Below are 57241 nucleotides of genomic sequence, written 5' to 3' on the forward strand. Positions count from 1 at the left end.
CCTTCGCCGGGCGCAAAACGGCGCGGGCGGTCCTGGCCTTCGCCGGGCGCGAAACGGCGCGGGCGGTCCTGGCCTTCGCCGGGCGCGAAACGGCGCGGGCGGTCCTGGCCTTCGCCGGGCGCAAAACGGCGCGGGCGGTCCTGGCCTTCGCCGGGCGCGAAGCGACGCGGACGGTCCTGGCCTTCACCGGAGCCGAAGTTGCGCGGGCGGTCATTGCCTTCGCCAGCAAAGTGGCGGGGACGGTCCTGGCCTTCGCCCGGGGCAAAGCGACGCGGACGGTCCTGGCCTTCGCCGGGGCCGAAGTTGCGCGGGCGGTCATTGCTGTCGCCGCCAAAGCGGCGGGGCCGATCCTGGCCTTCACCCGGGGTGAAACGGCGCGGACGGTCCTGCCCTTCGCCGGAGTCGAAACGGCGCGGGCGATCGTTGCCTTCGCCGGCAAAGCGGCGCGGACGGTCCTGCGCCTCGCCTGGACCGAAGCGGCGCGGCCGGTCCTGGCCGTCGCCCGTACGCGGGCCGCGCGGCGGGCGCTGGCCAGCGTCTTCCGCCTTCTTGCGGCCGCCGGCGCGTTCCTGTGCCTGCTTGATGCCGTCGACCACGGCGCGCACGCGTCCACGGTTCAGGTCGGACACCCGCACCGGCCGGGTGGCGGCGGGTTTGCGGGCGTTGCCCTCGGGCGCGGCGGTCTTGATGCCCAGCGTCTTGCGCTTGGGCGAATTGCTATCGGTCATATCTTCTATGTGGGGCGTCCGGCCTAGATGGCCAGCGCCGCCAGCAGGTCCTGTTCAAGCTGTAACTGCAGTTTGTTATCCGAGGCGAGGCGGCTGCCATCGACCAGGAAAACGTCTTCCACCCGCTCGCCGAGCGTATTGATGCGGGCGGTATGCACCGAGGTGCGATGTTTGGCCAGTACGCGCGAGATCGCGTACAGCAGGCCGGTGCGGTCGTTGGCCGACAAAGAAAGCAGGTAGTACTGGCCGCGTTCGTCGGGGCGCAGGTCCACGCGCGGCTTGATCGGGAAGCTGCGCGACTGGCGCGACAGCCGCCCCTGGGCGGGTTCCGGCAGCGTGCCTTGCTGCTGCAGGCGCTCCGCCAGTTCGTGCTCCACCAGCGCGATGATGTCGCGGTAGTTGCCGCTGGCATCGCTGCTGATGCCCGGGTCGGTCACCTGGAAGGTATCCAGCGCATAGCCGTGGCGCGTGGTGTGGATCTTGGCCTCCTGAATGGAGAAGCTCTTGCGCTCGAAATAGCCGCAGATGCGCGCGAACACGTCGGGCTGGTCCTTGACGTAGACCGCCACCTGCAGGCCTTCGCCCGCGGGCGACAGGCGCGCCTTGACCACCGGCACCGGGCTGTCCACCTTGTTGTACAGATGCCGCGTGAGCCAGGCGATGTCGCGCGCATCGTGACGCAGGAAGAAGGCCACGTCGAGCTGGGCCCACAATGGCTTGCCCAGTTCCGGGTCGAACGCCTTGAGCCGCAGCTGCGCAATGGTGTCGTCCTTGCGCTGCGCCCACAGCGAATGCGGGTCCACGCGCGCGCCGCCCAGCACGCGCAGCGTGATGCGGTAGAGGTCTTCCAGCAGCTTGCCCTTCCACGCGTTCCACACCTTGGGGCTGGTGCCGCGGATATCGGCCACCGTCAGCAGGTAGAGCGCGGTCAGGTAGCGCTCGGTGCCGACCACGCGGGCGAAGGCATGGATCACATCCGCATCGGTCAGGTCCTGCTTCTGCGCCACGTGGCTCATGGTCAGGTGATGCTCGACCAGCCAGGCGATCAGGTCGGCATCTTCGCGCTCGATGCCGTGCTGCTTGCAGAACCGGCGCGCGTCGGCCGTGCCAAGCTTGGAGTGATCGCCGCCGCGGCCCTTGGCGATGTCGTGGAACAGCGCCGCCACCCACAGCACCCAGGGGCGGTCGAAGGTGGCCATCAGCTGGCTGCAGAAGGGGAATTCGTGCGTGTGCTCGACGATGGCGAAGCGGCGCATGTTGCGCACCACCATCAGGATGTGCTGGTCCACCGTGTAGACGTGGAACAGGTCGTGCTGCATCTGCCCGACGATGCGGCGGAAATTGATCAGGTAACGGCCCAGCACGCTGGTCTGGTTCATCAGGCGCAGCGCGTGGGTGATGCCCTGCGGCTCCTGCACGATGGCGAGGAACAGGCGGCGGTTTACCGGATCGTTGCGCCAGCTCGCGTCCATCACCGTGCGGGCGTTGTACAGGCCGCGCAGCGTACGTGGCGACAAGCCCTTGACGCCCGGCGTGCGCTCGTACACCAGGAACGTTTCCAGGATGGCGTGGGGCTCGCGCTCGTAGAGATCGTCGCTGGTGATCTCAAGCATGCCCTGGCGTTCCACGAAGCGCTCGTTGATGACGCGGGTCACCTTGGATTCGCTGGGGAACAGCATGGCCTCGATATTGAGCAGCAGCACGATATTGAGCTGCGTGACCGCCTTGGCCGCCCAGTAATAACGACGCATCAGCTGCTCGCTGGCGCGCTTGTTATTGTTCTGCCGATAGCCGAAGGACTCGGCCAGCGCGGTCTGCAGGTCGAACACCAGCACGTCCTGGCGGCGTCCGGCCACCAGGTGCAGGCGCGCGCGGATGGTCTTGAGCAGGCGCTCGTTGCGGGCGAGCTCCTGCGCTTCGCGCTCGCTCAGCAGCCCGCGCTCGAACAGTTCCTTCCAGCTGTCGCCCAGGCCGGCCGCCTTGGTCATCCACAGGATCACCTGCAGGTCGCGCAGGCCGCCGGGGCTTTCCTTGCTGTTGGGCTCGAGCGAGTAGGGCGTGTCCTGGTACTTGGCGTGGCGCTGGCGCATTTCCAGCAGCTTGGCCTGGAAGAAGGCGCGCGGGTCCAGGTCGGCCTGGTAGCGCGTCTGCAGCTCGGAAAACAGCTTGCGGTTGCCCGTCAGCAGGCGCGCTTCCAGCAAGGACGTCTGGATCGTCACGTCCTGGCGCGATTCGCGGATGCAGTCGTCCACGGTGCGCACGGCGGAGCCGATTTCAAGCCCCAGGTCCCAGCACAGGCCGATGAACTTCTCCAGCCTGGAGGTGGTGTCCTCGTCGGGCTCCGATGGCAGCAACAGCAGCACATCCACATCGGAAAACGGGAACAGCTCGCCGCGCCCGTAGCCGCCCACCGCCACCAGCGCGCTGTCGTCCGGCAGGCCCAGGCCGCGCCAGGCTTCGACCAGCGCGGTATCGACCGCGCGCCGCAGGCGCGTCAGCAGGTGGCCGACATGGCCGTGCGCGTTGAAGTCCGCGAACACGGCTTGCTTGTCGGCTTTCAGCTGATCGCGAACACGGGTGGCGAGGATGATTTCCGGCGTGGCGTCCATGGCTAGGGCTTGGGGCATCGAAGGGACGGCTGAAATAAGAAGGGCGCCAACTTTGGCGCCCGTAGCGTCAGGCTGCAACAGAATCAGTGACGAACGACGGCGGCGCCTGCGTGCCCGCGGAGACGGTGAGCACGTCGTAGCCGGTCTCGGTCACCAGGATGGTGTGCTCCCACTGCGCGGACAGGCTGCGGTCACGCGTCTTGACGGTCCAATGGTCGGGCATGGTGCGGATATCGCGCTTGCCTGCGTTGACCATCGGCTCGATCGTGAAGATCATGCCGGGCTGGATTTCCATGCCGGTGCCGGGGCGGCCGTAGTGCAGGATCTGCGGGTCTTCGTGGAAGTTCTTGCCGATGCCATGGCCGCAGTACTCGCGCACCACGGTATAGCCAGCGCTTTCCGCATGGACCTGGATCACATGGCCGATATCGCCGAGGCGGGCGCCGGGGCGCACCTGGGCGATGCCCTTCCACATGCACTCGAAGGTGATCTGAGCCAGGCGCTTGGCCAGGATCGAGCCCTCTCCGGCGATGAACATGCGGCTGGTGTCGCCGTAGTAGCCTTCCTTGGTGATCACGGTGATGTCGAGGTTCACCGCGTCGCCGGACTTCAGCACGCGCTCGCCCGGGATGCCGTGGCAGATGACGTCGTTGACCGACGTGCAGATGGCGCCGGGGAAGGGCGGGTAGCCCGGCGGCGCATAATTCAGGGGCGCGGGTACCGTGCCCTGCACTTCGCGCATATAGGCGTGGCACAGCCGGTCGAGTTCGCCGGTGGTGACTCCCGGCTTGACGAAGGGCGTGATGTAGTCGAGGACCTCGGAGGCCAGCCGGCAGGCTACCCGCATTTGGGCGATGTCGTCGGCGTTCTTGATATGGATGCTCATGCTGCTCGCAAAAGTGGCGGCGAAGCCACGGGCTGCGCCTCAAATCGAATCTTAAAGTGGGATTATCGCACCATCGGCCACCAACCGCAGCCGAAAACGGGCTTCGCCGGCTATGGGCGCCTCCATTCCATGGCGATTGGCCTCTTGAGCGAAGTCCTGTTTTGTTGCTACAATCTCTGGCTGGCTTTCTTGCAGCTGCCTGGCGTGTCGATGTGACCATGCTGGCAGCGGCTCGCAGGCCGGGGCAGCTACTAACTTGTGGCCGCTGTATTTGGCAGGCGCCTTGCGCTTACTAAATATACAAAGTTTTTGAAATTGCGAGTCCGTCCATCCGGGGTGTTCCTTTTCAGGAATGTCGGGGCGGACTTCAGACCTAACCCTTTTGGAGATTTTTCATGTCCGTTACCATGCGCGAAATGCTGGAAGCCGGTTGCCACTTTGGCCACCAAACCCGCTTCTGGAACCCCAAGATGGCTCCGTACATCTTCGGCCACCGCAACAAGATCCATATTATCAACCTCGAAAAGACGTTGCCGATGTTCCAGGACGCGCTGAAGTACGTGCGTCAACTGGCAGCAAATCGCGGCACCGTGCTGTTCGTGGGCACCAAGCGTCAATCGCGCGAAATCCTGGCTGAAGAAGCAGGCCGCGCTGGCATGCCCTACGTCGACGCCCGCTGGCTCGGCGGCATGATGACCAACTTCAAGACCGTCAAGATCTCGATCAAGCGCCTGAAGGACATGGAAGCCGCCAAGGAAGCCGGCGCGCTGGAAACCATGAGCAAGAAGGAAGCCCTGATGTTCGAGCGCGAAATGGACAAGCTGCAAAAGTCCATCGGCGGCATCAAGGACATGGGCGGCGTGCCTGACGCCATCTTCGTGGTCGACGTCGGCTACCACAAGATTGCCGTGACCGAAGCCAAGAAGCTGGGCGTGCCCGTCATCGGCGTGGTCGATACCAACCACTCGCCGGAAGGCATCGACTACGTGATCCCGGGTAACGACGACTCGAGCAAGGCAGTTGCCCTGTACGTGCGCGGCGTGGCCGACGCGATCCTGGAAGGCCGTGCAAACGCCGTGCAGGACGTGGTTGAAGCCGCTCGCGGCGGCGACGATTTCGTCGAAGTCGAAGAAGCCTAAAGGCTTGCTGCCGCAAGGACCCCGTACCGCGCGCATCGCAAGCTGACACATCACCGCTAGCCAACCGGCCCCAGGGCCGGGGCGCTGCGCGCAGCCGGGGCTTTCCGGCAATCGAGGGGGCGAATCTTACGCCCCCTTTTTTCGAATTGTTGTCATCCGCCCCTGGCATGATCTGGCGCGGGTGAAGTTGAACATACCTCCGGATCCCAGATCCTGCCAGACCGACGGCGGGATAGGGCGGGGCGAACCATTCAAGGAGTGACAAATGGCGGCAATTACCGCAAGCATGGTGGCAGAACTGCGCGCGAAGACCGACGCGCCGATGATGGAATGCAAGAAGGCCCTGACCGAGGCCGACGGCAACCTGGAAAAGGCTGAAGAGCTGCTGCGCGTCAAGCTGGGCAACAAGGCCAGCAAGGCCGCTTCGCGCGTGACCGCCGAAGGCGTGGTCGTGTCCTTCATCGAAGGTACCACCGGCGCGCTGGTGGAACTGAACTGCGAAACCGACTTCGTGTCGAAGAACGACGACTTCATGGCGTTCTCGAACAAGGTCGCCGAACTGGTCGCCAAGCAGAACCCGGCCGACGTGGCTGCGCTGTCGGCGCTGGAAATCGATGGCGTGACCGTTGAAGCCACCCGTACCGCCCTGATCGGCAAGATCGGCGAAAACCTGGCGATCCGCCGCTTTGCCCGCTACGCCAATGGCGGCAAGCTGGCTGCTTACCTGCACGGCACCCGCATCGGCGTGATGGTCGAGTTCGACGGCGACGAAACCGCCGCCAAGGACGTGGCCATGCACGTTGCCGCGATGAAGCCGGTGTCGCTGTCGTCCGCCGACGTGCCCGCCGAGCTGATCGCCAAGGAGCGCAGCATTGCGGAGCAAAAGGCTGCCGAATCGGGCAAGCCGGCCGAAATCGTCGCCAAGATGGTCGACGGCTCGGTGCAGAAGTACCTGAAGGAAGTGTCGCTGTTCAACCAGACCTTCGTGAAGAACGACAAGCAGACCGTCGAGCAGATGCTCAAGGCCGCCAACACCACGGTCAAGGGTTTCACCCTGTACGTGGTCGGTGAAGGCATCGAGAAGAAGCAGGACGACTTTGCCGCTGAAGTGGCCGCCCAGGTGGCAGCCGCCCAAAAGGCCTGAAGTCCTGGCGACCAGGGTGCCCGGTAGGGTGCCCCACCGGTCGCCGTATAATGCCGAGGGGCACCGCAAGGTGCCCCTCGGCACAAATGACCGCGCCGCGCTTACCCGTGCGGCGCGGGCGAAGTAGCCCGTTTCCGCAGTCGTCTGACCTGCCGTGCTTCAAGCGCATGTTTGTTCTGCGTTTGCAGTGCAGCAACCAGGCCACCCCGAAAACCGGCTTTTATAGCGGCGGCACGCCGATCCGTGCCGCTTGCCTTCAAATATCCGACTCAACAGAACGAGCCGAACCAGCCCCGGGGATCAATATGCCAGCTTATAAGCGCGTCCTACTGAAATTGTCCGGCGAAGCCCTGATGGGTGATGATGCCTTCGGCATCAATCGCTCGACCATCGAGAGCATGGTCAATGACATCGCCGAGATCGTGAGGCTGGGCGTCCAGGTCGCGGTGGTGATCGGCGGTGGCAACATCTTCCGCGGCGTGGCCGGCGGGGCAGCGGGCATGGACCGCGCCACGGCCGACTACATGGGCATGCTGGCCACCATGATGAATGCGCTGGCCCTGCAGGATGCCATGCGTCACGCCGACATCGTTGGCCGCGTGCAGTCGGCCCTGCGCATGGACCAGGTGGTCGAGCCTTACATCCGCCCGCGCGCCATCCGCCAGCTGGAGGAGGGTAAGGTGGTGATCTTCGCCGCCGGCACCGGCAACCCCTTCTTCACGACCGATACCGCTGCCGCCCTGCGTGGCGCGGAAATCGGCGCGGAGATCGTGCTCAAGGCGACCAAGGTGGACGGCGTCTACACCGCCGACCCGAAGAAGGACCCCAGCGCAACGCGCTACACCACCATCTCCTTCGATGAGGCGATCTCGCGCAACCTGCAGGTGATGGATGCCACGGCGTTCGCCTTGTGCCGCGACCAGAAGCTGCCGATCAAGGTGTTCTCCATCGTCAAGCCGGGCGCGCTCAGACGCGTGATCCTGGGCGAAGACGAAGGTACGCTGGTGCACGTATAAGTGCTGCAACAGGCGCTGGTGCGCTGCCGCCGAAGGTGGCGCGCGTGCCGGCAAAGAGTAGAATGATTCATTTTCGATCCCGCCGTCCGGGATCATGGTTACCCGTTTTCGGAGGTAAAAATGAGCGTCGCCGACACCAAGAAGAGCGTCGAGCAGAAAATGCAAAAGACCATTGAAGCGTTCAAGGCCGACCTGGCCAAGATTCGCACTGGTCGTGCACACACGGGTCTGCTCGACCACGTACAAGTGGATTACTACGGCTCCCCGGTGCCGATCAGCCAGGTGGCCAACGTCGGCCTGGCCGATTCGCGCACCATCAGTGTGCAGCCGTGGGAAAAGAAGATGGTCAGCGCCATCGAGAAGGCCATCCGCGACGCGGACCTGGGCCTGAACCCGTCGACCATGGGCGAGACCATCCGCGTGCCCATGCCCATGCTGACCGAAGAGCGCCGCAAGGAACTCGCCAAGGTCGTCAAGGGTGAGGCCGAGGGCGCCAAGATCGCCGTGCGCAACCTGCGCCGCGATGCCAACGAGCAGTTCAAGAAGCTGGTCAAGGACAAAGCCATTTCCGAGGACGACGAGCGCCGCGGACAGGACGATGTCCAGAAGCTGACCGACAAGTTCGTCGCCGAGATCGACAGGATGGTTGCCGAGAAGGACAAGGAGATCATGACGGTGTGACGCATAATGCGGCGGCTTGCCAGCCGCCGCTGTGTCCGGTACCGTTTCCCATCATGCATCACATCAGTTCCACGCTCAGCGTCCCCGACTCCACCTATGTGCCCCGCCACGTTGCCATCATCATGGATGGCAACGGCCGCTGGGCGACCAAGCGGCACCTGCCACGCGTTGCCGGCCACAGCCGTGGCCTGGATGCCGTGCGGGCCGTGGTGGAAGCCTGCGCCGCGCGTGGCGTGCAGTACCTGACCCTGTTCGCGTTCAGCTCCGAGAACTGGCGCCGCCCGGCGGACGAAGTCTCGTTCCTGATGCGGCTGTTCATGACCGCGTTGCGCCGCGAGGTGGTCAAGATGCACGCCAACAATATCCGGGTGAGGGTGGTTGGCGACCTGAGCCGCTTCAGCCCTCGCATCCAGCAGCTGATCGCCGACGCCGAGGCCCGCACCGACGGCAACACCGGCCTGACGGTGACCATCGCCGCCAATTACGGCGGCCGCTGGGACCTGCTCCAGGCCATGCGCAAGATGCTGGCGCGCTCGCCCATGCTCGATCCGGAATCCGTGGACGAATCCATGCTCGCGCCGCACCTGGCCATGGCCTACGCGCCCGAGCCCGACCTGTTCATCCGCACCGGGGGCGAGCAGCGCATCAGCAATTTCCTGCTGTGGCAGCTGGCGTACTCCGAGCTCTATTTCACCGACGTGTTCTGGCCGGATTTCAGCGCCGCAGAGCTCGACAAGGCGTTTGCCTCGTACCGGCAGCGCGAGCGCCGCTTCGGCCGTACCAGCGCGCAAGTGGTGGCACCACCCGGCCTTTCCGGCACCGCCTGAAGCCGTTTTCCATTTTTTCACCGGAATCCCGCAGCGCATGCTTCTTACCCGTGTCATCACCGCCGTATGCCTGTTGCTGCTGATCCTGCCGATCCTGTTCCTGGCACCCCCGTCGGCGCTGGCCGGCCTGGTGGCGGTGATCGTCGTCCTGGCGGGCTGGGAATTCGGTCGTTTGATCGGGCTGCGCGGCGTCTGGCCCTATGTCTATGCGGTGGCCTGCCTGGTCGCCCTGGTCGGCTGGCATGATGCTGCCGACCGCCAGGCGCTGACCCGCCTGCTGCAGGTCGGCGTGGCCTGCTGGGGCGTCGCCGTGGTGCTGCTGGCGCGCGGCGTGCGCCAGGCCAGCCCGTCCTTTACCTTGCTGAGCGCCATTCTCGGCTTGTTCATGCTGCCCGCGTTCGGCCACGCCACCTTGATCCTGCGCGAGCTGGGCATCGGGGTGCTGCTGTCGGTGGCGGTGCTGGTCTGGGCGGCCGATATCGGCGCCTATTTTGTCGGCAAGGCCATCGGGCGGCGTAAGCTTGCCCCCACCATCAGCCCGGGCAAGTCCTGGGAAGGCGCGATCGGCGGCTGGCTGGTGGTGCTGCTGATCGCTCTCGGGCTGGCCGCTACCCAAGCTTTTTCCCCAACCTGGTTCTCTGGCATGGCCGACCATAACGGCCTGGCAGTCGTGGCGCTGCTGTCTACCCTGCTGGTGGTCGCCAGCGTCGTGGGGGATCTCTTCGAGTCGCTGCTCAAGCGCCAGGTCGGCATGAAGGACAGCAGCAGGCTGTTGCCAGGCCATGGTGGCGTGCTCGACCGGATCGATGCCCTCTTGCCCGTGTTTCCGCTGGCCGCCTTGCTGGCCATCTATCTTTGAGTTGATCTGATATGCGTCGTATTACCGTCCTGGGTGCCACCGGCTCGATCGGGGAAAGTACGCTTGATGTGGTCAAGCGCCACCCCGAGCGCTATGCGGTCCATGCGCTGACGGCACATCGGCAGGTCGACAAGCTGGCTGCGCTATGCCGGGAATTCCGCCCGGCCCACGCCGTGGTCGGCACTGCCCAGGCAGCGAGCGAGCTGGAAGCGCTGCTGCGCACGGCCGGCGTGAAGACCGAGGTTGGCTATGGCGAGGCAGCGCTGGAAGCGGTGGCGGTCGACCCCGCCGCCGATTCGGTCATGGCAGCCATCGTCGGCGCCGCCGGGCTGCGTCCCACGCTGGCCGCGGCGCGGGCGGGCAAGCGCGTGCTGCTGGCCAACAAGGAAGCGCTGGTGATGTCCGGCCGGCTCTTCATGGATGCCGTGCGCGAGCACGGCGCCACGCTGCTGCCGATCGACAGCGAGCACAATGCCATTTTCCAGTGTCTGCCGGCCGACGATCCGCGCCTGGGCGCGGGCGTCTCCAAGATCCTGCTGACGGCTTCCGGCGGCCCGTTCCGGACCCGGGATCCGGCCACCTTGCACGATATCTCGCCGGACGAGGCCTGCGCCCATCCGAACTGGGTGATGGGCCGCAAGATCTCGGTCGACTCCGCCACCATGATGAACAAGGGGCTGGAGGTGATCGAGGCGCACTGGCTGTTCGCCGCGCCGGCGGACCGCATCGAGGTGCTGATCCACCCGCAGAGCATCGTGCATTCGATGGTGTCCTACGCCGACGGCTCGGTGCTGGCCCAACTCGGCAACCCTGACATGCGCACGCCGATCGCCTACGGGCTGGCCTATCCCGAGCGCATGCACGCGGGCGTTTCCCCGCTGGACCTTACCCGTGCCGGCGCGCTGACCTTCGAAACCCCGGATCTGGCGCGCTTTCCCTGCCTGGGCCTGGCGTTCGACGCCTTGCGGGCAGGCGGGGTGGCCCCGGTCATCCTGAACGCCGCCAACGAGGTTGCCGTCGAAGCGTTCCTGCAAGGCCAGATCCGTTTCACCGACATCGCGCGCATCGTGGCGCAGGTGTTGGCGCAGGCCTCGCCCGGCAGCGTCGACACGCTGGAAGGCGTGATGGACGCCGACCAGGAGGCGCGCCGCCGCGCCGGCGCCTTGCTGGAAGGCGCGCGTTCGTGATGACGCCGGTGGAGGCGCGGCCGGGATCGGCGACAATAGCGGCGCACCGGCCGATGCCGGCGCACCGGTTGCCGGGGCTCGTGCCCGGCGTCTCCTTTGTGCTATCGAGGCGTTAAGCCCCTGACGACAAGCTGCCTGCCATGCAAACCGTAATTGCTTTCGTCGCTGCCCTTTGCATCCTGATCTATTTCCATGAAATGGGTCACTACCTGGCCGCGCGCCTGTGCGGGGTCAAGGTGCTGCGCTTCTCGATCGGCTTCGGGCGGCCGCTGGTGCGCTGGGTGTCCAAGGGGCGGGACCGCACCGAATGGACCATCGCCGCGATTCCGCTGGGTGGCTACGTCAAGATGCTCGACGAGCGTGAGAGCGATCCGGGCCATGATGCACCGGTCGATGCCGCCGACCTGCCACGCGCCTTCAACCGGCAGCCGGTGGCCAAGCGCTTCGCCATCGTGGCAGCCGGGCCGCTGGCCAATTTTGCCCTGGCGATCGTGCTGTATTTCGTGTTGTTTGCCGGTGGCATGCGCGAGGCCGCGCCCATCGTCGCGGCGCCGCCTGCCGGCACGCCCGCGGCCGAGGCGGGCTTGCGCGAGGGCGATCGCGTGCTGGCGCTGCAGGCCAATGGCCAGACCGAGCAGGTGCGTTCCTGGAACGACCTGCGCATGGCCGTGTTCGCCCAGGGCTTTGGCGACGCCAGCGCGGTGCTGCACGTGCGCGCGGCCGATGGCGCCGAGCGCGATGTGAAGCTGCCGCGGCTGCCGAATACCGGCGGCAATCCCGAACAAGACCCGCTTGCCACGCTGGGACTGGCCCTCAAGGGCGGCCCGGTCACGATTACCGAAGTCCTGCCGGACTCCGCCGCGCAACGCGCCGGCCTGCGCCAGGGCGATCGCGTGGTGGCCTGGCAGGGACGCCCGCTGACCCAGGCCGGGGAGCTGATCCGCGGGGTCAGGGCACGGCCCGGCGCCGAGGTCACGCTTGGCATCGAGCGCGAGGGCAGGCGCCTGGATGTGCCCGTGAAGCTGGATACGGTCCCTGCTGCGCAGGGCGCCAGCGCGGCAGCCGCCGCCACCGGCAAGCTCGGCGCCGCGCTGAGCCAGGCGGTCGAGATGGAGACCGTGCGCTACCAGCCGGTCGAGGCGCTGAGCCGCGCGGTCGGGCAGGTCTGGAGCACCAGCGTGCTCTCGCTCAAGCTGCTCGGAAAGATGCTGGTGGGGCAGGCGTCGCTGCAGAACCTGAGCGGCCCGCTGACCGTGGCGGACTACGCGGGGCGTGCCGCCCACCTCGGCTGGCAGCCCTTTGTCGGCTTCCTGGCGCTGGTCAGTGTTAGCCTCGGTGTATTGAATTTGTTACCTATTCCGGTATTGGATGGGGGGCATTTGCTGTATTATTGCGTTGAATTTTTGACTGGCAGGCCCGTACCAGACCGCTGGCAGGCTGTGCTGCAGAAGGTCGGCATCGCCTGCGTCTTGCTCCTGACTTCGCTCGCCTTGTTCAACGATGTCAGCCGGCTGTTTTTAGCGCGCGGCTAGACATAGGTTGCCGGCTGTGGCGTGCGGGTGTCACTGACACCCCGCGCCAGATGCCGAGCCAAGGCGCAGCCCCGTGAAGCATCGGAGCCCAATCCTGCATGGAATCAAAGAGGGGATCAAGATTGATCAGACATAAGCGCATCTCGCTGGGCGTGCTGGCGAGTGCCATCATCGCGGCCTGGACCCCAGTGAGTTGGGCCGCGGAGCCATTCGTCGTCAAGGACATTCGTGTCGAGGGCCTGCAGCGGGTCGAGCCGGGTACGGTGTTCGGCTACCTGCCGGTCAAGGTCGGCGAAACCTTCAGCGACGACAAGGGCGCGGACGCCATTCGAGCCCTGTATAACACCGGGTTCTTCAAGGATGTCCAGATCCGTTCCGAGGATGGTGTGCTGGTGGTCCAGGTGGAAGAGCGTCCCGCCATCTCCCAGCTCGAATTCGTCGGCATCAAGGAATTCGACAAGGACACCCTGCGCCGCTCGTTGCGCGCGGTGGGCGTGGCCGAGGCCCGGTACTACGACAAGGCCCTGATCGACAAGGCAGAGCAGGAGCTCAAGCGCCAGTACGTGGCGCGTGGCTACTACGCGGCCGACGTCCAGACCACGATCACCCCGGTCGACCGCAACCGCGTGTCGGTGGTGTTCAATGTCGACGAAGGTCCGGTGGCCAAGATCCGCCAGATCAATATCGTCGGCAACAAGGCCTTCAAGGAAAGCACGCTGCGCGATGAAATGCAGCTGTCGACCCCGAACTGGCTGTCCTGGTACACCAAGAACGACCTGTATTCCAAGCAAAAGCTCACCGCCGACCTCGAAGCACTGCGTTCGTACTACCTGAACCGCGGCTACCTCGAGTTCGCCATCGAATCGACGCAGGTGTCGATCACGCCGGACAAGAAGGACATCTTCCTGACGCTGAACATCAAGGAAGGCGACCAGTACAAGGTGTCGGACATCCGCCTGGCGGGCGAGCTGCTCGGCAAGCAGGCCGAGATGGAAAAGCTGCTCAAGCTGCAAAAGGGCGAGGTCTTCTCGTCCGAGAAGCTGACCCAGAGCACCAAGGCCATCACCGACTTGCTGGGCACCTACGGCTACGCGTTCACCACCATTAACCCGCAGCCGCAGATCGACAAGGAAAAGCGTGAAGTCGCGCTGACCCTGATGGTCGACCCGGGCCGTCGCGTCTATGTCCGCCGTGTCAACGTGGTGGGCAACAGCAAGACCCGCGACGAAGTGGTGCGCCGCGAAATGCGCCAGATGGAAAGCTCGTGGTTCGACAGCGAAAAGCTGACGCAATCGCAGGCCCGTATCAACCGAACCGGCTACTTCACCGACACCAACATCACCACCGAAGACGTGCCCGGCGCGCCCGACCAGGTCGATGTGAATGTCAACGTGACCGAAAAGCCGACCGGCCAGATCAGCCTGGGCCTGGGCTTCTCCTCCACGGACAAGCTGGTGTTGCAGGCCGGCCTGCGCCAGGACAACGTGTTCGGTTCGGGTACCAGCCTGGGCCTGGACGTGAACACGGCAAAGTCCTTCCGTACCATCTCGCTGACGCAGTACGATCCGTACTTCACGGTGGACGGCATCAGCCGCTCGACCGATATCTACTACCGTACGTCGCGGCCGCTGTACTACACCGGTGACCAGGACTACAAGATCGTATCGGAAGGCGGCAACGTCAAGTTCGGCGTGCCGTTTACGGAAACCGATACCGTGTTCTTCGGTATCGGCTACGAGCGCACCCAGGTGACCATCTCGCCGAACACCCCGCTCCAGTACGGCCAGTGGCTGACCAAGATCGGCAAGTCCAGCGGCGACCCGATCAATAACTTCCCGTTCACGATCGGCTGGGCCCGTGACCGTCGCGACAGCGCGCTGGTCCCGACCAAGGGACCCTACACGCAGGTCAACCTTGAAGTGGGCGTGCCCGGCGGCGATACGCAGTACTATCGCGCCAGTGCCCAGCAGCAATATTTCTATCCGCTGTCCAAGGCCTTCACGCTGGCCTTCAACGGTGAAGTGGCTTACGGTCACGGCTATGGCAACACGCCGTTCCCGGTGTTCAAGAACTTCTACGCTGGTGGTATCGGCTCGGTTCGCGGCTACCAGACCAGCACGCTGGGCAAGAAGGACCAGAACGGCAACCCGATCGGCGGCGCCTCCAAGATGATCGGTAACGTCGAATTCATCTTCCCGCTGCCGGGCTCGGGCGTGGACCGGACCCTGCGCCTGTTCACCTTCTTCGACTTTGGTAACGTGTACGAGGAAGGGGCCCCGATACTGTTCAGCCAGCTCAAGTATTCGACGGGCGTGGGCATGTCCTGGCTGTCGCCGATCGGTCCGCTCAAGATCAGCGTGGGCTTCCCGCTGAAGAAGGACGAGACCGACAAGGTACAGCGCTTCCAGTTCCAGATCGGTACTGCGTTCTGAGCGAGAATAGAGAAAAGAAGGATTGAGGAACGGATTCATGAAAACAACATTCTCACTGATCAAGAGCCTGGCCGCCGCCGCGCTGACGGCCGGCGCGCTGCTGGCTGCCGCGCCCGCCACGGCGCAGGAAGCACGCATCGCCGCGGTCAATTCCGAGCGTATCCTGCGTGATTCGGTGCCTGCCAAGCAGGCCCAGGTCAAGCTGGAGCAGGAGTTCTCCAAGCGTGACCGCGAGTTGCAGGACATGGCCCAGAAGATCAAGGGCATGGCCGACAAGCTCGACAAGGACACGGCCGTGCTGGCCGATGCCGACCGCCAACGCCGCCAGCGTGAAGTGGCCGATCTGGATCGCGAATTCCAGCGCAAGCAACGTGAATTCCGCGAGGACCTGAACCAGCGCCGCAACGAGGAACTGGCCCAGGTGCTCGAGCGCGCCAACCGCGTGATCCGCCAGCTTGCCGAGCAGCGCAAGTACGACCTGATCGTGCAAGAGGCCGTGTACGTCAATCCTCGCATCGACATTACCGACGATGTGATGAAAGCGTTGAACGCCGGCAGCAAGTAAGCTGCCAGTTTTCGCCGTCCAAGGAAGTACTGCCATGCAAACACCCACACTGGGTCAGCTCGCCACCGATACCGGCGCGCAGGTTGTGGGTGATCCCGACCTCGCCGTGCGCGGCCTCGCGCCGCTCGACCAGGCCGGTCCCGACCAGCTCTCGTTCCTCTCGAATCCCCTGTACCTGCCGCAGGCGCTGGCCTCCGGCGCCGGCGCCGTCATCGTGTCGGCGCCCGACCTGGAGCGCATCCGCGCCGAAGGGCAGGCCAATGGCCGCAACTGGCTGGTGGCACGTAACCCTTACGTGTGCTTTGCCCGTATTGCGCAAGGGTTCGAGCGCCGCGCCAACACCGACCACCGTACCGGCATCGACCCGCGCGCCAGCGTGGCGCCCGACGCCGTGGTGCCGCCGTCCTGCTTTATCGGCCCCAACGTGGTGATCGAAAGCGGGGCCCGGATCGGCGAGCGGGTGCGCATCCTGGCCAATGGCTTTGTCGGCGCGGGGGCGCAGATCGGCGATGACACGCTGATCTACGCCAATGTCTCGGTCTATCACCAATGCGTGGTGGGCATGAGATGCATACTGCACAGCGGTGTGGTGCTGGGTGCGGATGGCTTCGGCTTTGCGCCGGACATTGGCCCGGGCGGCGTCGAGTACGTCAAGATTCCCCAGACCGGCCGCGCCGTGCTGGGCAATGACGTCGAGGTCGGCGCCAATACCGCGATCGATCGCGGTGCCATGGCAGACACGGTCATCGAGGACGGCTGCAAGCTCGACAACCAGGTACAGATCGCGCATAACGTGCGGGTCGGCGCGCATACTGTGATCGCGGGCTGCGCGGCGATTGCCGGCAGTACCAAGGTCGGGCGCTTCTGCGTGATCGGGGGCTCGGCCAACTTTGCCGGCCACCTGAACATCGCCGACCGCACCACGGTTTCCGGTGGCACTTCGATCACTAAATCCATTTCCAAGCCCGGCGGGCATTTCACGAGCGTATTCCCGGTCCAGCCGCATGGCGAGTGGGAACGCACCGCAGCCACCTTGCGAGGCCTGAGCAAATTGCGCGACCGCGTGATTCAGCTTGAGAAGCGCTTGCAAGGGCAAGACGCCGGCAATTCTATCCCGCATACCGAAGAGAAAAAATCATGAACGCCGTCGATATCGACATCCGCAAGATCCTCAAGCTGCTGCCGCATCGTTACCCGTTCCTGATGGTAGACCGCGTGCTTGAACTGGAGCCGCAAAAGCGTATCAAAACGCTGAAGAACGTCACCATGAACGAGCCGTACTTCCAGGGCCATTTCCCGGGTCACCCCGTGATGCCGGGCGTGATGATCCTCGAAGCTCTGGCGCAGTCGGCCGGCCTGCTGACCTTTGGCGCCGACATGGAGCGCAAGGAGAACTCGCTGTATTACTTCGTCGGCATCGACGGCGCGCGTTTCAAGCAGGTTGTGACGCCGGGCGACCAGCTGCACATGACCGTATCGGTTGAACGCTATATTCGCGGCATCTGGAAGTTCAAGGCATTTGCCACCGTCGACGACAAGGTGGCTTGCGAAGCTGAGTTGATGTGCACCGTCAAACAAGCCGACTAACAAGCCAGTCATCAGGGCTACGCCCTGAAGGCAGGTCCTGGACGTATCGGCTCACTGTATTGACCGTTCAATCTTTTCATCTCAGACCATAGGACAGGACGCATGACGCAAATCCATCCCAGCGCACTGGTCGACCCGAAGGCCGAGCTTGCAGCCGACGTGACCGTCGGGCCGTTTTCCATCGTGGGTCCCCACGTACGCCTTGGCAGCGGTACCCAGGTGGGTGCGCATACCACCATCGAAGGGCATACCACCGTTGGCGCGGATAACCGCATCGGGCCGTACGCTTCGGTGGGTGGCACGCCGCAGGACATGAAGTACCGCAACGAGCCGACCCGGCTCGTGATCGGCGATCGCAATACCATCCGCGAATTCACCACCATCCACACCGGCACGGTGCAGGACCTGGGTGTGACCAGCATCGGCGACGACAACTGGATCATGGCCTACGTGCACATCGCGCACGATTGCCAGGTGGGCAACCACACGGTGTTCTCCAGCAACGCGCAGATCGCCGGCCACGTGCACGTGGGCGACTGGGCCATTCTTGGCGGGATGAGCGGGGTGCACCAGTTCGTGCGCATCGGCGCGCACGCCATGCTGGGTGGCGCCTCGGCACTGGTGCAGGACCTGCCGCCGTTCGTGATCGCCGCTGGCGACAAGGGCGGCAACAAGGCCACGCCGCACGGCATCAACGTGGAAGGCATGCGCCGCCGCGGTTTTGACGCCGCGCAGATCGCGGCGCTGCGCCAGGCTTACAAGGTGCTGTACAAGTCCGACCTGAGCTTTGAAGCCGCCCGCAACGAGATCGCGCAACTGATCGCGCAGGCCGAAGGCACCGCCACGGCAGCGCTGCAGGGTTTCCTAGACTTCATTGCCGCCACGCAGCGCGGCATTGTGCGCTGAAGCCGGATACAGCCATGGTCGACGGTGTCCTACCGGCCATGGAGGCCACGCCGGTTGCGGCGGGCGCGGGCAATCGCGGCACCATTGCCATGGTGGCTGGCGAGAACTCCGGCGACCTGCTTGCCTCCTTGCTGATGGGCGGGCTCAAGGCCCGCCTCGGCGAAGTCAGCTATGCCGGCATCGGCGGGCCCCGCATGATGGCGCAGGGGTTCGAGTCGCAATGGCCGATGGACACCCTCTCGGTCAACGGCTACGTGGAGGTGCTGGGCTCGCTGCGCGAGATCCTCGCCACGCGCCGCGCCATCAAGGAAAAGCTGCTGGCGCAGCCGCCGCTGTGCTTTATCGGCGTGGATGCGCCGGATTTCAACTTCGGGCTCGAGGTACCGCTGCGCCGTGCCGGCATTCCGGTGGTGCACTTCGTCAGCCCGTCGATCTGGGCCTGGCGCGGGGGGCGTATCCGCACCATCGCGCGCGCGGTCGACCACATCCTGTGCCTGTTCCCGTTCGAGCCTGAGATCTACGCCCGCGCCGGGATTCCCGCCACCTATGTGGGCCATCCGCTAGCCGACGTGATCCCGATGGTGCCGGACACGCAGGGCGCCCGCGAGAAGCTCGGCCTGCCGGCCGGGCCTCGCGTGGTGGCCGTGCTGCCCGGCAGCCGGCAGTCCGAGGTGCGCAACCTGGGCGCGACGTTCTTCGCGGCCATGGCGCGCATGCACAGCATGGACGGCAATCTCGCCTTCGTGCTGCCGGTCGCCAGCGCACCGCTGCGCGAGATCGTCGCGGGCCTGCACCAGCAGTACCCGCAGATCCCGCTGACCGTCATCGACGGGCAGTCGCACCTGGCCATGGAAGCTGCCGACGTGATCCTGCTGGCTAGCGGCACCGCCACGCTGGAGGCGGCGCTGTACAAGAAGCCCATGGTGATCTCGTACAAGGTGCCCTGGCTGACCGCGCAGATCATGAAGCGGCAGGGTTACCTGCCGTATGTGGGCCTGCCCAACATCCTGTCGGGGCGTTTTGTCGTGCCCGAATTGTTGCAGGACGACGCCACGCCCGAGGCATTGGCGCGCGAGACGCTGCTGCAGCTGAACGACGAAGGCAACACCGCGTTCCTGCGCGACCATTTCACCCAGATGCACCAGACGCTTAAACGCAATACCGCCGAGATCGCTTCGGCCGTGGTCGCCGACCTGATCCGGCAGCGGAGGGGCGTGTAATGGCGCGCCGACCCACAGCCACCGCCAAGGGCGATTCGGCCCAGCTCGGTTTCGACCTGACCGGCGCCGGCGTGCAGGTCCGCCACCTGTGCGGCGTGGACGAAGCGGGCAGGGGCCCGTTGGCCGGCCCGGTCTATGCCGCCGCCGTGGTGCTGGACCCGGCTCGTCCAATCCAGGGCCTGGCGGACTCCAAGGTGCTGACCGCGCGCCGTCGCGAGGCGCTGTTCGACGAGATCTGCGAGCGCGCCCTGGGCTGGCATATCGCCCAGGCGTCGGTGGAAGAGATCGACACCATCAACATCCTGCATGCCACCATGCTGGCCATGCAGCGTGCCGTGCATGGCCTGGCCGATTCCGGCCTGGAGCCGGACCTGGTGCAGGTGGACGGCAACCGCTGCCCGCAGGTGCGTTTTGCAGTCGAGGCCATCGTCAAGGGCGATGCCAAGGTGCAGGCCATCTCGGCGGCCTCCATCCTGGCCAAGGTGGCGCGCGACCGCGAACTGCTGATGCTGCACGCCACGTACCCGCAGTACGGCTTCGATGCCCACGCCGGCTACGGTACGCCGCAGCACCTGGCAGCGCTGGCCGAGTTCGGCGCTACGCCGCACCACCGGCGCTCGTTTGCGCCCGTGCGTGAAGCCATCGCGCTGGGGCGCATCGCACCCGTTGCCGCCGCCCCGGTGCCAGCATTCCCGGAGCCGCAATTGTGAAGCATGTCACTTCGCGCGAGAACGCGCTGTTCAAGCACCTCAAGGCGCTGACCGGCTCCACGCATGCGCGCCGCAAGGCGGGGCATTCGGTGCTCGATGGCGTGCACCTGGCGCAAGCCTATCTGGACGCGCTGGGCCAGCCGGTGCAGTGCGTGGTGTCCGAGCGGCACTATGATCATGCCGAGGTGGCGGCGCTGCTCAGGCAGATCGAGCCCGAGCGCGTGGTGCTGCTGGCGGATGCGTTGTTCGACCAGATCGCCGGCGTGGTCAACGGCATCGACCTGATGCTGGTCATCGACACGCCCACCGGCCACCTGCCGTCGCATATCGACACCGATTGCATCATCCTGGACGGCGTCCAGGATGCCGGCAACGTCGGCTCGATCCTGCGCAGCGCCGCGGCCGCGGGCATCCAGCACGCCTTTCTTGTCACCGGCAGCGCCTTCGCCTGGTCGACCAAGACCCTGCGCGCCGCCATGGGCGCCAATTTCCACCTGAACATCGTCGAGCACTGCACGCTCGACATGCTGGCGCCGCGTCTGGCGGTGCCGCTGCTGGCCACGTCCTCGCACGCGCAGGCAGCCGTGTTCGACACCGACCTGCGTGGCCCGGTTGGCTGGGTGGTGGGCAATGAAGGCGCGGGCGTGAGCCCGGAGTGGATGGCCAAGGTCAGCCGCACGGTGGGCATTCCGCAGCCGGGCGGACTGGAGTCGCTGAATGTGGCGGCCGCGATGGCGATCTGCCTGTTCGAGGCGGTGCGGCAGCGCCGTCCTGGCGGCTGACGCCAAGCGCTGGCGCTAGGTTTTCTCCCCTCTCCCACTTGCGGGAGAGCGGGCGCACCGTCCGGCTTCGTTCGGTGTGCCGGGTGCTTTCAATAATTGCTGTCGCGGTCCACCTTGATCTCCTGCAGGATCGTGGTGGCGATCTCTTCGATCGACTTGTGCGTGGACGACAGCCATTTGATGCCCTCGCGGCGCATCATGGCCTCGGCCTCGTTGACCTCGTAGCGGCAGTTCTCCGGCGCTGCGTACTTGCTGCCCGGGCGCCGCTCGTTGCGGATCTCGGCCAGGCGCTGCGGATTGATCGACAGCCCGAAGATCTTGCTCTTGAACGCGTAGAGCGCGGTGGGCAGCTTGCCGCGCTCGAAGTCGTCGGGAATCAGCGGGTAATTGGCCGCCTTCAGCCCGTACTGCATGGCAAGGTAAAGGCTGGTCGGGGTCTTGCCGCTGCGCGACACGCCCACCAGGATGATGTCGGCCTCGGCCAGGTTCTTGTGCGACTGGCCGTCGTCATGCGCGAGCGAGAAATTGATCGCCTCGATACGGTTCTGGTAGGCCTCGGTGTCCGCGTTCTGGTGAAAACGGCCGATCGCATGGGTGGACTTGAGCCCGAGTTCCTTCTCCAGCGGCTCGATGAAGGTCTGGAACATATCCAGGATCATGGCCTTGGCGCGGCGGATCGCCTTGTTCGACTCCTGGTTGACCAGGGTGGTGAAGACGATGGGCTGCACGCCTTCCGCGTAGAAGGCCTCATTGATCTTGCCCACCGCGATGTGCGCCTTTTCGGGTGTGTCGACGAACGGCATACGCATTTTGCGGAAACGCATCTCGAACTGGGCCAGGATCGAGTGGCTGAAGGTCTCGGCGGTAATGCCGGTGCCATCGGAGACGATAAAGACCGTGCGGATGGCGGGGCGCTCCTCCTTACTCGGTTCCTGGGGTTGCTGCGGCGCAAGAGGCGCAGCGGGAGCGTCGGGCTGGGGAGCGTCGGGCAGGGACATGTATGGACAATTATTTTTGAATCCGCGCTCCGCGAAAGTGCGGTGCGGCACGGTAGAATAGCGGCGATCTTTTCGCTAAGCAATTCCGCCAGCGCTGTTGGCACAACGATTCGGCCACGAATTGTCAACAATGTGCGCTGCAGCAATCACGATCGCACACCGATTGTGAGTCGCTGGGACTGTTTAGCCAAGCGATCCGTCCGGTAGCAGAACTCCAACAATATTCCGGGCGTCAGCAACAGGTTTCTTACTTTGTTTTGAGGCTTTTATGAACAACCCGGCAATTGACGGCGCCTACGTGCTGCCGTTCGAGCAGTTGCGCAAGGAAGATGTGGAAACCGTGGGCGGCAAGAATTCGTCGCTCGGCGAGATGATCTCGCAGCTGGCCGAGGCTGGCGTGCGGGTGCCCGGCGGCTTTGCCACCACTTCGCTGGCCTTCCGCGACTTCCTCGCCCACAGCAACCTGACCCAACGCATTTCCGATCGCCTGAAGGCCCTTAACGTCGACGACGTCAAGGCCCTGGCCGAAGCCGGTGCCGAGATCCGCGGCTGGGTCGTCGAAGCGCCGTTCCAGCCCCGCCTGGAAAAGGAAATCCGCGAGTTCTATGCCCGCGCCGAAGAGCGCGAAGGCGCCGAGGCTTCGTTCGCCGTGCGTTCCTCGGCCACGGCCGAAGACCTGCCGGACGCGTCGTTCGCCGGCCAGCAGGAGTCGTACCTCAACGTCAGCGGCATCGACGACGTGCTGGACAAGATCCGTCATGTGTTCGCCTCGCTGTACAACGACCGTGCCATTTCCTATCGCGTGCACAAGGGCTTCGCGCACGACATCGTCGCGCTGTCCGCCGGCGTGCAGCGCATGGTGCGCTCGGACGTGGGCGCCGCGGGCGTGATGTTCACCATCGACACCGAATCCGGCTTCCCCGACGTCGTCTTCATCACCTCCAGCTACGGCCTGGGCGAAACGGTGGTGCAGGGCGCGGTCAACCCGGACGAGTTCTACGTCTTCAAGCCCACGCTGCAAGCGGGCAAGTACCCCATCATCCGCCGCTCGATCGGCTCCAAGCTGATCAAGATGGAATTCACCGCGCCGGGCGAAGCCGGCCGCGTCAAGACCGTCGACGTGCCCATCGAACTGCGCAACCGCTACTCCATCACCGACGCCGATGTGTCGGAGCTGGCCAAGTACGCGATGATCATCGAGAAGCATTACGGCCGCCCGATGGACATCGAGTGGGGCAAGGACGGCCGCGACGGCAAGATCTACATCCTGCAGGCGCGCCCGGAAACGGTGAAGAGCCAGTCCGCGGGCAAGGCAGAGCAGCGCTTCAAGCTCAAGGGCACCGCGCCCGTGCTGACCAGCGGCCGCGCGATTGGCCAGAAGATCGGCACCGGCCGCGTCCGTGTGATCAATGACCCGTCCGAAATGGAACGCGTGCAGCCCGGTGACGTGCTGGTCGCCGACATGACCGATCCCAACTGGGAACCGGTGATGAAGCGCGCCGCCGCCATCGTGACCAACCGCGGTGGCCGTACCTGCCACGCGGCCATCATCGCGCGCGAGCTCGGCGTGCCGGCCGTGGTCGGCTGCGGCGACGCCACCGACCTGCTCAAGGACGGCACGCTGGTGACGGTGTCGTGCGCCGAGGGCGATGAAGGCCGTGTGTACGACGGCCTGCTCGAAACCGAGGTCACCGAAGTGCAGCGCGGCGAAATGCCGGAAATCGACGTCAAGATCATGATGAACGTCGGTAACCCGCAGCTGGCCTTCGACTTCTGCCAGATCCCGAACCAGGGTGTTGGCCTGGCCCGCCTCGAGTTCATCATCAACAACAACATCGGTGTCCACCCGAAGGCCATCCTCGACTACCCGCAAGTCGATGCCGACCTGAAGAAGGCCGTGGAAAGCGTGGCCCGCGGCCATGCCAGCCCGCGCGCGTTCTACGTGGACAAGCTGGCCGAAGGCATCGCCACCATCGGCGCGGCGTTCTACCCGAAGCCCGTCATCGTGCGCCTGTCGGACTTCAAGTCCAATGAGTACAAGAAGCTGATCGGCGGCTCGCGCTACGAGCCGGACGAAGAAAACCCCATGCTGGGTTTCCGTGGCGCCTCGCGCTACATCTCCGAAGACTTCGCCGAAGCCTTCGAGATGGAATGCAAGGCCATGAAGCGCGTGCGCGACGACATGGGCCTGACCAACGTCGAGATCATGGTGCCGTTCGTGCGCACGCTTGGCCAGGCCGAGAAGGTCATCGGCCTGCTGGCCAAGCACGGCCTGAAGCGCGGCGAGAACGGCCTGCGCGTCATCATGATGTGCGAAGTGCCGTCCAACGCGATCCTGGCTGAGGAGTTCCTGCAGTTCTTCGACGGCTTCTCGATCGGCTCGAACGACCTGACCCAGCTCACGCTGGGCCTGGACCGCGACTCCGGCATGGAGCTGCTGGCCAAGGACTTCGACGAACGCGACCCGGCCGTCAAGTTCATGTTGTCGCGCGCCATCTCCACCGCGCTGCGCCTGGACAAGTACGTCGGCATCTGCGGCCAGGGCCCCTCGGACCACCCGGACTTTGCGCTGTGGCTGGCCAAGGAAGGCATCAAATCGATCTCGCTGAACCCCGACTCGGTGGTCGATACCTGGAAGCAACTGGCTTCCTGAGGCATTTGACGTCACAATAGCGGTACACCGGCCCTGCGCCAGGTGTTCCGAACCCCCGCAGGCGCTCTGGCGCTGCGGGGGTTTTTTGTTTTGGCCGTGGCCAGGACAAAGGCAGGTGAGCAGGTAAGCAAGGAGGGGAAATATGGCGCCGTACTACATCTGGTTTGCGCTGGCCGCGGTGCTGGTGATCGCGGAACTGGGGCTCGGCACCTTGTATTTGCTGATGGTGGCGCTGGGCGCCACCGTGGGCGGCCTGGGTGCGCTGGCCGGGCTTGGCGCAGCCGCCCAGACCCTGATGGCGGCGCTGGTGGCGCTAGCCGGCTTTGTCGCGCTGCGGCGCTCCCGCTACGGGCGCGTCAAGCGCGACGCGGCGGAGCGAGACCCCAACGTCAACCCGGATATCGGCCAGGAGCTTGAGGTGCCGGCCTGGGGCGAGGCCGGGCGGGCGCGGGTGCGCTACCGCGGCACCGACTGGGACGTGGAGCTCCAGGCGGCCGGCCCGGCAGCGCCTGGGCGTTTTCGCATCGTCGAGGTACGCGGCAATACGCTCTTCGTCAGCCCGCGGTAGGGCGTGGCCTCGATTTCCACCGGTTTCTCGCCGTTCGTTTTTTCAACCCCGTCACGGAGGTCCCATGTTCGAATTCTTCGGCAGCCTGCTGCCCCTGCTGATCCTGGTCGCCGTCATCGTGCTGGTGGCGCAAAGCTTCAAGATCGTGCCGCAGCAGCATGCCTGGGTGCTGGAACGCCTCGGCAAGTACCGCGCCACGCTGACGCCGGGGCTGACCGTCGTGCTGCCCTTCATCGACCGCGTGGCCTACAAGCATGTCCTGAAGGAAATCCCGCTCGATGTGCCGAGCCAGATCTGCATTACCAAGGACAACACGCAATTGCAGGTGGACGGCGTGCTGTACTTCCAGGTCACCGACCCGATGAAAGCGTCCTACGGATCCAGCAATTTCGTGGTGGCCATCACTCAGCTGTCGCAGACCACGCTGCGCTCGGTGATCGGCAAGCTGGAGCTGGACAAGACCTTCGAGGAGCGCGAGTACATCAACCACAGCGTGGTCAATGCGCTGGACGAGGCCGCCGCGAGCTGGGGCGTGAAGGTGCTGCGCTACGAGATCAAGGATCTCACTCCGCCCAAGGAAATCCTGCACGCGATGCAGGCGCAGATTACCGCCGAGCGTGAAAAGCGCGCGCTGATCGCCGCGTCGGAAGGCAAGCGCCAGGAGCAGATCAACCTGGCCACGGGCGCGCGCGAGGCCGCCATCCAGAAGTCCGAAGGCGAGCGGCAGGCGGCCATCAACCGGGCGCAGGGCGAGGCCTCGGCGATCCTGGCGGTGGCGGAGGCCAACGCGCAGGCCATCGAGAAGATCGGACATGCCATCCGCACGGACGGCGGCATGGAGGCGGTCAACCTGAAGGTGGCGGAGGAGTACGTGAGCGCCTTCGGCAGTCTGGCCAAGCAGGGCAACACGCTGATCGTGCCGGGCAACCTTGGTGACATGAGCACCATGATTGCGTCGGCGCTGCAGATCGTCAAAGGCCAGCAGAAGGGGGCTTGAAGAAGGGAGATGAAGCGAGGCGGCAGTCTTGCGGCGTGCTGCCAGGCTGCCTCGGTCTATTACTCTTTTCCGGCGCCCTTCATGATCCGCGCTTTCTCCCGCTGCCAGTCGCGGTTCTTCTCGGTTTCGCGCTTGTCGAACATCTTCTTGCCCTTGGCCAGGCCGATCTCGCATTTGACGCGTCCGCGCGTGTAATGCAGGTTGAGCGGCACGATCGTGAAGCCGCGCTGCTCCACCTTGCCGATCAGGCGTTTGATCTCTTCGGCCTTGAGCAGGAGCTTGCGAGTGCGCACCGCATCGGGCGAGATATGGGTGGAGGCGCTGTTCAGCGCGCTGATATGGGCGCCGATCAGGAACAGCTCGGCGTCGCGAATGACCACGTAGCCTTCCTTGATCTGCACGCGTCCCGCGCGGATCGCCTTGACTTCCCAGCCCTCGAGCACGATCCCCGCCTCATATCGCTCTTCGATGAAGTAGTCGAAAAAGGCTTTCTTGTTGTCTGCGATGGTCATGCGGTCCGGATAGTGGAAATGGAGATAAGTAAAACAAACACCAAAAAACGAAGGGGAAGGCCGCTGCGGCGACGCTGCAGGGCCACGCAAGGCCATAAGGCCGTGGTTTGAGCGCTATCGTGCGCGTCCGGGGTGCCGTCGGCGCGCGCGTGGGCTAAAATCGGGATTCTAGCAAACCGGCCCGCTCCGGTGGATTCCGCAGTGCGTCATGGCGCTGGCGGCGCTTCGCGCGGGCCATGATTCCCCACTACATGGCAGACGTCCATAAATCCGTGCTGCTCGGCCATTCCGCCGAGCAGATGTACAACCTGGTCACGCAAGTCGAGGACTATCCCAAGTTCCTCCCCTGGTGCGGTGGCGTGGAGGTGTTCGAGCAGACCGAGGCAATGCTCGACGCCAAGATCTACATCCACTTCAACGGCATCAAGCAGTACTTCCACACCCGCAATACGCAGGAGCGGCCCACCAAGATCGATATGGTGTTCGAGGATGGGCCCTTCAAGACCTTCAGCGGCTCCTGGCGCTTCACGCCCCTGCGCGAGGATGCCTGCAAGATCGAATTCCACCTGCACTACGAGTTCTCGAGCTTCCTGCTGGAGAAAATCATCGGGCCGGTGTTCAACATGATCGCCAATACGTTTGTCGACGCGTTCGTCAAGCGTGCCGAAGTGGTCTATGGCAATGGCTGACGAGGCCGGCATCCCCGGCACTGCACCTGCGGTGCGTATCTCGGTTTGCTACGCCCGTCCTGGCGACGCCTTCCTGAAGGAACTCGAGGTGCCCCCCGGCACCACCATTGTCGCCGCGATTGCCGCTTCGGGCTTGCTGCAGGCTTGTCCGGAGGTGGATCCCGCCACCATGCGGGTCGGCATTTTCAGCAAGCTCAAGACACCGGACACCCTGGTGCGGGCCGGCGACCGCATCGAGGTCTATCGCCCGCTGGTGGCCGATCCCAAGTCGGCGCGCAACCGGCGCGTGCAGAAGACCCGCAAGGGCGGCACGCGCGAAGGGCTGAAATGGCTGCGTGGCGGCTGACTGGCGCCGGCACGGAGTACGCAGGCGCTCAGGCGCAGTTTTGCTCGAGACTGGCGTTGACGCGTTGCAATTCGGCCTGCCGCTCGTCATCGTTCAGATGACGCGGCGTGCCGTCTGGCGCTGACACGGCAATGCGGCGGTTCTGCTGCAGCGAAGTCGCATAGTTGCGCGATTGCGCGCAGCGCACCTGGCGTTCCTGCGCGGCCAGGTCTTTGGCGGCCTGGTCCGCTTCCGCTTTCGACTGCGCGGCACGGCGCTTTTGGAAGGCCTCCTCGGCACTTGCCATGGACTCCGCTTTTACCTTGCCATCGCCCTTCGCGGCCGCCACCGGCGCAGGCTGGGTGCCGGCAACAACGCCTGCTGGGCCAGCTCCCGCCGCTGGCGAGCCGCCCGGCTCGATCGGGCGCAAGCTGCCGGCAAAGCGTCCGGGGGCCTTGATCACACTGGCGGCAGGCACCGAGGGCGGCGGCGGCACGTCGCTGTAGACCATGCGGCCATTGCCGTCGCGCCACTGCCATTGCGAATCCGTCTGGGCGGTGGCAGCCTGGCACAGGCAGGCGAGGGCGGCCAGCGTGGCGAGATTGAAGAGCGCGGTCGATCGTTTCATGGCTTGGCGTGTAGGGAGGCAGCCTGCGGTGACAAGTGCGGCAGCAGGGCGCGCAGGGCTGGAACCCCACTGCGCGAGTGACTCGCGCGCCCTTGGCTGCCGGGATTGGCCGCTAGTTTAGGCAGACTTGTCGACAGCGTGCAAGCGCACCGACCAGGCCACGCCAACCATCAGCAACACAATGGCCGCGATTTCCAGCGGGCGTGGCAGCCGATGGTCGAAGACAAAGCCATACGCCAGCGCGAACAACGTCTCGAACACGATCATCTGGCCCGACAAGGTGAGCGGCAGGCGGCGGCTGGAGATATTCCACAGGTTGTTGCCGATCAGCGACGCACCGAGCGCCACGGCCGCGTTAACCATCCAGAACCATTGCCAGTCGCGCCCGCCGCTGGCCGCGGCGAGGCTGTCGCCGGCCACCAGCCAGCCCAGCAATGCCAGCAGCGCCAGCACCACCGACACCACGCCGGTGGAGATGCCATAGAGCGCGGACCATTCATTGCCGCTGTACTGCGGGTTGCGCTGCAGGTAGCGTGCGTTATCGACCGCGTAGAGCGTCCAGCACACCAGCGCGCCGGCCGCGCACATCACGCCGGCCAGGCGTTGCCAGACGCTGCGCACCGCCTCGCCCGCGGCAGCGCCATGCGCGTGCCCTGCGCCGGAGAATAGGTCGATATTGATGCAGGCGATGCCGGCGGCCACCACCAGCAACGGCCAGATCAGGCGCGACAGCGGCACGGCGCCATGGTCGCGCCGGCCCATGATGGTGACGGAGATGGGCAGGATGCCGATGATCAGCGAGGTGGGGCCCACGCCGGCAAGCTGTACGCCAAACGCCAGCAGCACGTAGTACAGCAGGTTGCCGGTGAAGGCCTGGCGTAGCAGTGCAAGGCAATCCGCGCGCGTGAGCTTGCGCGCAATGCGCTTCATCAGCGGCACCGCGGCGATGAAAGCGACCAGCCCGTAGGCCAGGTAGCGGCCGATCGCGAGTTCCCAGGGGGAGAATACGGGCAGCAGCTTGGGGGCAATGAACACCATGCCCCAGAAGGCGCCGGCCAGCAGGCCGCACAGTACGCCGATACCCATTGTTGCTTGCCTATCCCTGAAAAAAAGACAAAGAGCATAGCAGACTTGAACAAGGGCACTCGCAGGCGCGTCAAGAAACGTGCCATTCCTGTATAATTCGGTTTTGCGCCTAGAGGAATTGCTATGCGTCTTGTCCAGAAAGCACTCACATTCGATGACGTGCTCCTCGTGCCGGCTTATTCGTCGGTACTGCCCCGGGATGTTTCGCTCCGTACCCGCCTGACCCGTTCGATCGAATTGAACATTCCGCTGGTATCCGCCGCCATGGATACCGTCACGGAAGCCCGCCTGGCGATTGCCATGGCGCAGGCCGGTGGTATCGGCATCGTCCACAAGAACCTGAAGCCGGCCGACCAGGCCCGGGAAGTGGCGCGCGTGAAGCGCTACGAATCCGGCGTGCTGCGTGACCCCATCACCATTCCCCCGGACATGAAGATCCGTGATGTGATTGCATTATCACATCAATACGGCATCTCCGGTTTCCCGGTGGTGGAAGGCAAGACGGTCGTCGGCATCATCACCAACCGCGACCTGCGTTTCGAGGAAGAACTCGACGCGCCCGCGCGCGCCAAGATGACCCCGCGCGAAAAGCTCGTCACGGTGGGCGAAGACGCCTCGCTGGAAGACGCCAAGCGCCTGATGAACCGCCACCGCCTCGAGCGCGTGCTGGTGGTCAACAAGGACTTCGAGCTGAACGGCCTGATCACCGTCAAGGACATCCAGAAGGCAGTGGAGCATCCGCTCGCCAGCAAGGATGACCGCGGCCAGCTGCGCGTAGGCGCCGCAGTCGGCGTGGGCCCTGACAACGATGAACGCGTCGACCTGCTGGTCAAGGCCGGCGTGGACGTGATCGTGGTAGACACCGCCCACGGCCACAGCCAGGGCGTGCTGGACCGCGTGCGCTGGGTCAAGCAGAACTATCCGCAGGTGCAGGTGATCGGCGGCAACATCGCCACCGGCTCGGCCGCGCGGGCGCTGGTCGATCATGGCGCCGACGGCGTCAAGGTCGGCATCGGCCCGGGTTCGATCTGCACCACCCGTATCGTCGCTGGCGTGGGCGTGCCGCAGATCACCGCGGTCTCCAACGTGGCCGAAGCCCTCAAGGGCACCGGCGTGCCGCTGGTGGCCGACGGCGGCATCCGCTACTCGGGCGACATCGCCAAGGCACTGGCTGCCGGCGCGCATGTGGTCATGATGGGCGGCATGTTCTCCGGTACCGAAGAGGCACCGGGCGAAGTGTTCTTGTACCAAGGGCGTTCTTTCAAGAGCTACCGCGGCATGGGTTCGGTCGGCGCGATGAAGGACGGCGCGGCAGATCGTTACTTCCAGGAAGACAACACCGCCAACGTCGACAAGCTGGTCCCCGAAGGCATTGAAGGCCGCGTGGCCTACAAGGGCTCGGTCACCGCCATCATCCACCAGATGTGCGGCGGCGTGCGTGCCTCCATGGGTTATTGCGGCAGCAGCTCGATCGCCGACTGGCACGAGACGTCCGAGTTCGTGCAGATCACCGCCGCGGGCATGCGCGAGTCGCATGTGCACGACGTGCAGATCACCAAGGAAGCGCCGAACTACTACATCGACTAAGTCGGACTGAGTCGAACAAGTGCGTCGACCAGGCAGGTCTCTATGAACTGGCGGCTGCGCGGGACCCGGATGTCCTGCCAGCCGCGCGCCGGCTGCGCCGACCGGCGCCGCCCCCAAGCCAGGCCCCGCGCCAGGCCGGAGGAGTTCTTATGAAAGTATTGCTGCGTGCCGTGCTGTTCCTGGACGCATTGCTGAATCTGCTGCTCGGCATCGTCATGCTGCTGTCGCCTTTCACGACCTTCTACAGCGCGCTGCAACTGCCGCAGCCGCAGCCCGCCATGTACGGGCAGTTGCTCGGCGTGGCCCTGATCGGCCTGGCCTTGCTCCTGTGGCAGGCGACCGTCAACGGGCAGCTCACGGTGGCGGTGGCGCGAACGGTCGGGCAGGTCAACCTGGCCAGCGCGGTGCTGATCGTGGCGTGGATGCTTATGTTCGACCTGCCCGTGCAGGGCGCCGGAAAGATCTGGCTGCCGGTGCTGGCTGCGATGCTGGCCTTCTTCGCCGCGGTGCAGATCCCGGCCGCCAAGCGCGTACGCGTGCGCGAACGCGAGCAACGCGAGCTGCAAAAAGAAACGCAAAACAAGGATGCCGGCGCCGCCCCCGTGGCACGCCGGCCGCAATCACCCGAATACCGGCGCGAGCCGAGTGTCACGCCACCGCCCGGCTATGGTCCGGGCACCGAAGTGATGACCGAGCCCGCGCCGGACGAAACGCCATCCGCCCATCATGCACGACAAAGTCCTCATCCTTGATTTCGGCTCGCAAGTTACGCAGCTGATCGCCCGCCGCGTGCGCGAAGCGCACGTCTACTGCGAGATCCACCCGAACGACGTCACGGACGAATTCGTGCGCGAGTTCGCGCCCAAGGGCATCATCCTGTCCGGCAGCCACGCCAGCACCTACGAAGACCACCAGCTGCGCGCGCCGCAGGCCGTGTGGGACCTCGGCGTGCCGGTGCTGGGCATCTGCTACGGCATGCAGACCATGGCCGTGCAGCTGGGCGGCAAGGTGGAGTGGAGCGACCATCGCGAGTTCGGCTACGCCGAGATGCGCGCGCATGGCCACACCGCGCTGCTCAAGGACCTGGAAGACTTCTCCACGCCCGAAGGCCACGGCATGCTCAAGGTCTGGATGAGCCATGGCGACAAGGTTGCCGAGCTGCCGCCCGGCTTCAAGCTGATGGCCTCCACGCCGAGCTGCCCGATCGCCGGCATGGCCGACGAAGCGCGCGGCTACTATGCAGTGCAGTTCCACCCGGAAGTCACGCACACGGCCAAGGGCCGCGACATGCTCGAGCGCTTCGTGCTGAAGATCGCCGGCGCCAAGCCTGACTGGGTCATGCACGACCATATCGCCGAAGCCGTCGCCAAGATCCGCGAACAGGTGGGCGACGAAGAAGTGATCCTTGGCCTGTCCGGCGGCGTCGATTCCTCGGTGGCCGCGGCCCTGATCCATCGCGCCATCGGCGACCAGCTCACCTGCGTGTTCGTCGACCACGGCCTGCTGCGCCTGAACGAAGGCAAGATGGTGATGGACATGTTCGCCGGCCGCCTGCATGCCAAGGTCATCGCCATCGACGCCTCCGAGCAGTTCCTCGGCCACCTGGCCGGCGTGACCGATCCCGAGCAAAAGCGCAAGATCATCGGTCGCGAGTTCGTCGAAGTGTTCCAGGCCGAAGCCAAGAAGCTGACCAATGCGAAGTGGCTGGCCCAAGGCACGATCTACCCCGACGTGGTGGAATCCGGTGGCACCAAGACCAAGAAGGCCACCACCATCAAGAGCCACCACAATGTGGGAGGCCTGCCGGAAACGCTGGGCCTCAAGCTGCTCGAGCCGCTGCGCGACCTGTTCAAGGACGAAGTCCGCGAACTCGGCGTGGCGCTCGGCCTGCCGCCGGAAATGGTCTACCGCCATCCGTTCCCGGGCCCGGGCCTGGGCGTGCGTATCCTGGGCGAAGTCAAGCGCGACTACGCCGAGCTGCTGCGCCGCGCAGATGCGATCTTCATCGAAGAGCTGCGTGGCACGGTGGCTACCGAGCAGGATGCCGCCGCCGGCATGTGCGAGCCCTCGCAAGTGGGCAAGAGCTGGTACGACCTGACCAGCCAGGCGTTTGCGGTGTTCCTGCCGGTCAAGTCCGTTGGCGTGATGGGCGACGGCCGCACCTATGACTACGTGGTGGCGCTGCGTGCGGTGCAGACCACGGATTTCATGACGGCGCATTGGGCACATTTGCCGTACGCGCTGCTGGGGCGGTGCTCGAACCGCATCATCAATGAGGTGCGTGGTTTGAATCGCGTGGTGTATGACGTGTCGGGCAAGCCGCCGGCGACGATCGAGTGGGAGTGAAATCAGGTCCTTCGGGGACTATCGCCAGCTATCGAAAAATCGCCGTAACGTATTGATTTCAAAAGAAATCGGTTGCGGCAGCTATCGGTGACTATCGCCGGCCAGCGGAACAGGTTGGCGGTAGAAGTGGCGGTAGAACCCGGAGGCCGGATTAAGGCCCTCCCGTTTACTATCCAGACCAAATCGGTCTTTGACGGTAAAAGTCTCTTCGGGAAAGCTTGTTTTATGCGGCTTTCCCGGCATCAGCAGGTCTCCTGGCCCCTGACGGTAAAAGCCGTCACGAACAGGAGGAAAAACCTCGATGCTTACCGACACTGCACTGCGCAATCTCAAGCCTAAGTCCAAGACATACAAGGCTTCCGACCGCGATGGCATGTACGTGACGGTATCGCCCACCGGTACCGTCACCTTCCGCTACGATTACCGTCTCAATGGCCAGCGCGAGACGCTGACCATTGGCCGCTACGGGCCGGCCGGCGTCTCGCTCGCCCTGGCCCGCGAGAAGCTGATTGACGCCAAGAAGGCCGTCGCCCAGGGCAAGTCCCCAGCCCACGAGAAGCAGCGCGAGAAGCGCCGCCTGACCGCCGCCAAGAACTTTGGCGACATGACCGCTCAATGGCTGGCCGGTGCCCGGATGGCCGACAGCACGCGAGCGATGCGTAAGAGCATCGTCGATCGGGACATCCTGCCGGCCTTCCAGAACCGGCTGCTCAACGAAATCACCGCCGATGACCTGCGTGCCCTATGCGGCAAGGTGAAGGCGCGCGGTGCGCCCGCCACCGCGGTGCATGTCCGCGACATCGTGAAACAGGTCTATGTCTTCGCCATCCTGCATGGTGAGAAGGTGGACAACCCGGCCGACGACGTGGGCGCTGCCTCGATTGCGAGCTTCGTGCCGAAGGATCGAGCCTTGTCGCCGCTGGAAATCCGGTAGGCACTCCACCAACTGGAGTCCGTTGCCACATATCCGACGATCCGGCTAGCCTTGCGTCTGATCTTGCTGACGCTGGTGCGCAAGAGCGAACTGATCGAGGCGACCTGGAATGAGGTGGACTTCGAGAGTGCGACTTGGACGATTCCGAAGCAGCGGATGAAGGGGCGCAATTCGCACGTAGTCTATCTGTCGCGCCAGGCGCTGGACATCTTCGTGGCGCCGCACACCTGCGCAGCTGGCTCCAAGTTCGTCTTGCCGTCGCGCTACGACGCCGACCGCTGCATGTCGAAGGCGACTTTGAACCGGGTCACGCAGATTGTGGCCGAGCGCGCGAAGGCCGCAGGCCTGCCGCTCGAGCCGTTCACCGTCCACGACCTGCGCCGTACCGGTTCGACGCTGCTCAACGAAGTGGGCTTCAACCGCGACTGGATCGAAAAGTGCCTGGCGCACGAGGAGGGACGTTCCTCGCGCTCGGTCTACAACAAGGCCGAGTACGCAGACCAGCGACGCCACCTGCTGCAGGAGTGGGCCGACATGGTCGATGCCTGGATCGATGGCCGAACGCACGTGCCGACGCTGATGCCCGCGAACGTGTCGGTGCCGGTGCTGAGCGCGGCGCGGTGAGGGTGGTTCCTATGGTTCTCATATCCGGGCATGGCGCTGATCGCCTGCCGATGGTTCACAATTGTGGCAAAAAGAACACTCTGAGTGATCTATTTTTGATTTTTTTAAACCAAATGGGGTTGGCGGAGGTTTATGAAGGGTGTATTTTGAGCACCATGAGTGATCAAAATGCTGGAAAGCTAAACCGCCTCCTGACCCAACTTGGCGACACCACCCTGGTTTCCAGTCGGTGGCTGCGGGCACAGGGCTATTCCAACAGCCTCGTCTCACGCTACGTGGCCAGTGGCTGGCTGGTGTCGCCGGCGCGTGGCGTCTATTTGAGGAAGGGCGGACGCTTGCAATGGGAGGGCGCGGTCCGCAGCCTCCAGTTCGGCGAGGCATTGTCGCTGCATGTCGGGGGGCGCTTTGCGCTCGCCTTCCAGGGGCACGAGCACTACCTGCGCCTGGGCGAAGCCGGCACGATCACGCTCTATGGGCCGGACCGGCTACCAGGATGGGTGAGCAAGCTGCCTTTGAACGAGCGCTTCGAATTGCGAGGCAAAGGGCCATTCGACCTGCCAGTATTGCGCTTCACGCCCGAAATGCCGGAAAAGGCGATGCTCGATCAGGGATTGGCATGGCAAGAGACCAGCTCCGGGACGGATGCGCTGGCTTGCTCCACGCCGGAGCGGGCCATGCTGGAGCTGTGTGATGGCGTGACGGATGCGGCCTTGGTCTATGAGGCCGATGCCTTGATGCAGGCAATGGCCACGCTGCGACCGCAACGGGTCGGCATGCTGCTGCGCCATTGCCGAAGCATCAAGGCCAAACGTCTGTTCCTGGCCCTGGCCGAACGCCATCGGCATGCGTGGCTGTCGCATGTGCCGCTCCAAGGTGTCGATCTGGGGCGGGGCAAGCGCGCGCTGGTGCCTGGCGGACGCCTGCAACCGACCTATCAGATCACCTTGCCTGGAGACCTGGATGAGCATCTGGGATAAGCGCTACACCGACCGGGTGCAATTGCTGGTCGACATCCTGCCGGTGCTGGCACAGGAGCCGCGCTTCGCGCTCAAGGGGGGTACGGCGATCAACCTGTTCGAGCATGATCTGCCAAGGTTGTCGGTGGACATCGATCTGGCCTGGCTGCCCGTACATGACTTCGCCGAGGATGCCGCTTTGATCGCGGCGGCGCTGGAGCAACTGGCCGATGCGCTGCGTGCCCGTCCGCTGCAACTGCAGGTGCAGTCGTCGGCGGGCGAGGGCACGGGATCGACTACGCGGCTGGTGGCCAGTCGCGGACGCGCGCGCGTGCAGATCGAGACGACGCCAGTCATGCGAGGGACGGTGCATCCGGTGCGCAGCATGGTGGTCAGGCCGAAGGTCGAAGAGGCTTTCGGCTTTGCCTCCATGCAGGTACTGGATTTCGCTGACCTCTATGCTGGCAAGCTGGCAGCCGCATTGTCGCGGCAGCATCCGCGCGACCTGTTCGATGTGGGCCTGCTGTTGGAGGACCCGCGGGCGGACGAAATGCTCTGGCGAACCTTCCTGGTGTACCTGACCTGCAGCCCCAAACCAGCCTGGGAAATGCTGAGGCCTCGCGTGCCGGCGGATTTCGCGGCGACGTTCGATGTGCATTTCAGGGGAATGACAGCCGAGCCAATCAGCGCGGAGGCATTGCTGGAGAGCCGTGAGCGTTTGCTGGCACGCGTGGCGGGATGGCTGGACAAGCCTTCGTGCGCCTTTCTTCGGTCAGTAGAAGACGAGAAGCCGGACTTCGGCCTTCTTGGGCTTTCTCATGCGAGTCAGTTGCCGGGTGTTCGGCGGAAGTTGCATAACCTGGCCCAGCGTACCGCGGCCAAGCGCGAGGCAGATCGCCGCGAGCTTGAGCAGGCACTGGAGCGAATCGCAGGCCGGGCCGGGTGAACCGCCGGTGCTATTGGGCGTCGGCGTTGTTTCGCACGGGCCGACGCTTACGCTGCCTGACGTCTGGGCCGGAAGCCTGATCAACTCGCCCGGACCGAGATGCTTGCTTGCGTGCCTCGATCCATGCCTTGATTTCCTCCAAGTCCCAGACGACGCAGCGGGCGGTAAGCCGGAAGCACCACGGGAATTCGCCGCGTTGCTCCATCTCATAGATCGTGGTCTCGGCCAGGGGAACGATCTGGTGCAATTCGGGGCGACGGATGGTGCGGCGAAAAGGAAGGGGACCCCCGGTCAGAAACTGGGGCACATCGGCATAGCCCGCGGTTCCGGGATGGGACAGATGGGATAGGGCGGGCGAGGCTTGTTCCGCGTGATTGCTCATCGTCGGATGTCCATAGCGAAAGTTGAGGCCTACGTGCCGAAGCTGATGCCGGACATCGTTGATGAACGGCAGCGTCATGGGAAGCGTCGAATTCGACTCGATCTCTCAAACGGGATGCGGCTCACGCCGCTCGCCACTGTCGCTGACGATTCCCAGACCAGGCTCAGACGCGGGCTCACACCGTGGCGTCAGGTAACGCCACGGGCTCGCACCAATGACGTGTCGGTCATCGCGGCGCTGCCGTTCCCTTTATAGGGCAGAACCGTTTCTTCGCGAACGCCGGGCGCATCCATGGGCTTGGGAGGCTCAGAAAACGACACAACACTGAATCCAGCGCCTCCCCAAATTTCGTCACCTACTCCACCACGTCGATCGAAATCGCTACCTGCGCTGGCTCGCCAAGCACGAGCACGAGCACGAGCGGGGGGAAACGCCGCCGCTCTACTAGGAAAGCAGTTGGCCGCCGCTGCCGGGCACCTGTGCCGCTGCACCCAGCCTGTTCGCCCCTAGGGCGCGGATCAGCACGTCACGATTGGTAAGGATGTGCTCGCGCATCAGTGCCTCGGCGCGGCCGACCTCGCGCAGCGCCAGCGCGTCCACGATGCGGTAGTGCTCCGCCAGCGCCTGCCGACTGTGGTCGCGCTGGTACAGCAGCATCAGGGCGTCATGGTCGTGGGGATGCGATTTGCTGTCGAAGATGATGGGCAACTGCCTCGCGCGGCGCACGGCGTCGGTCAGCCAGCTGTTGTCCGCCAACTCCAGCAGCGCGTAGTGAAAGTCGAGATTCATGTTCTGCCACAGCAGGGCCTGCTGGTCGTTCCACTCTTCCTCATGCAGCACCCGCCGCTGAGCCGCCAGGAGGCCGCCCAGGCGCTCCTGTTCGGCGTGCATCAGGCCGCGCTCGCCGATCAGCCGGCAGCCCAAGCCCTCGAGCGTGGCCCGCACGGTGAAGGCGTCCTTGATGTCCTTGGGCTGGAAGCGGCGGACCAGGAAGCCGCGATTGGGCTGGTAGACCAGCAGGCCCTCGTCGGCGAGCCGGGCCAGCGCATCGCGCACCGGCGTGCGGGAGACGCCCAACTCCTGGGCCAGTGTGACCTCCATCAAGTGGGACCCGGGCGGAATCTCGCCGTCGAAGATGCGGTTGCGCAGGGTATCCGCGACCGATAGCGCGCGGGTCCGGGAAGTTTCGGGAGAAGACATCTTTCTGGATTGAGGATTCAGTCGGTGTGGATGTGTCGGCTGCGGATGAGATTACCCCACATTGTCCGCTCGCCGGCAAGGAACCGGCTGGTCTGCTCGGGCGTCGAGGGGAATTTCTCTGCTCCGCTGGCCTCGATCGCCTGGGCGAGCTGCCCGTCATCGAGCGCCTGCGCGAGGGCGCCATGCAGCTTGCCGACAATCTCCTTCGGCGTTTCGGCCCGCGTAAACATGCAGGTCCAGCTATAGATCTCCACCGGGATGCCCGATTCCTTCAGCGTGGGCACGTCCGGCAGCGACGCGATTCGCGCGCGCGACGTCACCGCGAGCGGCCGCAGCGTGCCGCTGCGGATATGGGGCAGCACGGTGGCCGGATTGGAAAACATCATTTGCACCTGGCCGCCGATGGTGTCTGCGATGGCCGGAGCATTGCCGCGATAGGGGATGTGCGTGAGCACGACGCCGGTCGCCTGCGCGAATAGTTCGCCAGACAGGTGGGAAGTGTTGCCGTTGCCCGCGCTGCCGAAATTGATCTGCCCGGGCTGCGCACGTGCCATGCGCAGCAGGTCTGCCAAGGTCTTCGCCTTCGATGCCGAATTGACGACGAGCACGTTCGGGCCGCGGCTGACGCAGCCGACCGGCGTGAAGTCGCGGGCCGGATCGTAGGGCGGGCGCGCCATCATCCATGGCGCGTTGATCTGCTCGGCGGGCGTCCCCAGCAGCAGGGAATAGCCGTCCGCCGGCGCGCGCAAGACCTGCGCGGCACCCAGCGTGCCGCTGGCGCCGCTCTTGTTCTCCACCACCACGGATTGGCCCAACTGCCGGGACAGGTTCTTCGACAGCAGGCGGGCGATCGTGTCAGTGGTCCCGCCAGCAGGGAATGGCACGACCAGCGAGAGCGGTCGCGAGGGCCATGCAACGCTCGTTTCGGCGTGGGCCAAGCAGGCGGTGCAGACGGTGCCGGCGAGCGCGAGCAGCAGGACGGGTCGAGTCCGGCGGAGGGATTTCAGGTTAGGCATGTGCAGGTCTCCTGTTTTATGTATGCATGATGGCGTATTGAATGCTTTAAGCATACTTTATTTCTTGAAAAAATGAAAACATGCATACATACTGTTCGAGCCACGACCAGCCAGACTCATCATGCGAAAGACTGCATTGCTCCAGAAACTGATCCACGCACCGGAACTCCTTGTCATGCCGGGTGCCTTCGACCCCCTGTCCGCCCGCATCGCGCAGGAGGCGGGTTTTCCCGCGGTGCAGTGCTCCGGCTTCGGCATTTCCGTGAGTCGGCTGGGGCTGCCGGACTACAGCTTCCTCTCGCTGTCCGATATGGTCGCGGCCACGCAGCAGATAGTCGACGCCATCGACCTGCCGGTCATGGCCGACGGCGATACCGGCTTTGGCAATGCCGTCAACGCTTGGTATGCGGTCAAGGCCTTTGAGCGCATTGGCTGCGCGGGCGTCAATCTCGAGGACCAGGTCATGCCCAAGCGCTGCGGCCACCTGGAGGGCAAGTCCATCGTGCCGCTGGACGAAGCCGTGCAGAAGATCCGCGCTTGCGCCGAGGCGCGCACGGATCCGGATTTCGTGATCAACGCGCGTACCGACGCGCTTGCCGTAGGCGGCATCGAGGAAGTGATCCGTCGCGGCAATGCCTACCTGGAGGCCGGGGCGACCATGATCTTCGTGGACGGAATGACGTCCAAGGAGCTGGCGCGGCAGGCCGTGCAGGGAATTCGCGGGCCAGTGGCGATCAATGTGGTCGAAGGCGGCAAGTCACCCGAGGCCTTCACGTTCGAGGAGATGCAGCGCATCGGCATCGCGCGCGTGAGCCTGCCCGCCACGCTGATGCTGGCGGCCATCCAGGGCATGCGTGACGCGCTGGCGGCGCTGCGCGCCAACGGCTACGCCGGTGGCCCGGGCGCGCGGTTGGCGGACTTTCGCGAGCAGCTCGAGCTGGTCGGCTTCAAGGAGGTGTTCGCGCTGGAGCAACGCTATTTGGCCGGGCTGCAGCATCTCGGCACCGCACGGTGAGGTCGGCATTATGTATGCATCACCGCGCAACATCATCGAGAAGATCTGGGACCAGCACGTTGTGGCGCAGCTGGATGGCGAGCAGGCGCTGCTACATGTCGACCGGGTCTTCCTGCACGACCGCGCCGGGCCGCGCGTGCTGGCCGGCCTGGAGGAGGGGGGGCATTGCGTGGCGCATCCGAGCCTTGTGTTCGGCACCATGGACCACATCGTCGACACTCAGCCGGGCCGGGGCGACGACACGCTGGTTCGGGGCGGGCGCAGCTTCATTGAGGCCTTTCGCGCCGCCACGCTGCGCTCGGGCATCCGCCTGTTCGACCTGGGCACTCCACGTCAAGGCATCGCGCACGTGATCTCTCCGGAGCTGGGCATCGCCTTGCCGGGCACCACCCTGGTCTGCTGCGACAGCCATACCTGCACGGTTGGGGGCATCGGCGCGCTGGCATGGGGCATCGGCACTACCGAAGGCGAGCACGCTGTCGCCACGCAGTGCCTGGTGCGAAGCAAGCCACGGACGATGCGGGTGTCGTTCCATGGCCGCCTCGGGCCGGCGGTGTCGGCCAAGGACATGGTGCTGGCCTTGATCGGCAGGTTCGGCGTCAGCGGTGGCGACGGGCATGCCATCGAATTTTCGGGCGAGGCAGTGCGGACGCTGGATGTGGAGGGGCGGCTGACCCTATGTAATATGGCCGTCGAATTCGGCGCCTGGACTGGCCTGGTGGCGCCAGACGCGCGTACCGTCGAATGGCTGGCGGGGCGGCCCTTTGCCCCTTCAGGTGCCGCCTGGGATGCAGCGGTTTCGGATTGGCTCGCGCTGCGCTCGGACGACGACGCGCGCTGGGACAAGGAACTGGAGTTGGACTGCTCGGAGCTCGTTCCCCAGGTGAGCTGGGGAACCCATCCCGGCCAGGTCGTGGGCATCACCGGCGCAGTGCCGCCTCCCGCCGACGCGGATGCCGACCGCGCGCTCCGCTATATGGAGCTGCACCCCGGGCAGCCGATGCTGGGGACTCCCATCGACGCGGCCTTCATCGGCTCCTGCACCAATAGCCGCCTGCCCGACCTGCGCGCCGCCGCGCAGGTGGTGCGAGGACGACGCGTGTGCCCTGGTGTAAAGGCCATCGTGGTGCCCGGATCGACCAGTGTGAAGCATGCCGCAGAAAGTGAGGGCCTGGATCGCGTGTTCACGGAAGCAGGCTTCGAGTGGCGCGAAAGCGGCTGCTCGTTGTGCTTCTTCGCCGGCGGCGATAACTTCGACCAGCCTGGCAAGCCCGGGCGCCGCGTGATCACCAGCACCAACCGCAACTTCGAGGGCAGGCAGGGCCCTGGCGTGCGCTCTCACCTGGCCAGCCCGGCAACGGTGGCCGCCTCAGCCATCGCCGGCTCCATAGCCGATCCACGCCCGCTGCTGCGCTAGGGAGCATCACATGGAACAGTTCATCCAACTGAAGGGAATCGCCGCTCCGCTGATGCGAGCCAACATCGATACCGACCTTCTCATTCCCTCGCGCGAGATCAACTCACCCGGGCGAGATGGCTATGGTGAGAAGCTGCTCGCGCCTTGGCGCTATGAAGCCAGCGGGAGCGGGAACGGACAGCGTGTCGAGCGCCCCGACTTTGTGCTCAATCGCGAACCCTACCGCCGGGCGACGATCCTGCTGGCCGGCGAGAACTTCGGCAGCGGATCCTCGCGCGAGGCCGCCGTCTGGGCGGTGCGGCAGTTTGGCCTTCGCTGCGTCATCGCGCCGTCGTTCGGCGCGATCTTCCAGAGCAACTGCTACCGCAATGGCGTGCTGCCGGTGGTGCTGCCCGCGAATGAAATTGCCGTGCTGGCTGCCGAAGCCGAGCGGGAGGTGCTGGAGCTGACCGTCGATCTTGAGTCCTGCACGGTGCGGCACCCGCAGGGCCGCTGCTTGCCGTTCATCGTACCCCCGAGCGAACGCACCCTGCTGCTCGAAGGGCTCGATGCCATTGGCCTGACTTTGAAACGCCGGGCCGAGATCGAGGCGTACCAGGCGGCGCTGCGTGAGGCGCGTCCCTGGGTTTTGGCCGTAGAAGAGCCGCTTTGACATTTTCGGCCATTCGAATTCGTCTCTTCAGGTGGCTAAGCGATTCGTCGCCGACCACAACGCGCACTTCAGTAAGGTGATGCCGCGTCCCGTACGGCACGAGCATCAACGATGCCCGTCATACGGAGTATCGGTAGGCCAGCCATATTTTCTACATTTCTTCGGCAATGGCTTCGGATAGACAAATGGCCCTTTGAATGCATAGAGATAGGGCGTGCCGCATTTTGGGCAAGCGAACATCATGTTCCAGAATGCGAGTGCTATCCATGAAAGGAACATGGGTACCACGAATCCTGGCTTCCCAGTGAGGAGAAAGCCGACTATGCATAGGCCCCATAGAGCAGCGAGCGCAAGGAGAGCGATGCGTAACAATTTGCGAGGAGCAAACAATCTCCCTCCATACCTTGACGTGAACCCCAGGACTCTGACTCTGATGATTCTTCGAATGAGCCACTAGAACATGGAGAGCGGTTTCTTACCCTCGAGCATCAGCCGCAGTTCATTTCCGGTGTGATCTTCCACATTGGGTCTCCGCATTCGTGGCTGTCCGGGTTCGCAAAGGGTCAGCAGGTACCCAGCCCAATTGTCGGCGACTTTTGCCGGTGGGTCCGAGGTCAACCAGACTTCGGTCAGCCATACCGGCTACCAGCATTTTCGCCTAGTTCCAGGACGCACTTGATTGCATCTGGTGTGTCCGTGAACGCAGGAATGCCTTAGCATGCACGCATGCGAGTCATCGGTATGCGGTCCGTAAGCGACGCCTGTTAGATCGGTATGCGCAGAATCGGAATGAGTCTTCCCGGGATGACGGACGATTCTTTACGGCATGCTTACTGTCAACCGTAGCGTCGCGAGGACCGTTCATACGTTGCAAAGCGGCTTTCTCCAAGCGGCCCGTTCATCGTACGCCGGTTCCTATTCGAATCCATTCTGGTTCTTTCTCAGCAAGACCGGCGCAACCATTATCGGAGCCATATGGCATTTCGTCTGTCCTTGCGAGCAGCAGCCACGATTCCCGTTCTTTGCATCTTGATGCTTGGCGGGTGCATCGCCGCGACGCAGCGCCATACTGACGTGACCGGTTCATATCAGTCACACACCGGCGCGCAGCCGAAGCCTGCGCCCGGCGCCCGCATGGCCGGCGCACCTTTTGTTCACCCCGGCCTGCTGCATACGGAGAGCGATTTCACGCGCATGCGCGAGAACGTCGCCGCGCGGCGGCAGCCGTGGTTCGACGGCTGGCAACGCCTGGTTGCCAACCGGCATGCGTCGCTCGACTGGAAGCCGAATCCGCAGCCGGCCATCTATCGCGGACGCAACCCCGACCACGCAGAGAATTACGCCACGCTCTTCAACGATGCCGCTGCGGCCTACGCGCTTGCACTTCGGTGGAAGATCACCGGCGACGACGCCTACGCGCAACACGCCATAGAAGTCCTGAATGCGTGGTCGCGCACGCTGACGATGATCGGTGGCAGTTCCGACCGGTTCCTGGCTTCCGGTATTTACGGCTACCAGCTGGCGAACGCCGGCGAAATCCTGCGCACGTCCCCACTGTGGCGCGCCGACGATTTCCGGCGCTTCCAGTCGATGATGCTAGGCGTGTTCTATCCCATGAACCACGACTTCCTGGCGCGGCACAACGGCGCAAAGATCGATCACTACTGGGCCAACTGGGATCTCGCAAACATGGCATCCATGCAGGCAATCGGGGTCCTGACCGACCGTCACGACATCTATGCCCAAGCTGTCGACTATTTCACGCATGGCGCCGGCAACGGTTCAATCGAACACGTGGTGTGGAAGCTGTATCCGGATGGGCTGGGTCAGGTGCAGGAAAGCGGGCGCGACCAGGGGCATGCCATGCTCGATATCGCGCTGCTCGGGGCGTTCTGCCAGATGGCCTGGAGCCAGGGGGACGATCTTTACGGATATGACGACAACCGGTTCCTGCGCGGAGCGGAATACGTCGCCCGATACAACCTCGGGAAGGACGTGCCTTACACGCAATACACGAACAGCGACGTCACGCAGCCCGTCATCTCGCCGAATTCGCGCGGTGACGGGCGTCCGATCTGGGCGCTCGTCTACAACCACTACGTTGTGCTCAAAGGGCTCTCCGCGCCGGACGTCGAGGCTTTTGCCCGCAAGGTCGCGCCGGAAGGCGGCGGTGGCGACTACGGTCCCAACAGCGGCGGCTTCGATCAACTGGGATATGGGACGTTGACATACACGCTTAAATGACGGCCAGCGTCTCAGGCAGATTATCCGGTACGGTGTGGCTGGCGTAACAGGAGGCGTGATTTGTGATCAGCGAAGATCGGCCGGCATCTTCCAGGGAAGCAGCGCGTCGTAGTCGTCGGCGGTCTTCGCCCGTGGGAGACGCTGGAACAGCCAAGTGAGGTATCGGTACGGATCGGTGCCGTTGGCCATGCAGGTCTCGACGAGCGTATAGAGATTGGCACTCGCGTTCGCGCCGTCGACGGTGTCCGAGAACAGCCATCCGCGGCACCCAACGCAGAACGGGCGAATCGCGTTTTCACAGGGATTGTTGCTGATCGGCCAGTCGCCGGTTTCAACGTAGCAGTCATCGAGTCACCTCTCAGTTGCATCTCGCGAGTGGGTGGCGTCGTTAAGACGTCTCGATGCCGCTCCAGACCTCAGCTTGGGGTGGCTGGATCTACACGACGCTCGTCTTCACAAGGTTGCGCCCGCCGCCTTTCGCCGCATAACAAGCACTGTCCGCTGTTTTTATCCAGGCATCCCACGCCCCGCCATTCCGGTCGCTCCAGGCCACACCGATGCTCGCGGTAACGCTAACGCGCCCGCCGTCGATCACAATGGACATTGCTTCGATTCGCTTGCGAAGCCGTTCAGCGACCGCTCTGGCATCTTGCTCGTCGACGTTCGGAAGAAAGAGCGCGAATTCCTCGCCTCCGTATCGCGCAAGGACGTCCCCCTCCCGCAATCCATCTCGGACAGCTGTAGCAACCGACGCCAGCACGAGGTCCCCCACAGGATGTCCGAATCTGTCGTTGATCTGTTTGAAGTGGTCCACATCCAGGATCGCGAGAGCGCTGTTTGCGAGCGGCGCTGGGGGAAGGCGCCCCAGGAACCATCGGCGGTTACCGACGCCGGTCAGCGCATCGGTGTCCGCTGCAAGCTGAAGACCCGCCTCGTGTCGCTCCCTGACGAGCGTCACAATCAGCAGTGCAATCCAGAAATTGAAGAATATCTGAAGAAAAAAGGCAGTCGAAAAGTCAAATTCCGATGGAATATCGAGAACGATGCAAACGAGGCGCACAGCATAGATCAGCGCACTCACCAGGATGCACGCAGCCAACGGACGACGGGCAGGAAGTGGCTCGCTATGTCGGTCCAGCCATATCTCGAATTCGAATGCGTAGTCACGACCCTGGCGGGTCCGACAACATCTGGGTCGGCCGGTGCCACCGCTTCGTTTAAAGCCTCTTTTGGTATTTCGGTCGACGCCGGCGGCAACGTCTACTTGGCCGATGCTGGCAACAGTGCGATTCGCAAGATCACTCCACTGCAATGAGAGCGCGGCTCTGCCGGCTCTGCCAGTATCGTCTTGCAAGTGCGGTGAAGTTGGGGCGCGTGAGCTTGCAGGCGGAGCTCCAAGCCGTCACTCGTCGTGATGGACATTCATGATGGACGGGAAGTCGCCGGGTCGGGAGTGGGCGGAAAGCAAGCTGCCTCCGACGTTGATTCGTGCGTTGATTGGTGGATCCCGGCTCATTGCAAGGAGGTAGGAGGAGGCTCACACCGCGCGCACCGTGAGCCTCGCTGAAAACCTGCTGCGCGAACAGATGCACCCCGCCGACCAGTTCGAGACGTTCGCCGCCCTGGTCAAGGAGGGCCGCTCCATCGAGGACGTTGCCGCCGACTTCGGCGTGTCGCCGCCGGTGGTGCGGCGCCGCTTGAAGCTCGCCAACGTCTCGCCGTGCCTGATGGCCGACTATCGGGCTGGAGGCGTCACGCTGGAACAGTTGATGGCCCTGACCATCAGCGACGACCACGCCGCGCAGTAAGCCGTGTTCTACGGCGCGCCGGAGTGGCAGCGCGGCGCATCCGCTCTGCGCGAGCGGCTGACCGAACGCGAAATCGACGCCGCGCACCCGCTGGTGCATTTCGTCGAGCTGGACGCCTACACGGCGGCGGGTGGCGGCATCCGCCGCGACCTGTTCGCCGACGACGACAGCGGCACCTGCCTGACCGACGCCGCGCTGCTGGAAACGCTGATGCGCGGCAAGCTCGACACGCTGGCCGAAGGTGTCCGCACCGAGGGCCGTTAGCGATCGAGTATGCGGCTAACGACAATCGGCTGTATCCGGACTGGGGAGAGGCGGAAGCGGAGCAAGTTGCACGGCGTTCGGAAGCGATTTCTGAATGAACAACCCAGGCACGCTCATAAGACCCGCGCTGAGGTTTTCAGCGTCGCCAGCGGCGCGGCCGTCTTGCAGAAGTTCAGCCTGCGGGCCCGCTCGGTGGATAGCCGAGAGTCGCCAAAAATCCGTCGACTAGCCATCTGAACGATGGTTACACCCGCTGCCGTCATGTCTCACTCTGGGCAAGTTGAAAATGCCTCCCTCCCTTGCGCCGGGTCATGCCCGTGTCACAGCGCGGACCTACACTCGCGGCTTTCCAATTGTCTCTATTTGCAAATAAGCAGTCTTATTTCTTTCACATTCAAAAGAATCCCATGCCTCCCAAGCGCCTTGCAAGAATGCTTGCCGCCTTGATCGTTGCCGCGACGCTCGCCGCATGCGGCGGTGACAACAACGATACGTCCAACGCGAACCCGCCAGCGCCCGGCACCCCGGAGCAGCCGGCCGCCCGCGAAATGCGCTGCGCGCCTTGATGAACGATTAAAAATCCAACGAGCACCAGATCCAGACGATGAATTCACGCCGCAACTTTCTACGGGCAGTCACCGGCACGGGCTTTGCCGCCGCCACACTGGCCGCCTTTCCGCCCAGCATCCGCAAGGCATTGGCGATACCCGCCAACAACGCGACCGGGACCATCAAGGACGTCGAGCATGTGGTCATCCTGATGCAGGAGAACCGCTCGTTCGACCACTACTTCGGCACACTCAAGGGCGTTCGCGGCTTCGGCGACCGGCTCACCATCCCGCTGCCCAACGGCCGGAAGGTATGGCAGCAGCAGCGCACCAACGGCGCAGTGCTCACGCCATATCACCTGGACGGCAGCGCCAACAACGCGCAGCGCGCGGCCGGTACGCCCCATGCCTGGGCAGACAGCCAGAAGGCCTGGGACAACGGGCGCATGGCAAACTGGCCAACCCATAAGACGGATACTTCCATGGGGTACTTCAAGGAGAAGGAGACCCCGTTCCAGTTCGCGCTGGCCAATTCGTTCACGCTCTGCGATGCGTATCACTGCTCGATGCATACCGGCACGGATGCCAACCGCTCCTTCCACCTGACCGGAACCAACGGCGCCGCCGCCGGCGTTGCCTTTGTCAATAACGAGTGGGACTGGATCGACGGCTTGCCTGCCACGGCCAACAGGGGCTACAGCTGGAAAACCTATGCGGAACGCCTGGAAGAAGCAGGCATCAACTGGATCTCGTACCAGAACATGCCGGACGAATGGGGCGACAACATGCTGGGCGCGTTCCGACCGTTCCGCCTCGCCAACATTGCGTCCGGCTTCCCGGTATCCAGTGGCGGCGCACCCGGCGTACCCTATGCCAATACCGGCCAGGCCCTGCCGTACCACGCCTACGATGCTGCCACGGACAACGTCGCCAATCCGCTCTACAAGGGCATCGCCAATACGCTGCCAGGCATCGGCCCCGAGAACTACCTGGATGCGTTCAAACGGGACATCCGCGAGGGCAAATTGCCGCAGGTGAGCTGGATGAATGCGCCCTCGATCTATTGCGAGCACCCGGGGCCGTCCAGCCCTGTGCAGGGCGCGTGGTTCCTGCAGGAAGTCCTGGACGCACTCACTGCCGTGCCGGAGGTGTGGAGCAAGACCGTACTGCTGGTCAACTTCGATGAGAACGACGGCTACTTCGACCATATGCCCTCGCCGTCGGCGCCGTCACGCAACGCCGACCTGTCGCTGGCAGGGAAGTCGACGCTCAGCGATGCCGACATGAGCGCCGAGTACTTCAGCCATCCCGCGCCGGCGGGCAGCAGCAGCCAGCCGGCGCCGGACGGCCGCGTCTACGGCCCGGGCCCGCGCGTGCCGCTGTTCGCGATTTCGCCGTGGAGCCGCGGTGGCTGGGTGAACTCGCAAGTGTTCGATCACACATCGGTGCTGCGTTTCCTGGAGGCGCGCTTTGGCGTCGCGGAGCCCAACATCAGCCCGTTCCGCCGCGCTGTCTGCGGCGACCTGACCAGCGCGTTCAATTTCAAGACACCGAACGACGAAGCGCTGCCCACGCTGAACGGCCGCAGCACGCGCGCAGCGGCGGATCAGTTGCGTAGCGCGCAACAAGCGCTGCCCGCCGTGCCGTTGCCGCTTGATATGCAGTTGCCGATCCAGGCCAGCGGAACGCGGCCCTCCCGCGCACTGCCCTATGAGCTGCACACCAGCGCGCGCTGCAACGCATCCGGCGTAGTGGAGCTCCTGTTCTCCAACACAGGCACGCAGGCTGCGGTGTTCCACGTCTACGACCGCTACAAGCTCAGCCGCCTGCCACGGCGCTACGTCGTCGAAGCCGGCAAGCTGCTGAGCGACACCTGGAACGCGCTCCAGGACAACCTCGGCATGTATGACCTCTGGGTCATCGGCCCGAACGGCTACCACCGGCACATCAAGGGCGACACCAGCCGGATCGCCGATACCGGGACCGCACCCGAGATCCGCGTGTGCTACGACATCACCAATGGCGATGTCTATGCCGAGCTGCTGAACACCGGCGACAAAGCCTGCAACTTCACCATCACGCCGCTGGCCTACCGCAAGGACGGCCCGTGGCCCGTCTCGGTGGCCGGCAAGGGCACCGACTCCCGCCACTGGTCCCTGGCGGCAAGCGGCCAGTGGTATGACTTTGCCGTGACCTGCGACAGCGATCCCGCGTTCTACCGCCGCTTTGCGGGGCGGGTGGAGACGGGCAAGCATACGGTGAGCGACCCGGCGATGGGGGTGAGCGGGGAAATACCTGGCTGAACCAGCGGGAAGGGGAAGCCTTTGCATCGCGCAACAGAATGGTTCTTTGCCGAGCGGCAGCACCGCAAAATCTGCGACAAATGGCAAAGCGGTTGATGCTGTTCGGTGAAGATATGAACGCCATAGCGATCTAGCCGCATGTACCGAGTCGGAAGACGCTAACCCTACCCTGCCGCTGCGGCGGCTGACCGCCTTTCGACGGTCGGCCTGGCATACGTGCAGGCGTTACGTTAGCTCAGGTGCCGTCGGAAAACGTATCGCGATCTACCGTCGGTGAATGGGTCGGGAGGCCCAATCGCACGTGCGCCATCCGAGAGCGGATCCCGCTTGTCCATGGCGCGGCCACCCTGTCCGCGTGCTCAACGGCGGCGCCCATGCTCGAGCGACCCTCCCTGGGAGCCTCCCCAACGGGTGCACGCTCTCTCGTGCATCGGTCACGCGCGCAGGTTTGCAGTGCCAGCGTAGAAGCTGCTGGGTCAGAAAGAAGCCGCCCTTCAAGCGCACGAACTGTCGGAAGCCTCCGGAATAGGAAGAGATGCCGAGACAATCGACGAAGTTCTAGGATGCGTCGCGCTGCTCGACGGGCGGTGCGCTCTGCGCCAGCAGCAGGAAGCCTCCAGCGATAGCGAGATTCTTGAGGAAGTGGTTGAGTTGATTGCCAAACGTGACTGGGTCCGCCAGCCAGAAACGGTGAGCAATGAGCGCGCTGCCAAGCGTGAAGACCGCCATTCCCCAGGCTACGGCTCGGATGCGCCAGCCGGCGATCAGTGCAATGGCTCCGCCGAGCTCGATCAGGATGGTCACCGGCAGCGCAAGTTCGGGAAATGGTATGCCCAGCGCACTGAAGTAGGCCGTCGTAGCATTCCAGGCAAGTAGTTTGCGAATCCCGGCAATCAGGAAAAGAACGGCAATTAGTGCTCTGGCAGCTCGGATGACTGCCGTGTTCGTAGTCTTCACTATTGACTCCTTGTGGCAAACAGATGTGTCGTCTCGGGACCCGGGTCGACCGTGGAATGCGTTTGATCAATTCAACGAGAACAATCGGGCAGCATTTCCCCCCAGGATCAGATCCTTCTCTCTTTCCGGAATGGCGAGCGATGTCACATGCGACATGTCGGCACCGATAAATGGGTCGTCCGCCCCCCATAGCAGCCGCTCCGCGCCAACGATCTCGCGTGCGGACATGATGGCCGGGCCATAGAACGAGCAGGTGTCGTAGTAGAGTCGACGCGCAAACTCGCTTGGCAGGCGTGTAATGTGCTCCCTGCAGTCCGGAAAGATGCGATAGCCATTGTCCAGGCGCTCCAGGAGTCCAAGCAGCGATCCACCCGTATGTGCAACGATGAATGGGAAATTCGGATAGCGCTCGAACACGCCGGCGTAGATCATTCGGGTCAGCGCTGTGGTCGTTTCGTAGATGAAGCCTACGCGAATCGGTAGTTCGAATTCATCCATGTGGTCCGTACCCAGCGGCTGCATCGGGTGTTCCACCACGGGCAGACGGCGCCGGTCGATCTCCGCCCACAACTCCTCGAAGTCGCGATGATTCAGCGGTGCACCACCGATGTTGGAACCCATCGCGATGCCAACCAGGCCAAGCTCGTCTATGGCTCGCTTCAGCTCGGTCAGCGCGGCTTTTACATCCGCCATCGGCAAGACTGCAAGTCCGCGGAATCTCTGTGGATGCAAGTCGCGCGTGCGAGCGTTTGCATCATTGATGCGGCGTGCCCAGATCACCTGCTCATGCGCCGGCCATTCATACACGCTGGGACTCGAAAGCGAGAGAATCCGCAAGTCGACCCCAAGACGATCCATTGTGCGCACACGTTCGTCCGGATCGAAGAATTCATCCCGGAACCAGGCAACGGTGGTATTTCCCTTGCGAAGGAACGTTTGTCCTGTACTAGCGTTACGCGATACCGATAACCCCATCTGCGTAACCAGGGCATCAAGGTAGTCCTTGTCTATCACATGCGCGTGTATGTCAATCTTCATTTGCGCCTCCATCAGGGTATTGCTACTTGACTCAACCGTAGCGACGTACTGGTCTCCCGGTAGCGCGCCCAAAAGTCGATCGTACGTATATCATATGGTACGATACCATATCGTACAGGATGTACGCCAGTTCGTAAGTTAGTCGATGGTATGGGCGTATACTTTGCAATGACTGCCATTGCAGTTGCTGCATCACTCCCTTCACAACGCTGAAACCATGGACGCAAAAAAAACCGTGCCACGTGCAGTGCGCCGGAAGCATACCGACGAAGCCAGTAATGAGTCAGCCGGAACTGACCACACGAGACCGCTCGCGGAGGAACTAGAACAGGAGCCACTGGGCTACCTGATCCGACACACGCATCGCTCGTTTACCCGTGTACTCGGGGAGCGCCTGCTGGACCACGGTATTTCGCCAGCGCAATGGACAGCGCTGCGCGCGCTTTGGCGTGAAGATGGCTATAGCCAGGTCGAGCTTGCGCAGCGTATCCGTGTCGAAAAGGCATCGTTGACTGCACTGTTAGAGTCGCTTGAGAAGAAGGGCTTGATTCTCAGGTCGCGCAGTGACGAAGACAAGCGCCGCTGGAATGTTCACTTGACCGAGACAGGGCGCTCGCTGGAAGCAGTCCTAATGCCCATTGCACCGCAGATCGAAAAGCTGGCAGTCAAGGGTTTGACAAAAGAAGAAAGTGCCACGCTGCGCTCGCTTCTGAAGAAGGTCTGGGACAACTTGCAGTAGTGCATCGTCCTCTTGCAACGGCCCCGAAGGGGCCGCACGCTATTTGAGCGATCCTGCAGGCGATGAAACACCGGTCTCCACGACCGGCGATATCGCCGTCCTTGCATCCACTCTTCGGCTTTGATGCCGCGCGTTCTATGGCGCGCGTCTTCAAAGTGCCGACGAGGCCTTCCTGGCCGGACCTCTGTGTGATGGCTCCGATGCCACCAACCCACTGACAAAAAAATAGCGCCGTGCCATCTTGACAGCATCTGGTATGAATACATACGATATCAAACCGTACCGAATTTTACATGGCCCTCTCGGGCCGCGGATGGAAGACACATGTCCAAGGCAGATCCAATTCCTCTGAAGGGTTCACATAGGCTGGTTTCCCGTTTGCTGCGCAAGGGCATTGGTGGCATCTCGATCGCTGTTGTTGTACTGGGCGCCACCGCGGCCCTTGCGCAGGATCTTTCGAAGAAACCGATTCACCTGATTGCGCCAATGGCACCGGGCGGTGCCGTGGATACCGTCTCTCGGCTGGTGGGACAGCAATTGTCCATCCAGCTCGGCCAGCCTGTGGTGGTTGAGAACAAGCCTGGTGCCGGCGGCATCGTTGCGGCCAGCTTCGTCGCCCGCTCCAGTCCAGACGGCTATACCGTTTTCGCTGCCGATACTGGGCAGTTGTCGATTAACCCGAGTCTTTACAAGGCGTTGCCTTACGACGTCAGCAAGCCTTTCGTACCAGTCATGGAGGCGGTAACGACGCCGCTGTTCCTGGCGGTGAACGCTTCGCTGCCGATTCATTCGGTCAAGGAACTGATTGCGTATGCCAAAGCGCATCCGCTTTCCTATGGCAGCACTGGCATCGGCAGCGTGCATCAACTGAGTGTGGAGTCTCTGGCGCAGCAGACCGGGATGAAACTGACGCACGTTCCCTATAAAGGGGCATCCCCCGCCGCCGTAGCGCTGGCAGCCAATGAGGTCAACCTTGCAGCCGCGTCTCTGTCATCACTGCGCCCCTATCTGGATAGCGGAAAGATTCGGCTGATCGCGGTTACCACGCGGAATCGCGCGGCTGTTATGCCGAATGTGCCTAGCGTGGCGGAATCCGGCGTTGCAGGGTTCGATGTAGCGGTGGGCATTGGCTTCGTGCTACCACCCGGCGCATCACAGAGCGTGGCAAACCGCTTGCATGACGGCCTCGCCAAGGCCATGGCGTCACCTGACGTCAAACAGAAGCTCGAAGCGCTGGGATGGGAAATCCGGGCGGGCTCGCAACAGCAATATGACCAGAAGATCAGAAGTGACGCAGCGATGTATCGCAAGGTCATCGAAGCAGCCGGCTTGCGTGTGGAATGAGCCGATTCACGTCTGAAACTCGGGGCTGACGATTTACCTACGACATAAGAATACGGAGGAGGAGACAATGGAGACGAAGGGAATCTCGCGCATTGCGGCAGCCACTGCAATGCTTGCGCTGATGGGAGGGGCTCAGGCCCAAAGCTCGTCGGTGACCATTTATGGTCTGGTCGATACGGGCGATCCGCCGCTGGTGCGACAAGTTCGGTGCGACCGTCGCCCACTGCGTCAAGGCGGCACGCCGCAAGGCGGACTCGACCTGGCATCTCGACGAGGTGTTCGTGAGGCTGTGCGGCGAACCCTACCTGCTGTGGCGCGCCGTCGATCAGCATGGCGCTGAACTCGATATTCTGCTGCAGAAACGCCGCGACAAGGCCGCGGCCAAACGCATCTTCAAGCGTGTCCTGGCGGCTTGCCATGAGGTACCGCGCAAGATTGTCACCGACCAGCTGCGCAGCTATCCGGTCGCAAAGGCCGGGATCCCTGAGCTTGCGAACGTCCGGCACGTGTTCGTGAAGGCCAGTGCCCGCGTGAACAACCGCGCCGAAAACAGCCAGCAGCCCACCCGTGAACGCGAGCGGCGCATGCGCGGTTTTCGCCTGCCTGAGCGCACGCAGGCTTTTCTCTCGAGCTTCGGTTCCATCCGCCAGCACTTTGCGCTCAAGCGACATCTGCTGCGCCCATCGCTATATCGCAAGCAGCTTGCCGCGCGGTTCGACTCGTGGCGTATTTTTACTGGCATCGCCCCAAATCCGTCCACTGCCTTCTGAGTCGCGACGCCACCTGCCGATGTGCCGGCCCGTGACCTTCAACGTGACAGCGCCGTTGCGCAAGCTCAAGGAATTGCAGGAGAAAGGACATCCCGTCGATGTCGAGGTGCTGAAGGTGCTTTCCCCTTACCGGCGCGAGCATATCAATCGGCTCGGGAACTACCTGCCGGACCTCCAGAGGCGGGCTCCGCGCCGCTCGATCCAACGATCGATTTTCCTTTCAAATCAGCCGCTTAGCGGAGATGTGGCGGATATTTGACGAATCCCGGCCGACCCTCTGATGGTACAGGGCAGCCGGCATACCGGTGAGCCCGTCCGAGCGGCGGTGAAACCAGCGCCGCGGCGGCGGGTGCCCTGATCTAAAACGGATCGTTGCTGTTCTTGCGCTGCTCGGGCGGCGGGATGAGCGAAAGGACATCCCAGTGCTCGGCGATCTTGCCATTCTCGACGCGGAACAGGTCGTAATTGGCCGTGTGTCCCGATACCGCATTCGCATCGACGATCGCGAGCACGAAGTTGCCTTCCGCGATAAAGCGGCGTGGCTCGAGCACCGGCCCGGTTTTAGGCTTGGCGGAACCGGCTCCAGCCTGAACCACATCATTGATCCGAGTTTGCAGGCGTGCAGCGCCATCGCCAACTTTCGATGCGTGCTGCGCGTAGTGCATGGTGTCGATGAACTCGCCCATGCGGTCGAAATGCTGTTCCACAGTCACCACTTGCTTGAAAGATTGCACGAGCGCGCGATTTGCTTCGGTCCTATCGAGATCGGTGATGGTAGTGGGACCATCGACCTGCGTACGGCCGGCGGGATTTGGCGGCGCCAGCGGCTCCTGCCCCCCCCAGTGCTCGACAATCTTGCCGTGCTTGAAGCGGAACAAGTCGAACGCGATCAGCGCCGGACGATCCTTGAGACCCTCATACTTCGAATGTACCAACACCAGGTCGCCGTCGATCAATGTGCGGTAGATAGTGATACTCGCATTCGGAGAGCTGGCGACGTCGCGCGCAAATGCCCGCTCCCCCGCCAGTCCGTCCGCAATCATCGGATCATGCTGCACGAAAGGCTCGGCGAACCAGCGATCCACGGCGTCCGGGTCTTTCTTCTGGAAGATGTCAATCAGGGCGTGCTGAGCCTTCTCACCCAGCATCGCCGATGGTTTTCCCTTGTCGTCCATGGCACAACCGGAAATCAGCTTTAGAGTGCCCATGACGGCGATGGCCGGCAGCACTTTTCTCCATCGCACCGCCGTGGCGAGCGCTAACGCGGTCAGGGCTGCGACGATGTGCTGGTTCTTGGCATTCATCTGTCTCTCTCTATCTTCTGTGTTGATGCGTTGCATGTGGCCCGTGGAGTGCGGCTATGGCGCGTAACGTCCGGGATGTTTACTGGTTCTGTCGCGATAAGGATGAAAGGACAAGCGAGGTCCGACATGAGCGGGACTGCTTAAATCACCAGCGAATGGAATTGTTCGGAAGCGGTTCGCGCAATGCCTTCGTTCCGTCTCGCGCTCGCCATTCTGGTCAATCGATTGCTCGAAATAACGCTGGGTGAACTCAAATCTTGATGTTTGCCTCCTTGATGAGCTTTGCGTTCGATACGAACTCCTTGCGGATGAGTTCGGAGAACTCTGCCTGGCTCATCGACATTGGGTCACAGGCCAGGTCGACCAGGCGACGCTTGGTGTCCGGTTCGTCAAGAACCGTTTTGAAGTCCGTGTAGAGCCTCGACATGAGCGGCGCCGGGGTCGCAGTAGAGATGAGTGCACCAAACCATGCGAGGTACTCGGACCCCGGATAGCCAGCCTCGACCGTCGTGGGCAGGTCCGGCAGCAGCGGCGTCCGATTCGGCGACCCGATGGCGAGCGGAATGAGCCTCCCGTCCTTGATGTACGGCAAGGCTTGGGCAAGGGCCGCAAAGTAGACGTCCGCGCGGCCGGCAATCACTTCATTGAGCGCGTCCGGCGAACCTTTCATCGGCACATGAGTGATGTCGATTCTGGCGGCATACTTCAGGCGCTCCAGGTTCATGTGCGAGGAGGTGCCGATGCCGGCCGACGCGGCAAACAGCTTGCCAGGGTTCGCACGTGCATATTCGATGAGTCCCTGGAAGGTCTTGATACGTCTTCCCGGGTAGGTCACCAGCACCGTCGGTGCGGATGCCAATGCAATGAGGGGCGTCAGGTTCGCCGTATCAATCATCTTCGGGCGCAGAAGCGGTGCGACCGTGAATGCGGACGAATGGACCAGGATGGACTTGCCATCAGGCTCTGCGCGGATTACGGATTGCGCCGCGATAAGGCCGCCTGCTCCGAGCCGGTTCTCGACGAGATAGGTATCGCCACTTGTGAGCTTGAGACGCTCCGACAGCACCCGCGCTACCGTATCCGAAACGCTTCCAGGAGTGAAGCCCGCGATGAGGCGCCTAACCGTGCCCTGAGCGTGCACGGACGACGCCATGGGGGCGGCGACTCCCGCGGCGATTGCCTTGAGCAGCATACGCCTTGAGTTGTTCATTTTGGTCTCCTCTTTTTTGCCCTTTGGAACCGCAGTCTACGAACTATGCCGTAAGCCGCTCCAGCATCCAGTCCGCAATCTGGGAACGATACCGATAGGGGCGGTTGTTGACGATGTGATTGCCGTCGTCCACCACGATGAGTTCGCATTTAGCCGGCGCCAGCTCAGCAATCTTCAACGCATCAGTCCACGGCACCAGGCGGTCTTGCTTGCCAGCCACAAGCATCAGCGGGCATTCGATGTGCTTCGCGGCTTCCTTCAGCGTCAACGTGGAAGCACGGGCGCGGGCCTCTTCATCCGAGTTGCACTTCGACCTGACGCGGAACGCTTCCCTGGTCAGCTCCGGCAGGTCATCCCAGAGGTCGCCCAGG

General features: G+C 63.8%; 48 protein-coding genes and 7 pseudogenes (1 of these 55 cut by a window edge). 38 read left to right on the plus strand and 17 right to left on the minus strand.

Features of this window, described 5'->3' with window-relative positions:
• The 3 genes and pseudogenes from ACYP5B_RS18935 to map form a co-directional block, all read right to left on the minus strand.
• Positions 1-728, minus strand: a pseudogene (locus ACYP5B_RS18935) (pseudouridine synthase); the annotation flags it as partial.
• A 23-nt stretch (positions 729-751) separates the two neighbouring features.
• Complete coding sequence (locus tag ACYP5B_RS18940) at positions 752-3337, minus strand: [protein-PII] uridylyltransferase (RefSeq protein ID WP_400091312.1); 2586 nt, start codon at positions 3335-3337, stop codon at positions 752-754.
• A 67-nt stretch (positions 3338-3404) separates the two neighbouring features.
• Positions 3405-4226: pseudogene (map, locus tag ACYP5B_RS18945) on the minus strand (type I methionyl aminopeptidase); the annotation flags it as partial.
• 392 nt (positions 4227-4618) lie between these two features.
• On the opposite strand from map, the gene rpsB reads away from it, so the two are divergent.
• The 16 genes from rpsB (at position 4619) to ACYP5B_RS19025 (ending at position 20810) form a co-directional block, all read left to right on the plus strand.
• On the plus strand, positions 4619-5362 hold the full coding sequence (gene rpsB / locus ACYP5B_RS18950) for a 30S ribosomal protein S2 (protein WP_043346950.1): 744 nt from the start codon (positions 4619-4621) through the stop codon (positions 5360-5362).
• 265 nt (positions 5363-5627) lie between these two features.
• Positions 5628-6506: a translation elongation factor Ts gene (gene tsf / locus ACYP5B_RS18955; RefSeq protein WP_400091281.1), complete on the plus strand. Its 879-nt coding sequence runs from the start codon at positions 5628-5630 to the stop codon at positions 6504-6506.
• A gap of 305 nt (positions 6507-6811) precedes the next feature.
• Positions 6812-7522, plus strand: a complete 711-nt coding sequence (pyrH, locus tag ACYP5B_RS18960) for a UMP kinase (protein WP_267603350.1) — start codon at positions 6812-6814, stop codon at positions 7520-7522.
• A gap of 120 nt (positions 7523-7642) precedes the next feature.
• Positions 7643-8203 carry a ribosome recycling factor gene (gene frr / locus ACYP5B_RS18965; protein ID WP_043346946.1) on the plus strand — a complete coding sequence of 187 codons (561 nt, stop codon included), beginning with the start codon at positions 7643-7645 and terminating at the stop codon, positions 8201-8203.
• 53 nt (positions 8204-8256) lie between these two features.
• Complete coding sequence (locus ACYP5B_RS18970) at positions 8257-9030, plus strand: isoprenyl transferase (protein ID WP_318231968.1); 774 nt, start codon at positions 8257-8259, stop codon at positions 9028-9030.
• Between the two features lie 37 nt (positions 9031-9067).
• A complete protein-coding gene (locus ACYP5B_RS18975) occupies positions 9068-9889 on the plus strand; it encodes a phosphatidate cytidylyltransferase (RefSeq protein ID WP_459570727.1) in 822 nt (273 codons plus the stop codon).
• 11 nt (positions 9890-9900) lie between these two features.
• Positions 9901-11076, plus strand: coding sequence for a 1-deoxy-D-xylulose-5-phosphate reductoisomerase (gene ispC, locus ACYP5B_RS18980; RefSeq protein WP_459570728.1), 1176 nt, complete (start codon positions 9901-9903; stop codon positions 11074-11076).
• Between the two features lie 140 nt (positions 11077-11216).
• Complete coding sequence (gene rseP / locus ACYP5B_RS18985) at positions 11217-12608, plus strand: RIP metalloprotease RseP (RefSeq protein WP_400091285.1); 1392 nt, start codon at positions 11217-11219, stop codon at positions 12606-12608.
• A gap of 98 nt (positions 12609-12706) precedes the next feature.
• Positions 12707-15040 carry an outer membrane protein assembly factor BamA gene (gene bamA / locus ACYP5B_RS18990; protein WP_459570729.1) on the plus strand — a complete coding sequence of 778 codons (2334 nt, stop codon included), beginning with the start codon at positions 12707-12709 and terminating at the stop codon, positions 15038-15040.
• A gap of 37 nt (positions 15041-15077) precedes the next feature.
• A complete protein-coding gene (locus ACYP5B_RS18995) occupies positions 15078-15605 on the plus strand; it encodes an OmpH/Skp family outer membrane protein (RefSeq protein WP_459570730.1) in 528 nt (175 codons plus the stop codon).
• A 34-nt stretch (positions 15606-15639) separates the two neighbouring features.
• On the plus strand, positions 15640-16746 hold the full coding sequence (lpxD, locus tag ACYP5B_RS19000) for a UDP-3-O-(3-hydroxymyristoyl)glucosamine N-acyltransferase (protein WP_459570731.1): 1107 nt from the start codon (positions 15640-15642) through the stop codon (positions 16744-16746).
• On the plus strand, positions 16743-17192 hold the full coding sequence (gene fabZ / locus ACYP5B_RS19005) for a 3-hydroxyacyl-ACP dehydratase FabZ (RefSeq protein ID WP_043346934.1): 450 nt from the start codon (positions 16743-16745) through the stop codon (positions 17190-17192). Before lpxD ends, fabZ begins: the two co-directional genes overlap by 4 nt.
• 102 nt (positions 17193-17294) lie before the next feature.
• Positions 17295-18098, plus strand: coding sequence for an acyl-ACP--UDP-N-acetylglucosamine O-acyltransferase (lpxA, locus tag ACYP5B_RS19010; protein ID WP_459570732.1), 804 nt, complete (start codon positions 17295-17297; stop codon positions 18096-18098).
• A gap of 14 nt (positions 18099-18112) precedes the next feature.
• Positions 18113-19318, plus strand: coding sequence for a lipid-A-disaccharide synthase (gene lpxB, locus ACYP5B_RS19015; protein ID WP_043346931.1), 1206 nt, complete (start codon positions 18113-18115; stop codon positions 19316-19318).
• Complete coding sequence (rnhB, locus tag ACYP5B_RS19020; RefSeq protein ID WP_459570733.1) at positions 19318-20028, plus strand: ribonuclease HII; 711 nt, start codon at positions 19318-19320, stop codon at positions 20026-20028. Before lpxB ends, rnhB begins: the two co-directional genes overlap by 1 nt.
• Positions 20025-20810, plus strand: coding sequence for a TrmH family RNA methyltransferase (locus ACYP5B_RS19025; protein WP_459570734.1), 786 nt, complete (start codon positions 20025-20027; stop codon positions 20808-20810). The genes rnhB and ACYP5B_RS19025 overlap by 4 nt, the downstream gene beginning before the upstream one ends.
• Before the next feature lie 89 nt (positions 20811-20899).
• Here the strand turns inward: ACYP5B_RS19025 and ppsR are convergent, their stop codons facing one another.
• Positions 20900-21808 (minus strand): posphoenolpyruvate synthetase regulatory kinase/phosphorylase PpsR, encoded by a 909-nt coding sequence (ppsR, locus tag ACYP5B_RS19030; RefSeq protein ID WP_459570735.1) that lies wholly within the window; start codon positions 21806-21808, stop codon positions 20900-20902.
• Between the two features lie 268 nt (positions 21809-22076).
• Between ppsR and ppsA the strand changes: the two genes are divergently transcribed.
• The 3 genes from ppsA (at position 22077) to ACYP5B_RS19045 (ending at position 26026) form a co-directional block, all read left to right on the plus strand.
• On the plus strand, positions 22077-24461 hold the full coding sequence (gene ppsA / locus ACYP5B_RS19035; RefSeq protein WP_267603334.1) for a phosphoenolpyruvate synthase: 2385 nt from the start codon (positions 22077-22079) through the stop codon (positions 24459-24461).
• Positions 24462-24603: 142 nt separating this feature from the next.
• A complete protein-coding gene (locus ACYP5B_RS19040) occupies positions 24604-25029 on the plus strand; it encodes an NfeD family protein (protein ID WP_267603333.1) in 426 nt (141 codons plus the stop codon).
• Between the two features lie 64 nt (positions 25030-25093).
• A complete protein-coding gene (locus ACYP5B_RS19045; RefSeq protein ID WP_267603330.1) occupies positions 25094-26026 on the plus strand; it encodes an SPFH domain-containing protein in 933 nt (310 codons plus the stop codon).
• Positions 26027-26085: 59 nt separating this feature from the next.
• Here ACYP5B_RS19045 and smpB read toward each other — a convergent pair whose 3' ends face one another.
• On the minus strand, positions 26086-26538 hold the full coding sequence (gene smpB / locus ACYP5B_RS19050; protein ID WP_267603329.1) for an SsrA-binding protein SmpB: 453 nt from the start codon (positions 26536-26538) through the stop codon (positions 26086-26088).
• A 251-nt stretch (positions 26539-26789) separates the two neighbouring features.
• On the opposite strand from smpB, the gene ACYP5B_RS19055 reads away from it, so the two are divergent.
• Positions 26790-27227 carry a type II toxin-antitoxin system RatA family toxin gene (locus ACYP5B_RS19055; RefSeq protein ID WP_459570794.1) on the plus strand — a complete coding sequence of 146 codons (438 nt, stop codon included), beginning with the start codon at positions 26790-26792 and terminating at the stop codon, positions 27225-27227.
• Positions 27220-27573 (plus strand): RnfH family protein, encoded by a 354-nt coding sequence (locus ACYP5B_RS19060; protein ID WP_400091315.1) that lies wholly within the window; start codon positions 27220-27222, stop codon positions 27571-27573. Before ACYP5B_RS19055 ends, ACYP5B_RS19060 begins: the two co-directional genes overlap by 8 nt.
• A gap of 28 nt (positions 27574-27601) precedes the next feature.
• Here the strand turns inward: ACYP5B_RS19060 and ACYP5B_RS19065 are convergent, their stop codons facing one another.
• Complete coding sequence (locus tag ACYP5B_RS19065; protein ID WP_459570738.1) at positions 27602-28180, minus strand: DUF4124 domain-containing protein; 579 nt, start codon at positions 28178-28180, stop codon at positions 27602-27604.
• A 117-nt stretch (positions 28181-28297) separates the two neighbouring features.
• Positions 28298-29266, minus strand: coding sequence for a DMT family transporter (locus tag ACYP5B_RS19070; protein WP_400091298.1), 969 nt, complete (start codon positions 29264-29266; stop codon positions 28298-28300).
• A gap of 123 nt (positions 29267-29389) precedes the next feature.
• Between ACYP5B_RS19070 and guaB the strand changes: the two genes are divergently transcribed.
• From guaB to ACYP5B_RS19100, 6 genes and pseudogenes are all read left to right on the plus strand, one after another.
• Positions 29390-30853: an IMP dehydrogenase gene (gene guaB / locus ACYP5B_RS19075; protein ID WP_267603323.1), complete on the plus strand. Its 1464-nt coding sequence runs from the start codon at positions 29390-29392 to the stop codon at positions 30851-30853.
• Positions 30854-31002: 149 nt separating this feature from the next.
• The gene (locus ACYP5B_RS19080) at positions 31003-31605 is read left to right on the plus strand and encodes a hypothetical protein (protein ID WP_459570739.1); all 603 of its coding nucleotides are present in this window, start codon (positions 31003-31005) and stop codon (positions 31603-31605) included.
• A complete protein-coding gene (gene guaA / locus ACYP5B_RS19085; protein WP_267603318.1) occupies positions 31580-33199 on the plus strand; it encodes a glutamine-hydrolyzing GMP synthase in 1620 nt (539 codons plus the stop codon). The genes ACYP5B_RS19080 and guaA overlap by 26 nt, the downstream gene beginning before the upstream one ends.
• Before the next feature lie 301 nt (positions 33200-33500).
• Positions 33501-34757: pseudogene (locus ACYP5B_RS19090) on the plus strand (tyrosine-type recombinase/integrase).
• Between the two features lie 155 nt (positions 34758-34912).
• Positions 34913-35734, plus strand: coding sequence for a type IV toxin-antitoxin system AbiEi family antitoxin domain-containing protein (locus tag ACYP5B_RS19095; protein ID WP_459570795.1), 822 nt, complete (start codon positions 34913-34915; stop codon positions 35732-35734).
• Positions 35718-36659, plus strand: a complete 942-nt coding sequence (locus ACYP5B_RS19100) for a nucleotidyl transferase AbiEii/AbiGii toxin family protein (protein ID WP_459570740.1) — start codon at positions 35718-35720, stop codon at positions 36657-36659. Before ACYP5B_RS19095 ends, ACYP5B_RS19100 begins: the two co-directional genes overlap by 17 nt.
• Positions 36660-36669: 10 nt before the next feature.
• Here ACYP5B_RS19100 and ACYP5B_RS19105 read toward each other — a convergent pair whose 3' ends face one another.
• The 3 genes from ACYP5B_RS19105 to ACYP5B_RS19115 form a co-directional block, all read right to left on the minus strand.
• Complete coding sequence (locus tag ACYP5B_RS19105) at positions 36670-37041, minus strand: helix-turn-helix transcriptional regulator (RefSeq protein WP_459570796.1); 372 nt, start codon at positions 37039-37041, stop codon at positions 36670-36672.
• Between the two features lie 444 nt (positions 37042-37485).
• Positions 37486-38241: a GntR family transcriptional regulator gene (locus tag ACYP5B_RS19110; protein ID WP_459570741.1), complete on the minus strand. Its 756-nt coding sequence runs from the start codon at positions 38239-38241 to the stop codon at positions 37486-37488.
• A 17-nt stretch (positions 38242-38258) separates the two neighbouring features.
• On the minus strand, positions 38259-39257 hold the full coding sequence (locus ACYP5B_RS19115; protein WP_459570742.1) for a Bug family tripartite tricarboxylate transporter substrate binding protein: 999 nt from the start codon (positions 39255-39257) through the stop codon (positions 38259-38261).
• A gap of 121 nt (positions 39258-39378) precedes the next feature.
• On the opposite strand from ACYP5B_RS19115, the gene ACYP5B_RS19120 reads away from it, so the two are divergent.
• The 4 genes from ACYP5B_RS19120 (at position 39379) to ACYP5B_RS19135 (ending at position 44585) form a co-directional block, all read left to right on the plus strand.
• Positions 39379-40272, plus strand: a complete 894-nt coding sequence (locus ACYP5B_RS19120; RefSeq protein WP_459570743.1) for an isocitrate lyase/PEP mutase family protein — start codon at positions 39379-39381, stop codon at positions 40270-40272.
• Positions 40273-40282: 10 nt separating this feature from the next.
• The gene (locus tag ACYP5B_RS19125) at positions 40283-41689 is read left to right on the plus strand and encodes a 3-isopropylmalate dehydratase large subunit (protein ID WP_459570744.1); all 1407 of its coding nucleotides are present in this window, start codon (positions 40283-40285) and stop codon (positions 41687-41689) included.
• A 10-nt stretch (positions 41690-41699) separates the two neighbouring features.
• Positions 41700-42341 carry a 3-isopropylmalate dehydratase small subunit gene (leuD, locus tag ACYP5B_RS19130; RefSeq protein ID WP_459570745.1) on the plus strand — a complete coding sequence of 214 codons (642 nt, stop codon included), beginning with the start codon at positions 41700-41702 and terminating at the stop codon, positions 42339-42341.
• Between the two features lie 1134 nt (positions 42342-43475).
• Positions 43476-44585, plus strand: coding sequence for an alginate lyase family protein (locus ACYP5B_RS19135; protein ID WP_459570746.1), 1110 nt, complete (start codon positions 43476-43478; stop codon positions 44583-44585).
• A gap of 66 nt (positions 44586-44651) precedes the next feature.
• Here ACYP5B_RS19135 and ACYP5B_RS19140 read toward each other — a convergent pair.
• A pseudogene (locus ACYP5B_RS19140) lies at positions 44652-44924 on the minus strand (transposase domain-containing protein); the annotation flags it as partial.
• Between the two features lie 97 nt (positions 44925-45021).
• The gene (locus ACYP5B_RS19145) at positions 45022-45666 is read right to left on the minus strand and encodes a GGDEF domain-containing protein (protein WP_459570748.1); all 645 of its coding nucleotides are present in this window, start codon (positions 45664-45666) and stop codon (positions 45022-45024) included.
• A gap of 460 nt (positions 45667-46126) precedes the next feature.
• Between ACYP5B_RS19145 and ACYP5B_RS19150 the strand changes: the two are divergent.
• The 3 genes and pseudogenes from ACYP5B_RS19150 to ACYP5B_RS19160 all read left to right on the plus strand — a co-directional run.
• Positions 46127-46651: pseudogene (locus ACYP5B_RS19150) on the plus strand (ParB/RepB/Spo0J family partition protein); the annotation flags it as partial.
• Between the two features lie 359 nt (positions 46652-47010).
• Positions 47011-47223: a hypothetical protein gene (locus tag ACYP5B_RS19155; RefSeq protein ID WP_459570749.1), complete on the plus strand. Its 213-nt coding sequence runs from the start codon at positions 47011-47013 to the stop codon at positions 47221-47223.
• A 38-nt stretch (positions 47224-47261) separates the two neighbouring features.
• Positions 47262-49508: a phosphocholine-specific phospholipase C gene (locus ACYP5B_RS19160; RefSeq protein WP_459570750.1), complete on the plus strand. Its 2247-nt coding sequence runs from the start codon at positions 47262-47264 to the stop codon at positions 49506-49508.
• A 558-nt stretch (positions 49509-50066) separates the two neighbouring features.
• Here the strand turns inward: ACYP5B_RS19160 and ACYP5B_RS19165 are convergent.
• Both ACYP5B_RS19165 and ACYP5B_RS19170 read right to left on the minus strand, forming a co-directional pair.
• Positions 50067-50465: a DoxX family protein gene (locus tag ACYP5B_RS19165; protein ID WP_459570751.1), complete on the minus strand. Its 399-nt coding sequence runs from the start codon at positions 50463-50465 to the stop codon at positions 50067-50069.
• 66 nt (positions 50466-50531) lie between these two features.
• Positions 50532-51503 carry an amidohydrolase family protein gene (locus ACYP5B_RS19170; RefSeq protein WP_459570752.1) on the minus strand — a complete coding sequence of 324 codons (972 nt, stop codon included), beginning with the start codon at positions 51501-51503 and terminating at the stop codon, positions 50532-50534.
• Between the two features lie 217 nt (positions 51504-51720).
• Between ACYP5B_RS19170 and ACYP5B_RS19175 the strand changes: the two genes are divergently transcribed.
• From ACYP5B_RS19175 to ACYP5B_RS19190, 4 genes and pseudogenes are all read left to right on the plus strand, one after another.
• Positions 51721-52242 carry a MarR family winged helix-turn-helix transcriptional regulator gene (locus ACYP5B_RS19175; protein ID WP_459570753.1) on the plus strand — a complete coding sequence of 174 codons (522 nt, stop codon included), beginning with the start codon at positions 51721-51723 and terminating at the stop codon, positions 52240-52242.
• A gap of 324 nt (positions 52243-52566) precedes the next feature.
• Complete coding sequence (locus ACYP5B_RS19180; protein ID WP_459570754.1) at positions 52567-53586, plus strand: Bug family tripartite tricarboxylate transporter substrate binding protein; 1020 nt, start codon at positions 52567-52569, stop codon at positions 53584-53586.
• Positions 53587-53762: 176 nt separating this feature from the next.
• Positions 53763-54356 (plus strand): annotated as a pseudogene (locus ACYP5B_RS19185) (IS6 family transposase); the annotation flags it as partial.
• A gap of 49 nt (positions 54357-54405) precedes the next feature.
• Positions 54406-54593, plus strand: a pseudogene (locus ACYP5B_RS19190) (Tn3 family transposase); the annotation flags it as partial.
• A 122-nt stretch (positions 54594-54715) separates the two neighbouring features.
• Here the strand turns inward: ACYP5B_RS19190 and ACYP5B_RS19195 are convergent.
• The 3 genes from ACYP5B_RS19195 to ACYP5B_RS19205 form a co-directional block, all read right to left on the minus strand.
• Positions 54716-55660, minus strand: a complete 945-nt coding sequence (locus ACYP5B_RS19195; RefSeq protein WP_459570755.1) for a nuclear transport factor 2 family protein — start codon at positions 55658-55660, stop codon at positions 54716-54718.
• A 250-nt stretch (positions 55661-55910) separates the two neighbouring features.
• On the minus strand, positions 55911-56870 hold the full coding sequence (locus ACYP5B_RS19200; protein ID WP_459570757.1) for a Bug family tripartite tricarboxylate transporter substrate binding protein: 960 nt from the start codon (positions 56868-56870) through the stop codon (positions 55911-55913).
• A 43-nt stretch (positions 56871-56913) separates the two neighbouring features.
• Positions 56914-57241, minus strand: the final stretch of a protein-coding gene (locus ACYP5B_RS19205; RefSeq protein WP_459570759.1) for an alpha/beta hydrolase family protein. Its footprint extends 737 nt past the window's final position; 328 of the gene's 1065 nt are visible here — the last part of the coding sequence; its start codon lies beyond the right edge, outside the window; its stop codon occupies positions 56914-56916.

The sequence above is a fragment of the Cupriavidus sp. 8B genome (assembly GCF_054589115.1).

What these genes read in the sequence shown, in the direction of transcription:
- ACYP5B_RS18940 (WP_400091312.1), bottom strand. Translation starts at nt 3,337, where the DNA reads ATGGACGCCACGCCGGAAATCATCCTCGCCACCCGTGTTCGCGATCAG.
- rpsB (WP_043346950.1), top strand. Translation starts at nt 4,619, where the DNA reads ATGTCCGTTACCATGCGCGAAATGCTGGAAGCCGGTTGCCACTTTGGC.
- tsf (WP_400091281.1), top strand. Translation starts at nt 5,628, where the DNA reads ATGGCGGCAATTACCGCAAGCATGGTGGCAGAACTGCGCGCGAAGACC.
- pyrH (WP_267603350.1), top strand. Translation starts at nt 6,812, where the DNA reads ATGCCAGCTTATAAGCGCGTCCTACTGAAATTGTCCGGCGAAGCCCTG.
- frr (WP_043346946.1), top strand. Translation starts at nt 7,643, where the DNA reads ATGAGCGTCGCCGACACCAAGAAGAGCGTCGAGCAGAAAATGCAAAAG.
- ACYP5B_RS18970 (WP_318231968.1), top strand. Translation starts at nt 8,257, where the DNA reads ATGCATCACATCAGTTCCACGCTCAGCGTCCCCGACTCCACCTATGTG.
- ACYP5B_RS18975 (WP_459570727.1), top strand. Translation starts at nt 9,068, where the DNA reads ATGCTTCTTACCCGTGTCATCACCGCCGTATGCCTGTTGCTGCTGATC.
- ispC (WP_459570728.1), top strand. Translation starts at nt 9,901, where the DNA reads ATGCGTCGTATTACCGTCCTGGGTGCCACCGGCTCGATCGGGGAAAGT.
- rseP (WP_400091285.1), top strand. Translation starts at nt 11,217, where the DNA reads ATGCAAACCGTAATTGCTTTCGTCGCTGCCCTTTGCATCCTGATCTAT.
- bamA (WP_459570729.1), top strand. Translation starts at nt 12,707, where the DNA reads ATGGAATCAAAGAGGGGATCAAGATTGATCAGACATAAGCGCATCTCG.
- ACYP5B_RS18995 (WP_459570730.1), top strand. Translation starts at nt 15,078, where the DNA reads ATGAAAACAACATTCTCACTGATCAAGAGCCTGGCCGCCGCCGCGCTG.
- lpxD (WP_459570731.1), top strand. Translation starts at nt 15,640, where the DNA reads ATGCAAACACCCACACTGGGTCAGCTCGCCACCGATACCGGCGCGCAG.
- fabZ (WP_043346934.1), top strand. Translation starts at nt 16,743, where the DNA reads ATGAACGCCGTCGATATCGACATCCGCAAGATCCTCAAGCTGCTGCCG.
- lpxA (WP_459570732.1), top strand. Translation starts at nt 17,295, where the DNA reads ATGACGCAAATCCATCCCAGCGCACTGGTCGACCCGAAGGCCGAGCTT.
- lpxB (WP_043346931.1), top strand. Translation starts at nt 18,113, where the DNA reads ATGGTCGACGGTGTCCTACCGGCCATGGAGGCCACGCCGGTTGCGGCG.
- rnhB (WP_459570733.1), top strand. Translation starts at nt 19,318, where the DNA reads ATGGCGCGCCGACCCACAGCCACCGCCAAGGGCGATTCGGCCCAGCTC.
- ppsR (WP_459570735.1), bottom strand. Translation starts at nt 21,808, where the DNA reads ATGTCCCTGCCCGACGCTCCCCAGCCCGACGCTCCCGCTGCGCCTCTT.
- ppsA (WP_267603334.1), top strand. Translation starts at nt 22,077, where the DNA reads ATGAACAACCCGGCAATTGACGGCGCCTACGTGCTGCCGTTCGAGCAG.
- ACYP5B_RS19040 (WP_267603333.1), top strand. Translation starts at nt 24,604, where the DNA reads ATGGCGCCGTACTACATCTGGTTTGCGCTGGCCGCGGTGCTGGTGATC.
- ACYP5B_RS19045 (WP_267603330.1), top strand. Translation starts at nt 25,094, where the DNA reads ATGTTCGAATTCTTCGGCAGCCTGCTGCCCCTGCTGATCCTGGTCGCC.
- smpB (WP_267603329.1), bottom strand. Translation starts at nt 26,538, where the DNA reads ATGACCATCGCAGACAACAAGAAAGCCTTTTTCGACTACTTCATCGAA.
- ACYP5B_RS19055 (WP_459570794.1), top strand. Translation starts at nt 26,790, where the DNA reads ATGGCAGACGTCCATAAATCCGTGCTGCTCGGCCATTCCGCCGAGCAG.
- ACYP5B_RS19060 (WP_400091315.1), top strand. Translation starts at nt 27,220, where the DNA reads ATGGCTGACGAGGCCGGCATCCCCGGCACTGCACCTGCGGTGCGTATC.
- ACYP5B_RS19065 (WP_459570738.1), bottom strand. Translation starts at nt 28,180, where the DNA reads ATGAAACGATCGACCGCGCTCTTCAATCTCGCCACGCTGGCCGCCCTC.
- ACYP5B_RS19070 (WP_400091298.1), bottom strand. Translation starts at nt 29,266, where the DNA reads ATGGGTATCGGCGTACTGTGCGGCCTGCTGGCCGGCGCCTTCTGGGGC.
- guaB (WP_267603323.1), top strand. Translation starts at nt 29,390, where the DNA reads ATGCGTCTTGTCCAGAAAGCACTCACATTCGATGACGTGCTCCTCGTG.
- ACYP5B_RS19080 (WP_459570739.1), top strand. Translation starts at nt 31,003, where the DNA reads ATGAAAGTATTGCTGCGTGCCGTGCTGTTCCTGGACGCATTGCTGAAT.
- guaA (WP_267603318.1), top strand. Translation starts at nt 31,580, where the DNA reads ATGCACGACAAAGTCCTCATCCTTGATTTCGGCTCGCAAGTTACGCAG.
- ACYP5B_RS19095 (WP_459570795.1), top strand. Translation starts at nt 34,913, where the DNA reads ATGAGTGATCAAAATGCTGGAAAGCTAAACCGCCTCCTGACCCAACTT.
- ACYP5B_RS19100 (WP_459570740.1), top strand. Translation starts at nt 35,718, where the DNA reads ATGAGCATCTGGGATAAGCGCTACACCGACCGGGTGCAATTGCTGGTC.
- ACYP5B_RS19105 (WP_459570796.1), bottom strand. Translation starts at nt 37,041, where the DNA reads ATGAGCAATCACGCGGAACAAGCCTCGCCCGCCCTATCCCATCTGTCC.
- ACYP5B_RS19110 (WP_459570741.1), bottom strand. Translation starts at nt 38,241, where the DNA reads ATGTCTTCTCCCGAAACTTCCCGGACCCGCGCGCTATCGGTCGCGGAT.
- ACYP5B_RS19115 (WP_459570742.1), bottom strand. Translation starts at nt 39,257, where the DNA reads ATGCCTAACCTGAAATCCCTCCGCCGGACTCGACCCGTCCTGCTGCTC.
- ACYP5B_RS19120 (WP_459570743.1), top strand. Translation starts at nt 39,379, where the DNA reads ATGCGAAAGACTGCATTGCTCCAGAAACTGATCCACGCACCGGAACTC.
- ACYP5B_RS19125 (WP_459570744.1), top strand. Translation starts at nt 40,283, where the DNA reads ATGTATGCATCACCGCGCAACATCATCGAGAAGATCTGGGACCAGCAC.
- leuD (WP_459570745.1), top strand. Translation starts at nt 41,700, where the DNA reads ATGGAACAGTTCATCCAACTGAAGGGAATCGCCGCTCCGCTGATGCGA.
- ACYP5B_RS19135 (WP_459570746.1), top strand. Translation starts at nt 43,476, where the DNA reads ATGGCCGGCGCACCTTTTGTTCACCCCGGCCTGCTGCATACGGAGAGC.
- ACYP5B_RS19160 (WP_459570750.1), top strand. Translation starts at nt 47,262, where the DNA reads ATGAATTCACGCCGCAACTTTCTACGGGCAGTCACCGGCACGGGCTTT.
- ACYP5B_RS19170 (WP_459570752.1), bottom strand. Translation starts at nt 51,503, where the DNA reads ATGAAGATTGACATACACGCGCATGTGATAGACAAGGACTACCTTGAT.
- ACYP5B_RS19175 (WP_459570753.1), top strand. Translation starts at nt 51,721, where the DNA reads ATGGACGCAAAAAAAACCGTGCCACGTGCAGTGCGCCGGAAGCATACC.
- ACYP5B_RS19180 (WP_459570754.1), top strand. Translation starts at nt 52,567, where the DNA reads ATGTCCAAGGCAGATCCAATTCCTCTGAAGGGTTCACATAGGCTGGTT.
- ACYP5B_RS19195 (WP_459570755.1), bottom strand. Translation starts at nt 55,660, where the DNA reads ATGAATGCCAAGAACCAGCACATCGTCGCAGCCCTGACCGCGTTAGCG.
- ACYP5B_RS19200 (WP_459570757.1), bottom strand. Translation starts at nt 56,870, where the DNA reads ATGAACAACTCAAGGCGTATGCTGCTCAAGGCAATCGCCGCGGGAGTC.